Here is a 55,967-nt window from a genome sequence, read left to right as displayed (position 1 = left end):
TTCCATCCAGAAATTGCTGGGCGGGATCGCCGCCAGCGCGATGGTCATGATCTCGGCGGAAAGAATGAAGTCGGTCTTGATGGCGCCCGCCGCCTTTTGCTCTTCCAGATGCGCGGGGTCCTTGACCTCGGTTTCCGCGCCGGGATGGTCCTCATGCCCGTGCCCGCCAATGCCCATCGCATGGGCGACTTTCTCAGCCCCTTCAAAGCACAGATAGCAGCCGCCGATCATCAACAGCGGCGTGATCAACCAGGGTGCGAAATTCGACAGCAACAGGCCCACCGGCAGCAGGTACACCAGCTTGTTGATCATGGAGCCCTTGGCAATCCGCCAGATCACCGGCAGTTCGCGGTCCGCTGAAAACCCCTGGACATACTTCGGGGTCACGGCGGCATCGTCGATCACCGCGCCCGCCGCTTTGGCCCCGGCTTTGGCCGCCTGACCGATGACGTCATCCACCGAGGCCGCCGCCACCTTGGCGATTCCCGCCACGTCATCCAACAATGCCAGCAGCCCACTCATCACAATGCCCCTTTTTTCAACATCTGTGCTTTGCGATGACCTAGAGCGCCCGGTCCGGATTGGCAATTGTGGTTAATATGCACGCAATGCGTGTGTGCAACAGTGTGTTGCCGAGGTTTAACGCTAACATTCTGAAAACACGCCGTTTTACGCGTTTCATCAAATTGCGATTAAAGGTATAGAGCCCGCAAATGATCCGAGTGGAGTGCAAGTATGACCATCAGAGTTGGTATCAACGGGTTTGGACGCATCGGACGGTGCACCCTGTCTCACATCGCAACATCCGGCCGCAACGACATTGATGTCGTCGCCATCAATGCCACGGGTCCGCTGGAAACCTCGGCGCATCTGATCAAATACGATTCCGTGCACGGGCGCTTCCCCGGCGATGTGATCGTCGGTGCAAATTCACTGGACCTGGGCCGCGGCCCGATCCGGATGATGTCCACCTACGACATGAACGAGCTGGACTGGGACGGCGTCGATGTGGTGCTGGAATGCACCGGCAAGTTCAACGACGGTGACAAGGCCAAAACCCACATCGACCGTGGTGCCAAGCGGGTGCTGATCTCCGCTCCGGCCAAGCGCGTGGACCGGACCATCGTCTACGGTGTCAACCACCGCGATCTGCTGCCCTCCGATGCGGTGGTCTCCAACGGCTCCTGCACCACCAACTGTCTGGCACCGCTGGCCAAGGTGATGGATGAGGCCATCGGGATCGAACGCGGGATCATGACCACGATCCACTCCTACACCGGCGATCAGCCGACGCTGGACCGTCGCCATGATGACCTCTATCGCGCCCGCGCTGCCGCCATGGCGATCATCCCAACCTCAACCGGTGCCGCCAAGGCTTTGGGCGAAGTGCTGCCAAACCTGGCGGGCAAGCTCGACGGGACAGCCATGCGGGTGCCAACCCCCAATGTCTCCGCCGTCGATCTGACATTTGAGGCACCGCGCGACGTGACGGTAGAAGAAGTCAACGCCGCGTTGCAGGCCGCTGCATCCGGTGCGATGGCGCGGGTGATGGGCTATGATGCCGAGGCCAAGGTCTCCATCGACTTCAACCACACCGAACAAAGCTGCATTGTCGCGCCGGAACAGACCAAGGTTGTCGGCGGTCGTACCGTGCGTGTTCTGGCATGGTACGACAATGAATGGGCCTTCTCTGCCCGGATGGCAGATGTCGCCGTCAGCATGGGGCACCTGGGCTGATCGCACAGGTGCTTGCGGGCGCCTGAACAGGCTGTCATACCCTCACAGGAAACCGACCGCTGAAACAGTCGGTCGGTTTTTCGCAGTGCGACAAGGGTGGCAGGGAACAAGGCGTCATGACCAATAGCATCGCAATCGCGCTTGGGCTGATCCTGATTTGTCTGGTGGTCGTGGACGTCTTCATCTTTGGCACAGAGCATCTTGTTTTTCTTGGAAAAAAGCTGTTTGAGTTGATCGAATGGCTCGCCTTCTGGCGATAAGGCGTGGTTCAGGCATAGGCGAGATTTGGAAGACATTGGATGACACTCAGGCTTGGTATAAACGGGTTTGGCCGCATCGGGCGGACGGTGCTGCGCGTTCTGATGGAAAGCGCGCGCGACGACATGCAGGTGGTGGCGATCAACGACCCCGCCCCGGCAGAGACGCTGGCGCATCTCTTTGAATTCGATTCTGTGCACGGCCCCTATCGCGGCCCGCTGAACTATACCGACGCAGGGCTGGACCTTGGCTATGGCGCCATTCACATGACGTCGGTGCCGGATCCTGAGATGATCACCTGGCCGGATCTGGACATCGTTCTGGAATGCAGCGGGCGCTTCACCGATCCCGTGCGCGCCCGCACGCACCTGCGGCGCGGCGCACGTCGGGTGCTCTTATCGGCACCCGCTAAGGGGGCTGCAAAAACCATCATCCGAGGCGTGAACGACGATTTGATCCTCGCGGACGATCGGCTGATCTCCAACGGCTCCTGCACCACCAATTGTCTCGTGCCCATCGTGAAGGTTCTGCATGACGCTTTCACGATCAAACGCGGGATGATGACCACGGTGCATTGCTATACCAGCAATCAGAGCCTGCATGACACGCCGCACACCGATCTCTACCGTGCGCGAGCGGCGGCACAGTCGATGATCCCCACAACAACCGGAGCCGCGCAAACCTTGGGCGAAGTGCTGCCGGATATGGTCGGGCGCATCACCGGTCAGGCGATCCGCGTGCCCGTGCTGAACGTCTCCTGCATTGATCTGTCGGTGGAGGTCGCCTCATCCACAGATGTGGATGCGGTCAACGCCGCCTTTCGTGCCGCGGCGCGCGGCCCGCTTGCCGGGATTGTTGCGACCACCGACCGGAAACTGGTGTCCTCCGACCTCAAGCAGGCCGCCGCCAGCGCCACTTTCGCCGAAGACCAGACCCGCGTGCAGGACGGCACCTGGGTGCGGGTGCTGGCCTGGTATGACAATGAATGGGGATTTTCCAACCGGTTGCTCGACACGGCCCGCCGGATGGGCGACCTGCTCTAGGCTTTGCCCAGACGCGCCAGCAATTGCGAATTTACCCGTGGGGTGACGAATTTGCTGATGTCCCCGTCCAGCCGGGCAATCTCCTTGACCAGCTTGCTGGCAATGGCCTGATGCTGGGCTTCGGCCATCAAAAACACGGTTTCGATCCCGTCATCCAGCTGCCGGTTCATGCCAACCATCTGATATTCATATTCAAAATCCGCCACGGCCCGCAGACCCCGCACAATAATCTGCGCGTCCACATCGCGGGCGCAGTCGATCAGCAGATTTTCAAAGGGATGCACGAGGATCTCAACCCCGGTCTGCGCGGCCAGGGCGGCGCATTCGGCCTCGACCATCTCCACCCGCTCTTCGAGGTCAAACATCGGGCCCTTGTCACGATTGATGGCAACGCCGATGACCAATCGGTCGACCAGCACGCAGGCCCGGCGAATGATATCAAGATGGCCCAAAGTGATCGGATCAAATGTGCCGGGATAGAGGCCAACGCGCATGTGGTCTCTCCTGTCGTGAGTATTGCGGTGAAACGATCACTTTGATCCCGGGATTGCAAGCGTTTTGACAATGCCGCGGTAACGGATCAGTGGCCCATGATCATGCCTTCGAGGGCGTCTTTTTCCATCGCCAGCTCCATCAGCTTGGCCTTGACCACGTCGCCCAGCGAAATCACGCCAATCAGCCCGCCACCGCTCAACACAGGCATATGCCGAAACCGACCATCTGTCATCTTTTGCAGGACCGCATCGGCGGCATCATCCTGACTGCAGGTCACAAGTTTGGTGGTCATCAGCGTCTCCACCGTATGTGTCAGACACCCGGCCCCCCGGGCACCGATCTCGCGTACGATGTCGCGTTCGGACAGAATGCCGTCCGCCGTGGCCCCGTCACGCGATACAACCACCGTACCAATACGCTTTTCCGAGAGTATTCTGGCCGCCTCGGCGATTGATAATGTGGGGGAAACCGTCACAACGTCTTGCAGCGATTTGGTTTTCAGGATCTGGGACACCAACATGTCGGACCTCCTTGCAACGTGTTGAACACCTCTCCAGCGTCACCGCAAAGCGGCATCAAGTCAAGCCAGCGCTTCCAATCTTGCAACTTCTGCGCGCAGGCGCGCGCTCAGGGCTTCGGCGAAACGGCTCAACCTCGGGTTACGCCGGTCGTCCGCATGCCGGATCAGGTAGAAGGCGCGCTTGAGGCTGATCTGATCGGTGAGGATGCGGCGCACGCCCGGCATCGCGGGCACCGAGAAATCATGCGCAATGCCCACGCCACCCCCCTGCCGGATCCAATTGATCTGCACCGACACCGAATTGGACGCCAGCGGCACACGTTTGATCCCCAAATCGCTCAGATAATCGAGCTCCCGGTCGAAAATCATATCCGGGATGTAGCCGACAAGCCGATGATCGCCGAGGTCATCGATGTGTTGAATGGGCGGGTGCGCTGCCAGATAGCTCTCGGAGGCCGCCAGGTGCAAATGGTAGTCGGACACCTTCTGCACAACCAGACGCCCCGCCGTGGGCGCGCTCACTGCGATGGCCATATCCGCCTCGCGCCGCGACAGGTTGAACACCCGCGGCAGGGCCACGATCTGAATGTCGAGATCCGGGTTTTCGTCCGAAATCGCGGCGCAAACCTGCGGCAACAGGTAATTCGCACTGCCATCCGGCGCGCCGATCCTGATCTGCCCTGACAGCTGGTCACTTTGCGCGGGCAGTTCAGCAATGGCGCTGCGCATGGCACGCTCCGCCGTCTCGGCGCGCGACAGCAGCGAGGCCCCGGCATCCGTCAGCGTATAGCCCTGCGGCGATTTGGCGAAGAGCGTGGCCTGCAAGGTGGCTTCCAACCGTTGCATGCGGCGCCCGACAGTCGCCGGATCGAGCCGCAGCACCTTGCCCGCGCCTGACAGGGTTTCTTCGCGCGCGACGGCAAGAAACAAACGCAGATCATCCCAATTCGTTTGCAAACCGTCGATCTCCCAGTTGCGCCGCTGGCCGTGTCTGTCGCGCGTCAGAAGCCGGAGACGCCACCGGAACACCAGCAGATCTTGCAAAAACGCAAAATAACTTTGCCACCTTGCCCCTTTCGCCTTGGTTTTTGCAAGACTATCATCACCCCCAATCGCGTTTTCAAAGGTCGGTGCACAGACAAGGGCCTGCGCATCGGCGCTACCACAACAGTCCTGCAACTCGGAGAGATTGATGCAAGAACTCACCCACTACCTGAACGGTCAGCATGTCAAAGGCACATCCGGTCGTTTTGCCGATGTCATGAACCCGGCCACCGGCGAGGTGCAGGCCCAATGCCCGCTGGCCTCCAAGGCCGAGGTCGAACAGGCGGTGGCCTTTGCCGCAGCGGCGCAGCCTGCCTGGGCCACGGTGAACCCGCAGCGCCGTGCCCGCGTCATGATGAAGTTCGTGGATCTGCTGAACCGGGATATGGACAAACTGGCAGAGGCGCTCAGCCGTGAGCATGGCAAGACCCTGCCTGACGCGGCGGGCGACGTGCAGCGGGGCCTTGAGGTGGTGGAATACTGCATTGGCGCGCCACAGCTACTGAAAGGTGAATACACCGACAGCGCAGGCCCCGGCATCGACATGTATTCGATGCGCCAGGCGCTGGGGGTGACCGCAGGCATCACGCCCTTCAACTTCCCTGCCATGATCCCGATGTGGATGTTTGCGCCCGCCATCGCCTGCGGCAATGCCTTCATCCTGAAACCCTCCGAGCGGGACCCTTCCGTGCCCCTGATGCTGGCGGAACTGATGGAAGAAGCCGGTCTGCCCAAGGGGATCCTGCAGGTGGTCAATGGCGACAAGGAAGCGGTCGATGCCATCCTCTATGATCAGACGATCCAGTCCATCGGCTTTGTCGGCTCCACGCCGATTGCCGAATACATCTATGGCACCGGCTGCGCGCAGGGCAAACGCGTCCAGTGCTTTGGCGGGGCCAAGAACCACATGATCGTCATGCCCGATGCCGATATGGATCAGGCCGCCGATGCGTTGGTCGGCGCAGGCTATGGGGCTGCCGGGGAGCGCTGCATGGCCATTTCGGTGGCCGTTCCGGTCGGTGATGAAACCGCCGACCGTCTGATTGAAAAACTGGTCCCGCGCATCGAAAAACTGAAAGTGGGCCCCTACACCGCTGGCAAGGATGTGGACTATGGCCCTGTGGTGACCGCCGCGGCCAAGGCCAATATCGAGCGGTTGGTGCAGACCGGGATCGACCAGGGCGCCAAGCTGGTCGTTGATGGCCGTGATTTCAACCTGCAAGGCTATGAGGACGGGTTCTTTATCGGGCCACATCTTTTTGACAATGTGACCAAGGACATGGACATCTACAAATACGAGATCTTTGGCCCCGTGCTGTCGACCGTCCGCGCGCAAAGCTATGAAGAGGCGCTGGGGCTGGCGATGGACCACGAATACGGCAATGGCACCGCGATCTTCACCCGCGACGGCGACGCGGCGCGTGATTTTGCCAACCGGGTCAACGTCGGCATGGTCGGGGTGAACGTGCCGATCCCGGTGCCGCTTGCTTACCATACCTTCGGCGGCTGGAAGAAGTCGGTGTTCGGCGATCTGAACCAACACGGGCCGGACGCCTTCAAGTTCTATACGCGCACAAAAACAATCACATCGCGCTGGCCATCAGGCATCAAGGAAGGCGGCGAGTTCTCTATCCCTGTGATGGAGTAAGCGCGCTCTCAGTTCGTCGAGACACAAAGCAAAAGCGGCTCCGAAAAGAGCCGCTTTTTTACTTTCCAAACTTCCGAATGGGTGCTCAGGCCGCTCTCTTGCGATGGCGCATCCCCATGAGACCACCGACACCGACCAGCAACATCCAGCCCGCCGCCGGCAGCGGCACCGCACTTACTTTTTCAATCTCCGCATTGATGATCAGGCGGCTGGTGCCATGCTCATCTGTCCGCCATTTGGTCTTGCCATTCTTCTGACGCAGCGCACCATCACCGTCGAGGGAGACAGAGAAGCTCTTCAGCGTGATCCCTTTCCCGAGAACGAAGGGTAATGCCAGATCAAAATCGTCAAATTGCGTGATGACCGCAAGATCGCTGGGATCGATCGCATTGTTGGCGGAGGTGTCGATCTTAAGTTTGACCGTATCATTTGTCGTCTGATCCAGCGGGTCGTCCAGGTCCAGCTGCAGATTTGCAAAGACACGGAACAGATCATCAAAATTATACCAGGTCGCGTTGAACCATTCCAGCGCGCCAATCTGGTAGGAATTGGTGCCCGACTGGAGGCTGTGGCTGAACGAATAGTCCAAAATCTCCATCTTGCTTTTTCCGGGGCGCCCCCAGGCGATGCTGGAGGTTCCGATGCCGGTCAGCGAGCCGGAGCCATCAAATCCATTGGCCCGCAGAAAGGTGCCGCTGGTGCTGCCAGAAAACGTCGCCGCCTGGGCGGCCCCCGTCAAGAATGTCACAGCAGTCAAGCCAATTACTAAATGCTTAATACTCATTTTCAAACGCCTCTTTATCAAAAAAACTGCGTGACATTCTGGGGCACTCAATACGCCACTGACTACGGGGGCATGTCTAACATGAGCGGATTTCCGCTGCAATTGATTTTCCTAAAATTTTCTATTTTGGATAGTTTATCCCTTTTTTTCATGCAGATATGCGGCGGCAGCAACGCTCGGAAGGATTACTTTCAGGGACGCTACAAGCATATCGGCGAAAATCCACGCAGATTAAGAATCCTTTTGATGCCCTTTTCGGTAGCCAACAGCCCGGCAATTTCCAGATGCGCCACGCTGGCCCTGCGCCGGAATAAATCTGGCACAGCGGGTCGTCATTCGGTTGCTGTAGCCAAAGCGCTCCCGTATTGAAACGGATATGCAAGACGTCCTGATCCGCACCATCGGCCGCACGGGCCGTATCACCCTGAACCGGCCCTCCGCCTTGAATGCCATGACCTATGATATGTGTCTGGCGATTGAGGCCGCATTTGAGGCGTGGCGCGACGATCCGGGTGTGGTGCAGATCGTGCTTGATGCCGCCGGAGATCGTGCCTTTTGCGCGGGCGGCGACATCGCCGAGCTTTACGAGACCGGAACGCAGGGCAACTTTGCCTACGGTCAGAAGTTCTGGGCCGATGAGTATCGGCTGAACGCGAAAATCTTCCTCTACCCCAAGCCGGTGATCTCATTCCTTCAAGGCTTCACCATGGGCGGCGGCGTCGGCATCGGTTGTCACGGATCACACCGGATCGTTGGCGAAAGCAGCCAGATCGCGATGCCGGAATGTGGCATCGGGCTGGTCCCGGATGTGGGCGGCTCGCTGATGCTGGCCCTCGCGCCAGGGCGTTTGGGCGAATACCTTGGGACGACGGCTGCGCGCATGTCTGCAGAGGACGCGATTTTGGCGGGGTTTGCGGATATCTATATCCCGCAGGAAAAATGGCCTGACCTGATCACCCAGCTTGAAGAAGGCGGGACACCGGGCCTATTGAACGCAGCAGCGGAAACCCCGCCCGAAGGCACACTTGCGGCACATCTGGAACATATCGATCAGCATTTTGCAGGTGAAAGGCTGGGCGATATCCTGACCACGCTGCGCGAAGATGGCAGCGATTTCGCACGACAGAGCCTGAAACACCTCAGCCGGAACAGCCCCCTGTCGATGGCCTGCACAATCGAGATGATCCACCGCCTGCGCGGCCCCTCGCTGACCATCGCCAAGGCGTTGGACCTGGAATACCGGTTCACCTATCGCGCGATGGAGCACGGTGATTTTCTGGAAGGCATTCGGGCAGCGATCATCGACAAGGATCGCGCGCCCAAATGGCAATTCAGTGATCAGAAAGTACCCGCAGCGGCTGTAAGCAAGATGCTGATGCCCTTGGGAAAAAACGCATTGAAACTGGAGGGGACAGAGATGGAAGCGCTGAACGTTGGATTTGTCGGATTGGGCAATATGGGCGCCCCGATGGCGGCCAATCTCGCCAAAGCAGGCTGTGAGGTGCGCGGGTTTGACACCGCCGGAACCAGTGCGGAAGGCGTGCAGATGGTCGCCTCTGCCGCAGAGGCGGCGACGGGGGCGGATGTTGTGCTCACCATGCTGCCAAACGGCGCGATTTTGCGTAACGTCGCCGCGGAAATCCTACCTGCGATGAAACCCGGTGCCTTGCTGCTGGATTGCTCTACCGTGGATGTCGAAAGCGCGCGCGATGTGGCCGCTCAGGCCGAAGCCTCAAAGCTGCTCTTCGTGGATGCGCCGGTCTCAGGCGGGATTGGTGGCGCAGCCGGCGGCACGCTGACCTTCATGGCGGGGGGCACAACCGCGGCATTCACCAAGGCACAGCCGCTTTTCGACATCATGGGGCAAAAGGCCGTGCATTGCGGAGATGCGGGTGCAGGTCAGGCCGCAAAAATCTGCAACAACATGATCCTTGGTGCCACGATGATCGCCACCTGCGAGGCCTTTGCCTTGGCGGATAAACTCGGGCTCGACCGACAGAAAATGTTTGACGTGGTCAGCACGTCATCGGGCTACAGCTGGACCATGAACGCCTATTGTCCTGCCCCCGGCGTTGGCCCGCAAAGTCCGGCAGACAATGACTACACCCCCGGATTTGCGGCCGAATTGATGCTCAAAGACCTCGGGCTGTCACAGCAAGCCGCAGAGGCGGTCGATGCCGATACCCCGATGGGCGCACTGGCGCATGCGCTTTACGCCAGATTTGTCGAAGACGAGGATGGCATGGGCAAGGATTTTTCAGCGATGTTGCCACGGTTTTCGGCGCGGGGCAGAACATCATAGGTCGCAAACAGACGCATCGATGGATCGGGTCGCGGTAAGCTGCGGTGAGATCACAGAGAGCTGGTATGCCCAAACCCTTTCACGAATTTGCCGCCAACCTGACCTACGATGACCTGACTGAGCCGGTCCTGCAGGTCCTCAGGCGATCCTTTCTCGATACCATGGGGGTGGCGGCGGTGGCCTCGACCACGACTATGGCCGGTATTGCCCGAGAGGGCGCGATGGCGCTCTTTGGCACCGGACAGGCTGGCAGCAGCCGCATCCTGATGCACGGCGCGCGCGTCAGCCCTGCAGGGGCGGCCATGGCGGGGGCGTTCACCGTTGACAGCGTGGACGCGCATGACGGCACCTCCCCTTGCAAGGGTCACGCGGGCTCCGCCGTTTTCCCCGCTCTTCTGGCGATGAGCGACGTTCAGGACGGGCTGCAGGGCGCTGATTTTGCAACGCTTTTGGCGATGGCCTATGAGGTCAGCTATCGCGTGGGCCTGGCCCAACACGCGACCTGTGCGGAATATCACACCTCCGGCACCTGGACGGCTGTGGGTGTCGCCACCGCCTGCGCCCGCGCACTGGACTGTACGCCAGACCAGATACGTCATGCGGCGGGGATTGGAGAATACCACGGCCCGCGCAGCCCGATGATGCGCTGCATTGATCACCCGACCATGCTGCGGGACGGGGTGGGCTGGGGCGCACCTTCGGGTGTCACGGCAGCCTATCTCGCTCAGATGGGTTTCACCGGTGCGCCAGCCTTGACCTGTGAAGACGCGCCCGCGTTCTGGGAGGATCTTGGCACGGCTTGGCGTCTGGTCACAGACACGCATTACAAACCCTACCCCTGCTGCCGCTGGGCTCATCCCGCCATCGATGCAGCACGGGATTTGATGCAAGAGCACAAACTGCATCACAGCCAGATTGCAGGGGTCGATATCCGAACCTTCCACAACGCCATCCGGTTGGCCGGGCATCACCCTGCAACGCCAGATGAATTCGCCTATGCCATCGCCTTTCCGGTGGCCACCATGATCGTGCGCGGACAGGTCGGGGTGCCGGAACTGACCGAAAGCACTTTGCAGGATGCCGATATCCTGCGGGTCAGTGGTGCCACTCGATTGATTGAGGATGACCACTTTACAGCCATCAGCGAGGGCAAAAGATGGGCGCAGGTCACGCTAAGGCTCATGGACGGCACCGAAGTGTCATCGCCCCCGCGCACACCGCGCGGCGACACCGATCTGCCGCTGTCGGACGCGGAGATTTCAGAAAAATTCCACCTTTTTGCCGATCCGGTTCTGGGCACCAGGCGCGCTGGCGAGATCGAGGCGCTCTGCGCAGAGTTTGATACACTCGCCGCAGATGATTTCGCGCGGCTATGTGATCTGTGCCTTGAACCGGCGGTCTAGCGACCCGCCCGCCGCCGCATGCCCAGTGCCTCTCGCCACCTACTCCGCAGCAACCTTTCGACGGGACTGCAACATCGGTTTCAGGTACTTTCCGGTGTAGCTTTCGGCTACCTCCGCCACCTGTTCCGGGGTGCCGGTGGCGACGATCCGACCACCACCATCGCCGCCTTCAGGCCCGATGTCGATGATATGGTCGGCGGTCTTCACCACGTCCAGGTTGTGTTCGATCACGATGACCGAATTACCCTGATCCACCAACTCGTGCAGCACTTCCAACAGCTTGCGCACATCCTCGAAATGCAGCCCTGTGGTGGGTTCATCCAGAATGTAGAGCGTCCGCCCGGTGGAGCGTTTGCTCAATTCTTTCGACAGCTTCACCCGCTGCGCTTCCCCGCCCGAGAGCGTGGTCGCCTGCTGGCCCACCTTGATGTAGCCGAGCCCCACACGCATCAGCGCATCCATTTTCTCGCGAATTGACGGTACTGCCTGGAAAAACGCCTGCGCGTCTTCAACCGTCATGTCCAGAACGTCTGCTATGCTCTTACCTTTAAAGGTAACTTCCAGCGTCTCACGATTGTAGCGCTTGCCCTTGCAGGTCTCACATTCCACGTAGACGTCGGGCAAAAAGTGCATCTCGATCTTGATCACACCATCGCCCTGACAGGCCTCACAGCGCCCGCCCTTGACGTTGAAGCTGAAGCGTCCGGGCTTGTAGCCGCGCGTTTTGGCCTCCGGCAGCCCGGCAAACCAATCGCGGATTGGCGTGAAGGCCCCGGTATAAGTCGCGGGGTTTGACCGCGGCGTGCGCCCGATGGGACGCTGATCAATATCGATGACCTTGTCGAGATGCTCCAGCCCTTTGATGGTCTCACAGGGGGCGGGCGTCTGGCGCGCGCCGTTGAGCCGCATCGACGCGGTCTTGAACAGGGTCTCAATCGTCAGCGTGGATTTGCCACCGCCCGACACGCCCGTCACGCAGACAAATTTGCCCAACGGGTAATCAACCGTCACGTTTTGCAGGTTGTTGCCGGTCGCCTTGATCACCTGAACCTTCTTCTTGTTGCCCTTGCGGCGGGTGGCTGGCACCGGGATTTCCCGGGTCCCGGTCAGGTACTGGCCCGTGATGGACTCGGTGTCGCCCGCAATCACATCTGGCGTGCCATGGCTAACCACCTGTCCGCCATGCACCCCGGCGCCCGGACCGATGTCAAAGACATAATCCGCCTCACGAATTGCTTCTTCATCATGTTCGACCACGATCACGGTATTGCCCTGATCGCGCAGGTTTTTCAGGGTGAGCAACAGGCGGTCGTTATCGCGCTGGTGCAGGCCGATGGAAGGCTCATCGAGTACGTAAAGAACACCCGTCAAGCCCGACCCGATCTGGCTGGCCAGCCGGATACGCTGGCTTTCACCGCCCGAGAGCGTACCTGCATTGCGGCTGAGCGTCAGATATTCAAGGCCCACGTTGTTGAGGAATCCGAGCCGTTCGCGGATTTCCTTGAGGATCGCACGGGCGATCTCGTTTTTCTGCACGGTGAGATGATCCGGAACGGTCTCGCACCAGTCAAAGGCCTCGCGGATCGACATCTGAACAACCTCGCCGACATGCAGCCGCTGCTCCGGCGCACCATCGACCGGTCCGATCTTGACGGCCAGCGCCTCTTCGCGCAGGCGGAAACCGCCGCAGGTGCCGCAGGAGCGGTTGTTCTGGTACCGTTCGAATTCCTCGCGAATCCAGTTGCTGTCCGTCTCGCGGTAGCGGCGCTCCATATTCGGGATCACGCCTTCGAACACGCGGGTCACCTGATAGACGCGCCCGCCCTCATCATAGCGGAAGGCGATCTCTTCCTCACCAGAGCCATAGAGAAAGACCTGCTGCACCTTCTTGGGCAGGTCCTTCCACTTATCGGTCTGTTTGAACTTGTAGTGTTTCGCAATGGCTTCAATGGTTTGCAGAAAATACGGGCTCTTGCCCTTGCGCCAGGGGGCCAGCGCACCATCGGCGATTTTCAGGTTCTGATCCGGCACCACAAGGCGCTCGTCAAAGAACAACTCCACCCCCAGGCCGTCACATTCCGGGCAGGCCCCAAAAGGTGCGTTGAAGGAGAAAAGGCGCGGCTCGATCTCCGGGATCGTGAAGCCGCTGACCGGACAGGCGAATTTTTCCGAGAAGGTTGTGCGCTCCGGGTCGCCGTCGCTGGGGGCAGTCTCCAGAATGGCGATGCCATCGGCGAGGTCAAGCGCGGTGCGCAGGCTGTCGGCCAACCGCGTTTCCAGCCCTTCGCGGACCACGATCCGGTCCACCACCACATCGATGTCGTGGCGGAATTTCTTGTCGAGCGTGGGCGGTTCGTCCAGTTCGTAGAACTCCCCATCCACCTTAACCCGCTGGAACCCCTGCTTGCGCAGCTCCAGAAATTCCTTGCGGTATTCGCCCTTGCGGTCCCGGATGATCGGGGCGAGCAGATAGGCGCGGGTCCCCTCCTCCATCGCCATCACACGATCCACCATATCCTGCACCTGCTGCGCCTCGATGGGCTTGCCGGTGGCGGGCGAATAGGGCGTGCCGACACGGGCGAACAGCAGCCGCATATAGTCGTAGATTTCGGTGACCGTGCCGACGGTGGAGCGTGGGTTCTTGGAGGTGGTTTTCTGCTCAATCGAAATCGCGGGCGAGAGACCGGCGATATGATCCACATCCGGTTTCTGCATCATGTCGAGGAACTGACGCGCGTAAGCGCTGAGCGATTCGACATAGCGGCGCTGGCCCTCGGCATAGATCGTATCGAAGGCCAGCGAGGACTTGCCCGAGCCAGAAAGCCCAGTGATCACAACCAGTTGGTCGCGCGGAATATCCACGTCGATGTTCTTGAGGTTATGCTCGCGCGCGCCGCGCACTTCGATATGTTTTAACTCGGCCATCAGGCACCCCCGTGTAACGTGCTAGACATAGGCCCATTGCGCGCATTAGCCAATGAAAAAATGAGAACAAAAGGTAAACTTTAGCGATGACGGCGGCGGCGGGCCAAGAGAAGATGCGCGCAGCCCCCAAGGACAAAGGCGCAGCCCGCCAAAAGCGGCAATCCCGCATAGCCGATGGCCCCGGAAGTCATCGCCATGACCGGCGTGCCCAGGGTATTGCCGACATTGCCCATCTGGGCCACCGCGCCATTGGCCTGCGCCTGCGTTGCCGGGGTGTGGTTCAGCTGTGGGACGGCGGCAAAGCTCGCGCCCTGGATCAAACCCATCGTAGCGGCGAGCATCAAGCAGCCCATGGGATCACCCGGGATCGCCCAGAGCCAGATCATGGTCATCGCACTCCCCGCGAAACCGATCAGGATAACGGAAACGGCGGAAATGACGCGCAGCAGGGCAACGCCCAGGGTCATCGAGATCAGGATGCTGGTCAGGGGCATCGCGCCCATGACAAAGGCGCGGCTGTCCTCGGCGATGAAGGACGGCAGAACCGTCAGGATGGAGACAAAACAGAAGGTGTAGAAAAGCCAGCCGATGGCAGGCGCTGAAATCGCAGGGGAGCGGTAGATCGTCAGGTGGTCGCGCAGAATTTGCCCCGGTGATAGCGCAGAGGCTGGGGTGTCAAGTGTGAGCGCGCTCAGCCGGGTCCCGAGATAGAGCGCGAAAACCGCCATGTAGAGCGCATGCGCCGTCAGCAACGCCGGCAGGCCCTGCCAGGCCACCAGCGGCAAACCGGCCCAGGCGAGTACCGCGAAGGCGACCCCAAAGAACGTGCCCCAGAGCGTCAAGGCAAGACCTCGATCCTTGGGTGCGCAGATCTGCGCAATCAGCGTGGGCGCCGCCACGACAAGGCCCAGATGCGACAACCCTTCCAGCGCGCGGCTGAAGAGCAGCCATGGCAGCGGCGGCAAAAACGCCTGAAACGCGGAGAGCGCGGCCCCGGCCCAAAGCGCCCAGAGCAGCGCGCGGCGATAACGAATGCGCGCGACCATCAGCCCGGCCGCAACGCCGAAGAAAATGCCCAGCAGCCCCACGATGGACACCACAAAACCCAGAGCCGCGCCCGCATCGGGGTAAATCGCGGGCAGTTGATCGAAAGTGGCGCTGAACTTGCCATATTGAGCAGCGGCACCAAGGCCCGCCCCCCAAAGCGCAAGAACGAGGCCCCAGGGGGTTCTCTGCATCGTCGTTCTCCTCGGTGTCTGCATGACAGAGCGGGCTTGGGCGCGCAATTGGAGATACGGTTCACCCTAACGTGAAAGCTGCCCGCTTTCCCTCGCGTCGCCTCGCACTTAGGTGAGCCCTGCACGATCACCACAAGGAAAAGAGCGGCCTGCCATGACATTACCCCTGTACATCACTGTACCCCTGTACATCACTGTCGCAGCCGTCATTTTGGGCGTTTTCCTCCCCCTCCGCTGGGGCGTGTTCGGGTTTCTCGGCGCGGCAGCCCTGCTCTTTACCCTGCAGGCGGGCATTCAGACGGCATCCGGTTTCGAAGGCACAAGCATCGAAGAGAGCTTGCTTTTGTTCAACGGCTCCTGGGGCGCCTATCTGGGGTTCAACGCCCAAATCACCTACCGCAGCTTTGCACTGCCGCTTTTGGTCATGGCGGCGGGCGTTATTTTCAGAATGGCAAGGACGGCGCACACGCGCGTGTGACGCCCCGACCTATATCGTTAAGCAGATCATTTTGAGGTCTTGCCTGCGCCAATACTACCGGCGACCGCATTCTTTCATCATCAGATCGAATGCGCGGGAGAACCCGGTCATGTCCACATCGATATATGCAAAACCCTTACTGCCCGCCCGCACGCGACCCCGATTATTCGAAACCTGCAGAAACTCCCTCAAGACCAAGTTATCATGTCGATTCGACAACCAGGCGCTGGTGCCATCCGATCTCATTCGATAGTCGCGCCCCGCAACGTTTATGAAAATGCCCACCGAACGCGGCATGCGTTTGTTTGAAAAGATTGACACCTGCGGGTTGGCATTATTGTTGAACTGTGTGACCGCCAGAAAATAACTCTGATCAGCTTCTAGATCATCATACAGAATCGTTGCTGCCCAACACGTCTTGGGCCTGGGCTCTTCTTCTACATATACGCCCCAATTGCCAAAGGTGGCCTGACGCGCCGAAGTCTCGGCCTGAACGGATCCCGCAAGCGCCGCCACACAGACAGCAGATACGGCACAAACAGGTCTCGCGCGGTCGATCCAAAGGTTTTTCAAATAGGCGCGCACAATGCTTCCTTATCGCAATTGAGATCTCATCACATGTGGATAACGCGACCGTAGGCGTCGAGCACAGATTCGTGCATCATCTCGGACAGCGTCGGATGCGGGAAGACCGTATTCATCAGATCTTCTTCGGTGGTCTCCAGCTGGCGGCCCACAACGTAGCCCTGAATGAGCTCGGTAACTTCGGCCCCCACCATATGCGCGCCTAGAAGCTCGCCGGTCTTGGCATCAAAAATGGTTTTGATCATGCCTTCCTGTTCACCAAGAGCGATGGCCTTGCCATTGCCGATGAAGGGGAAACGCCCAACCTTGATCTCGTAGCCCAGCTCCTTGGCCTTGGCTTCGGTATAGCCCACGGAGGCCACCTGCGGATGGCAATAGGTGCAGCCCGCGATGGTTTCCGGTTTGACGGGATGCGCGTGTTTGCCCGCGATCAGATCGGCGACCATGACGCCCTCATGGCTCGCCTTATGCGCCAACCAGGGCGCGCCCGCGATATCGCCGATGGCATAGAGCCCGTCGACCCCGGTGCGGCAAAACTCATCCGTGACCACATGGGTGCGGTCAACCTTGACGCCCAGGTCTTCGAGGCCCAGACCCTCAACATTGCCGACGATGCCCACGGCGGAAATCACCGTGTCGAACTCGTGCTTTTCGACCTTGCCGCCCACCTCGATATGGGCCGTCACCTTACCCTTGGCGCGGTCGAGTTGTTTGACCATCGCCTTCTGCATGATCTTCATGCCCTGCTTCTCAAACGACTTCTTCGCGAAGGCAGAAATTTCCGCGTCCTCAACGGGCAGCACGCGGTCCATGACCTCGACCACTGTCGTATCGGCACCCAGCGTGTTGTAGAAACTGGCAAATTCGATGCCGATGGCCCCCGACCCGATCACCAGTAGCTTTTTCGGCATGTGCTTGGGTTCCAGCGCGTGTTTGTAGGTCCAGACCAGATCGCCGTCGGCCTCCAGCCCCGGCAGCTCACGGGCGCGCGCACCGGTGGCCAACACGATGTTCTTTGCGGTCAGCTCCTCAGCGCCCTTGTCGGTCTTGACGCTGACCTTGCCCTTGGCGGGAATGGTGGCCGCGCCCATGAAAACGGTGACCTTGTTCTTTTTCATCAGGTGGCCAATGCCGCCCGACAGTTGCCCGGCAACCTGACGCGAGCGCTTGACCACCGCGTCGAGATCATAGCCTACGTTGTCGGCTTTCAGGCCGAACTCCTTGGCGCGATGCATCAGATGAAAGACTTCGGAAGACCGCAGCATCGCCTTGGTCGGGATGCAGCCCCAGTTGAGACAGATACCGCCCAGATGCTCGCGCTCGACGATGGCAACGGACATCCCCAGCTGCGCCCCGCGAATGGCTGCAACATAGCCGCCAGGGCCTGCACCGATCACAATAAGATCAAAGGATTTCGCGGCCATGGTGTGTCCTCGCTGATGGAATATCCGGAATATAGTTCACCGTTAAACTATATTCCCATCAGCGGCAACAGCAGCCGCGGCGCGACATATGCGCACCTTGCAAGGGGGCATATCACCCCATGCAATCGAATTTCTCAGGCGGCTTTTGCGGTCTGCAGGCTGCGGATCATTTCGCCGTATCCACCCCGCGCGGCAAACTCGTTTTCGAGCTTTGTCGGCGTCCGGCCCAAAGCCTCGTTGCGGAAGGGGAAGCGCCCGAATTCGCGGATCACATCGCGGTGTGCCCGGGCGTGCAACAGGTTTTCGGCACCGTGTTCCGGCATCCGTTCACACATCAGCCGCACGCAACGTTCCTGATCGCAGAGGTTTTCGGAATGCATCAGCGGCAGATAAAAGAACTGGCGCGCGGGCTCGTCAATCCGCATGTCCCAGCGTTTGTCGATGGCAGATTTTGCTGCTGCCAGGGCAACCTTGTCGCTGGCAAAGGCCTGGGCCGTGCCGCGGAACATGTTGCGGGAGAACTGATCCATCAGGATGACATAGGCCAGCGCGCCGGAGGGGTATGTCAGCCAGAGAGAGAACCGGCCTTCGCAGGCGCCGTGCCAACTCTCTTCAAACCGGGTCCTGATTGCGCCATCCAAAGCATCGGATTGCGTGTACCAACCGCTCTGACCGACTTCATCCAGCCAGAAGCTCAAAATCTCTTGCGGACCAACCATACCTACCGTCTCCATTAAACATACCGTGTCATTAACGTATGCTCTGTTTACTTCAATCACCTAGTCACTTTTTGCATCATTACGACACATTCAACCAGCATTTGTGGCGTTTTCGTCGCTCAATTCGCTCTCAATGGCGTATTCCTGAGCATATTCGAGGGCAACCGAGGTCGAGGACGGGGCCACAGCAACATACGCCCCCGTTTCCTGAACCGGAATCGACTTGCGCACCGTCGATCGATAGGCCGCGTAGATCACCAACATCGCAAAAAGCACACCTGTGAAAAGATAGAAGCCGCCCGGCCCCACCACGTCCATCATATAGCCGGTGATGATCGGGCCGAGGATCGCACCAAGCCCGTTGATGAAGATCAGCCCGCCCGATGCGGCGGCCATGTCTTCATGTTCCAGAAAGTCGTTGGTGTGGGCGATCAGCAGAGAATAGAGCGGGTTCGACATCCCGCCCACCACAAAGGCCGAGACCAGCAGCATCGTGAAGTGCCCGCCCAGCAACATGCCGATGGCAGAGCCGATGACGCCAACCGCCGACACGATCAGGATCAGAAAGCGCCGGTCCATCCGGTCGGAGATCCAACCAATTGGATATTGCAGCAGCATCGCACCGACAAAGAACATCGCCACGAAGGTGGAGATCTGCGCGACGGAAAGCCCGGCCTTGGCGCCATAGACGGAGGCCATACCGAATTGCGCGGAAAAGACACCGCCCAGCAGGAACATGCCGACGCAGCCCATTGGAGAGTAACCGGCAAGCTCCCGAAGGCTCATCGGTTTGGTGGTATCAAAGGCCGGTGTCGGGCTGATCGACAACAGGATGGGTGTGACCGCAATCGACACCAGCACCGATGGGATGACGAAAAGGACGTAGCCCGACGGATCGGCGGCCAGCAGCAGCGCCTGGCTGAGCACGATCCCTGCGGTCTGCACGATCATGTAGAGCGAGAGCGCCTGGCCGCGGTTTTCGTTGGTGGCCGCGTTGTTGAGCCAGCTCTCTGCCGTCACATACACGGCCGAGAAGCAAAACCCGATCAGCACCCGGCCCAGTGTCCAGACCCAGACCTCGGTCAGCGTGGGGTAGATGATCATCACCGCAGAGATCAGCGAGGCCAGCGCAGCAAAGACCCGCACGTGGCCAACCCGCCGGATCATCCCCGGGGCCATCCGCGACCCGCCCAGAAAGCCGACAAAATAGGCCGACATCACGATGGACATCTCCAGTGTAGAAAAACCCTCGATCTCGCCACGGATGCCCAGCAATGTGCCTTGCATCCCGTTCCCGACCATCAGGAGCGACATGCCCAGCAAGAGCGCCCATGCGCTTGATAAAACCTGAAGCATGTTGATCTCCGTCTTATCTTGGGAGGGGTGTTTCGCCCTCCTTGCCGCATGGCCGTGGTCAGGTCCGTCTCATGTGCGACTTCGCAGGTCGCTTTGCGCCCATGAGGGATTATTTCGGAAAGAGAAGCGACGCATCCCCATAAGAGAAAAAACGATACTCCGCGCGGATGGCGTGATCGTAAATGCGCCGCACGGTGTCGGGCCCCATCAGCGCCGAGACCAGCATCATCAGGGTGGATTTGGGCAAGTGGAAATTGGTCATCAGCGCGTCGGTGATCTGGAACGCAAACCCCGGATAGATGAAGATATCGGTATCCCCCTCCCAGGATGTGATCTGCCCCCCCCGTGCGGCGGTTTCGATCAATCTCAGCGCAGTTGTGCCAACCGGGATCACGCGCCCGCCGGTCCGTTTCGTCTCCGCGATCTCGGCGGCGGCTTGCGCGCTGACCCTGCCCCATTCGGAATGCATCTTGTGGGTGGTCACATCTTCGACTTTCACCGGCAGAAATGTGCCTGCGCCCACATGCAGGGTCACATGGCTGAAGCTGACGCCCTTCTCGGAGAGCGCCGCGAGCAGAGCATCGTCGAAATGCAAGGAGGCGGTTGGCGCGGCAACGGCCCCCTTGTTGCGGGCAAAGACGGTTTGATAGTCCTGCATATCCTGCGCATCCGCCGGTCGTTTGGCCGCGATATAAGGCGGCAGCGGCATGGCACCGGCGGCATTCAGCGCCGCATCAAAATCATCCCCCCTCAAGTTGAAGACAAGATGCCCCTGCCCGTCAGCGGTGCCTTGCAAACTGGCCCGCAAGGCATCGCTGAAAACAACCTCTTCCCCGATTTTCAGCTTTTTCAGGGGTTTGATGAGGGCCGCCCATGTGCCGTCACTGCGCGGTTCCAGCAGGGTCACTTCGATCCTGGCCTGCGTGGCACCCTGCGCGCTGATGCGGTGGCGCACCCCGGTCAGCCGCGCGGGGATGACTTTGGTATCGTTCAACACCAAACGGTCGCCGGGGCGGAGAAAATCAACAAGGTCCGACACCACCGCATCGGCGATTGTATCCCCCTTGGCGACCAACAGGCGCGCAGCTGTGCGCGGCACCGCCGGGCGGGTCGCAATCAGGTGTTCGGGAAGCTCGAAATCGAAGTCGCTGAGTTTCATGGCGGCCCCCTAGCGATCTTCTCCGGTCGTTGCAACAGGCGGGGCGCGCTCGATGACGGGTGGCGGTGTTTCGCCTTCGGCGAGGGGCACATCAGGCTTGGGCGCGCGGAAGAGATCGCGGATGCCGCCCGGTGTCAGCGCCGTCAGCGGATTGACAAAAACATCCGGGTTCTTGGCCGTGCCGGTGATCGAGTAGTTGAAGGCAAAAAGCCCCTCGCCCTTGCGGGTAAACACGCTGCCGATACCGTTGAGAATATAGACCGGGGTGATGACACCCTGCATCTGCAACTGCCCGGTGCCCAGGGCGTAGATCCCGTCCATGGAAATCCCCATCGAGGGGCCCACAGCACTGCCTTCGCGCAGGGTGATCTGCGACGGGGACAAGCGAAAATCCGCACCGACCTCGGAGAAATAGAGGCTGTCGCCGCCTTCCGCGTTGAAGAGCCCGACGATGCTGACCGCATTGAGCAAGGCGGCCATCGCGGGCGCGTCGACGATGCTTGTGTCCAGCACCCGCAGGGTGCCGTCAAATGCACCACCGGTGCCCACCGGGATCAGGATCAGTTCAAACTTGCCGCCTCGGGCCTTCTGCAAAACATTTGCCGAGGAAAACACCGATCCCGCATCATTCGCCGTCAATCGGATCGCGCTGCGCCCGCCCTGCGGGATCATTCGGCCATTGACCGGTGCGCCGCCATTGACCCGCCCCGAAAAGGTGCCGTCGAGGCCCGCGCCCGTGGTGAAGTCCCCCCGGATGTTGGTGATGGCGATGGTGTCGCTGACCTGCAGCCGGTCCAGCGCCACGGTCAGCGGCGTGTTTTCTCCGGTGGCGGCGTCATCCGGGATGTCCGCCCGCCGCAGATCAAGCGTGCCGCCGCGCAACACAACGCCCACGGGCACATCCGCACCCCGGCCCACCAGATCAACCTGCGCATCCAGCCAATCCGAGACAAGCACGCGCGACAACCGGACCCTGTCCAGCTGACCGGCCCCGGACAGCGTAATGTCCCCTGTGGCAGAAAGGCCCGGCGCCTGCAGCGACAGGCTTTGCACGGTCGGGATTTCCGACAGCGTCGCCGCGAGCTTGAACTCCGCCGCCGTGGCCGCGCGCTTGGACCAGCCGATGGGCGGAATGCTCAGCGTGATGCCCCGCAGATCGGAGCTGAGTTCAAGTTTCGGCGGCTGATCCTTGACCAGTTCCACCACAATATCCGCGTTGCCCTCACCGGTCACATATTCTGGCGGCAGACCGACCTTCAGATCCTCCAGCGCTTCGGTTGAAATATCGATCTGGCCCGTGACCGTGCCCGGCGTGCCGGGCTCCCCAAGCGGTTGCTGCCATGTCACGTCGAAGGGCAAACCATCCAGATCCCCCGGCCCGCGCACCGTGACCAATTCATCAGAGGCCACAAGCGACAGCAAAGGCGCACGGACTGTCCGGTCCTTGATCAGTTGGGTGCTGCTGACGTTGGCAAGCGCGCCGGTGACATGGAATGCGACCTCTTCGATCTGGGCTTCTTTCTTGAGCGGGAGCGCCAATGTGCCCGCCAGTGTCGCGCGCCCCTCGGCCAGCGTCACAGGCTCCCCGGCTTTGCTCAGCACCTCAAGCGGCGGTTGATCCAGCATCGACAGGGCCGCTGTCACCGACGAGTCGGTGAGCAGTCGGACCACCGCCGGGGTTTCCTCCTTGGCCCGGATATCCGGGATGATGAAGGACGAACCGGCCAGATCAACGCTGCCCCCTTCAGGGGCCTCGACGCCGCCCTTGTCCACCACCAGCACAAAGCGGTCCTTGAGAATCGAGGCGTGCCCCTGGGCCTGTTTGATCAGGGGCATTTCTTTCAAAAACCGAACATCCGCCTCTTTGAAGTCAAACCCCAGGAATGTCTCGGGGGCCGCGCCCGCACGCCAACGCAGCGCCGCGTTGACATCCTGCAAGGTCCCAGCGAAGAGGTTTTCGTTAAGCCATTTGCGCGTTTTCGGTCCCAGGGCTTCGGGCCAGAGCCCCATCAGGCGTGCGGAATCAAAGCGATCCATCTGCGCGTCCACCGCGATGTCCCATCCACTGGCATCTGCAGCCACCTCTCCCTTGGCGCGCAGCAGGTATCCTTCGTCCAAAATCTGCAACCGGCCCAGATGCAGCGAAAAGGGCTGCGGGGTAAGGCGGAAATCAAGCTCGGCCTCGGAAACGGTGACCGGCACGTCGTAGAAATCCGCCGGGTTGATCTTGAGATCGCTGAGCCGCAATTGCCCCACCAGATCTTCGATCCGGCCATTGCCGTCATCAGCCAGCGACGCGGTCCCGTCAAGGCGGCCGCTGACCCATTTGCTTTCCACCGAAAGCTCATCGAACCGCAACAGGCGCTCTGCGGGGGTATAGCTGAAATAGCTGCGCGCGCCGTCGATGGGGATGGCACGGGTTTCGGGTGTGGGCTGGATGACGCCAGCGCCGATCTGAAAGGTCGCATTTAGCGGGTCAAAGGTGCCATCGGCGTTCATGCCCCCGCGCAACGATCCCGAAATCGGCGCGCGCAGCGCCTCCAGCCAGCCAAAGGCCGGACCCTGCACCGCGACATCGCCCGCATCGACATTTGCGAAGGTGACACCGAAATCCGACGCCGTGTCGCCAATGCGGCCCGCGTAATTCGCCGCCACCGTGGCCACCTGTGCGCCGCCGCCCAAAACGGCCAGATCAACGCTCAACTGAAGGGTTTCGCCCGTTCGGCGCAGCCCCAAACGCCCGCCATCCACTGTCCAGGCGCGATTGGCGCGTTCGTCCTCATAGCGCAGGGTCAGGGCGTTCAGATTTGCCTCGTTCAACTGTGCCAGCCCCGGACGCAACAGAAACTCGTCCATCTCCGCGATCAGCTGCACCAGATTGGGCGCGCGCCGCACCGGCGGCGATGTGCCGGTCCCGGACGACAGGGAAATACCCCCCTCGGGGCTGCGGCGCAGGTTGAGGAATACACCGCTGAGGTCCAGCGATTTCAACTCCAGCGTCCCGCGCAGCACTCCGCGCATCGACAGGCTGGCGCGGACTTCTGAAAAGGCGACGATCTCGCCGCCCGCCGGGGTCGTTGCCCGCACATCGCGCACGCTGGCGCGCGGCCGCCACCCCTCGTCAACGATCAGCACCATTTCGCCGTAGCTCACCTGAGCATCCGGGATCGCTTCGGCCAGACGGGTATCGATCTGCGCCCGCGCCCAATCGGGCACGATGATTTCACGGTCCTTGACCCACATAAGCGCGCCGCCTGCCCCAGCCAAAAGCAGGGCCAGCAGAAACCAGGCCACAAAACCTCTTTTTCTGCGGCGCGGCTTGGTGGGACTGGGCGTTTCAGGTTCCAAAACGGGGTACGGCTTCTTGGGTTGCGAAGGAACGATTGTTATCTTGGATGCAGGCCTTCCCTATGGCCTGCGCTGCTCTACTATGTCATTGCAACACCAACCTTAAAACCCAAGAGAGTGCCATGCCAGAGATTTCGCAACCTGCCCCGGATTTCGCCCTGCCCAGCACCGATGGCGGCGACGTCACGCTGTCTGCCTTGAAAGGCAAGCCCATCGTCCTGTTCTTTTATCCGCGCGACAACACGCCGGGCTGCACCAAGGAGAGCGTCGGATTTTCCGAAAACCGTGCGGCCTTCGAAGAAGCGGGCGCGGTGGTCTTTGGCATCTCCAAGGACAGCATGGCGAGCCACGAGAAGTTCGTCGCAAAGAAGGAATTGACCGTACCACTTTTGTCCGACGAGAACGGCACTGCCTGCGAAGACTATGGTGTGTGGAAAGAAAAGAGCATGTACGGCAAGAAATTCATGGGGATCGAACGCAGCACCTTCCTGATCGCTGCGGATGGCACGATTGCGCAGATCTGGCCGAAGGTGAAAGTCCCCGGTCATGTTGACGCGGTTCTGGAAGCGGTCCGCGCCCTGTGATCCCCCTGGCGGCAATGGCGGAGGCGGTCCTGCGCACGGCAGACGGGCGGGAAAAGACCGCCCTCTCCCGCCAGTTTGCCGCCGCATGGCAGGCCGCCCGCGAGGATGGACAAAAACCGGAGATCGGCAGCGCCACGCCGCCGCTGCACCCGGCACGCCCGGATGCGCCGGAACTGCTCAGCCCGCGCGATGTGCCGCGCCGTCGTCCCGGCACGCCCGAGGGACGCATTGCCTTGCTGCATGCGGTCGCGCATATCGAACTCAATGCCGTGGACCTGCATTGGGACGTCATCGCACGCTTCACCGAGACGCCGATGCCGATGGGGTTCTACGACGATTGGGTGAAAGCGGCAGATGAAGAATCCAAGCACTTCAACCTGATGTGCGATTGTCTGGAGGAGATGGGCAGCCACTATGGCGCCCTGCCCGCGCATGCCGGCATGTGGCGTGCCGCCGAAGACACCGTGGATGACCTGATGGGGCGCCTGGCCGTGGTGCCGATGGTGCTGGAGGCGCGCGGTCTGGATGTCACGCCCGGCATGATCGAGATTTTCCGCAAGGCGAAAGCCGGGTCGGCCGTTGCTGCCCTTGAAACCATCTACGCCGAAGAAGTCGCGCATGTGGCCTATGGGTCAAAATGGTTTCACTTTCTCTGCGGTCGCCACGAACAGGATCCCAAGGAAACCTTCCATGCGCTCGTTCGCAAATATTTCCATGGCGCGCTGAAACCGCCCTTCAATGAAGAGAAACGCGCGGAGGCTGGTATTCCCCCCGATTTCTACTGGCCATTGACAGAGACCGTTTGACGCCAAGTTTCCGGGGAAATCAGCAGTTTTTTGCCGATTTGCAACAATTCAACGACAAGTTGCAGGCTGAACGTGAAAGCCACTTGCCCCCTCAATGCCGCCTCATTAAGCACTTCGTGGCGGAGGGTTAACCATCCACAGAAGGTGTGCGCTCCGGGGAAACAGGCAAAGGGACAGCTTTGTGCGGACACGTTTGGCTATCAAAGTTCACGGTATGCTGGAACGGCATTTCCCTGAGCGCCGCGTGTTTCTCAAATCCGATACCGACACCAGATTCATACGCCTGCGTCCGGAAACCCAGCTGATTGCCTTTGCCGGTGGCTCGCTGCTGGTCGCGTGGACCATCATCGCCACAGCGGTTCTGCTGATGGACAGCATCGGCGCTGGCAACTTTCGCGAACAGGCCAAACGCGACCAGGTGACCTACCAGGCGCGGTTGAACGATCTCTCCGCACAACGTGACCGCCGGGCCGCCGAAGCATCGGCCGCACACGCGCGGTTCAACGCGGCGCTTGATCAAATTTCAGTGATGCAGTCCCAATTGCTGACCTCGGAAACCCGGCGCCATGAATTGGAAACCGGCATCGAGGTCATTCAGACCACCCTGCGCAGCACCATGAAGGAACGCGAAGAAGCGCGCCTGGCGCTGGCCAATCTGCAGGATGATGCTGCTGATGAGGCGGCGACAAATCTTCTGGCGGCAAAAGACGCCGGTGCCCCGGTTGATTTCCTGTCCGAAGCCCTCGCCCGTACGGCGGCCGAGCGGGACAAGGTGGTCGCCGATGCGCAGGAAGCGTTGCATCATGCCGACGAGCTGACCCATGAAATCGCGCTGATGAAAGAGAACAACGACCAGATCTTCCGCCAGCTCGAAGAGGCGATGACGATTTCGGTGGCGCCGCTGGACAAGATGTTCAAAGCCGCAGGCATGCCGCCGCAGCGCATTCTGGATCAGGTACGGCGCGGTTATTCCGGCCAGGGCGGACCGCTGACGCCGCTGTCTTTCTCCAGCCGTGGTGAAGAACTGTCCCCGGATTTCATCCGCGCAAACCGGCTGCTGGAACAGATGGATACGCTGAACCTCTATCGCATCGCGGCTGAGAAAGCCCCCTTCGCGCTGCCCGTCAAACAGGCGTTCCGCTTCACCAGTGACTATGGCTTCCGCCGCGACCCCAAGACCGGTGGACGCCGGATGCACCGCGGCGTCGATTTTGCGGCACCGGCTGGCACCGACCTGCATGCCACAGCGGATGGTGTGGTGACCCACGCGGGCTGGCAATCCGGCTACGGTCGGCTGGTGAAAATCGAGCACGACTTCGGGATTGAGACAAGGTACGCTCATCTGTCAAAAATTCGCGTTAAAGTTGGGCAAAGGGTCTCGCGCGGCGAACATATCGGTGATATGGGTGCATCCGGACGGGTGACCGGCGTGCATCTGCACTACGAAGTTCGTGTCGGTGGGAAAGCTGTAAACCCAATGATCTATATCAAGGCTGCAAAAGATGTTTTCTAAGAGCAAAATCAACGAACCAGGCCAGAAACCGGCCGAGGCAGATACTCCGGCGAAAGCGCCATCTTCTTCTGCACCGGCCAAACCGGCCTCAAGCGAGTACAAGGCCAGCCCCCCCAAAGCCAAGCCACCGGCTTCGCTGCTGTCGGCTGATCTGCATGTGACCGGCAATATGAAGACCACCGGTGACATTCAGGTTGAGGGGACTGTTGAAGGTGATATCCGCGCGCATCTGCTGACCATCGGCGAAACGGCGACCATCAAAGGCGAAGTCATTGCCGATGATGTCGTTGTGAACGGTCGCATCGTGGGCCGCGTGCGCGGTCTGAAAGTGCGTCTGACCTCCACGGCGCGCGTCGAGGGTGACATCATCCACAAGACGATCGCCATCGAGTCCGGTGCCCACTTCGAAGGCTCCGTACAACGCCAGGACGATCCGCTGAACCCAGGCGCCAAAACCGCGCCCGCGGCGAAAGCGAACCCTGCGTCCTGAGCAACACGCGGCCCGAACAACCAGTTGGCCGCTATGTAGGTAAATATCTGCAAACAAGCGCGCCCCGCTCTGGGGCGCGTTTTTTGTGCGGCGCATATGATCAGCGTTTGGATGCGTCCTGCGGAGCTTTGCTGCCGTCGGGAAGCAGACACATTGGAGAGAAAGACCCGACAACAAACACGACAGGCAGGTGGTAGATGCAAAGATTGATTGTCACCGGCGCGAATGGGGCAGGCAAGAGCCATATCGCAAGGCAATTGAGCGATCTGCGCCCTGAAATATCGTTGATTTCATTCGATGCGATCAAGTTGACCAGCGGTTGGAAACAGCGGTCAAGACCGGAGATCGAAGCAGAACTGTCTGACATCGTTGCGACGGACGCGTGGATACTGGAGGGAGGTCCAAGCCTTCTTCACCAGGCGCTGCCAAGAGCGCAGGCCATTATTTGGCTCGACCCCTCGGAGCTGGTAAGAGCATGGCGCCTTATGTCGCGCCCGTGGCGCAACCTTGGCAAGACGCGTCCGGAGCTACCCCCCGGGAATGTAGATTGGCCTCTGCAGCAGTACCGATTTGCTTTTCGCAGCATCAGAAAACGAAGCAAATTTCGAGACTATATCGCCACCACATTGGACGCAGCAGAGGACAAAATTGTCTGGCATTGCCGGAGCCAAAGGCAAATAGATGATGTCGTTGATCGCTGGCGCGGCGCTGGCGCTCAAAGCGTTTCGGGAAACACCTGAACCGCATCACGCTCCGATCATCGCCGGGACTTCATCCGACAAAAAAACCGCCGCTTGGGTCAGCGGCGGCTTTTGATCACGCAAGAACGGGATGTCGTTTCACTCAGTCACGGTCACCTTTTCCATAATGTCCGGCGCGCCGATCACGGCGCCATTTGGGCCTGCCCCCAGCTTGATCGCGTCCAGCACGTCGAGCCCTTCGGTCACACGGCCCACAACAGTGTACTGGCCGTTCAGGAAATAGCCTTCCTGAAACATGATGAAGAATTGGCTGTTGGCACTGTCGGGACTTTGCGCGCGGGCCATGCCGACGACACCGCGATCAAAGGGCACATCGGAAAACTCCGCCGCCAGGTCAGGCTGATCTGAACTGCCGGTTCCGGCACGGCGCATGTCCCCACCGGTCTTGCCATGTTCCACATCGCCGGTCTGCGCCATAAAGCCTTCGATCACCCGGTGAAAGACGACACCATCATAGGCGCCCTCTTCCGCCAGCGCGGTGATCCGCGCCACATGGCCAGGGGCCACATCTTCGAGCAGATCGATGACAATCGTGCCCTCGGCCTCGCCGGACACCTGAATTTCGATGCCCGTTGCCGCCGCCGGGCCTGCGAGCATCAGCGATGCAACCAGCGCCTTATACATCCGCAGCCACCTTCACGGAAATCATCCGGTCAGGCTCCGCAGGCGGCTCGCCACGGGTGATGGCATCCACGTGCTCCATCCCTTCGATCACCTGACCGTAAACGGTGTACTGACCGTTCAGGAAATCATTGTCCTTGAAGTTGATGAAAAACTGGCTGTTGGCGCTGTCAGGGTTTTGCGACCGGGCCGCCCCGATGGAGCCGCGCGCATGCGGGATCTTGGAGAACTCCGCCGGAACATTCGGCAGGTCGGATCCGCCTGTACCCGCCATGCGCAGGTTGAAGCCGTCTTCCATATCGCCGTGCTGCACGTCGCCGGTCTGCGCCATGAAGCCTTCAATCACCCGGTGAAAGGCCACGTTGTCATATTGCCCGGACCGCGCCAATTCCTTCATCCGGTCGACATGTTGCGGTGCGACGTCCGGCAAGAGCTGGACAGTCACGGTGCCGCCTTTCAGCTCAATCAGGATTGTGTTTTCGGGGTCTTTGATCTCAGCCATCTGGCGCTCCTTCGATAATCGTTGCCGATTACCTAAGCCGTGGCGGCGCGAATGCCAAGCAAGTCCATTGACCTCTGGGCAGATAAGCGCAAAACACGGGCCAGCAGGGATGAAAGGAACAGGCGATGGGTTGGAAGACACTGGACGATATGGACCTGGCGGGCAAACGCGTGCTGGTGCGGGTGGATATCAATGTCCCGGTTGAAGACGGGCGCGTCACCGACACCACGCGCATCGACCGCATCGTGCCCACAATCAAGGACATCGTTGCAGGCGGCGGTCTGCCGATCCTGCTGGCGCATTTTGGCCGCCCGAAGGGAAAACACGTGCCCGAAATGTCCCTGCGTGTGATCCTGCCCGCGCTGGAAGCGGCGCTGGGTCAGGACGTCACCTTTATTGAACGGCCTGATGTTGACGCGCTGAAGGCGCTGCCCGCGGGATCCGTGGTCTTGGTTGAGAACACCCGTTTCGCCGCAGGAGAAGAGGCAAACGATCCCGACATGGCTAAATTCCTGGCAAGCCTCGGGGCCATCTATTGCAACGATGCGTTTTCCGCCGCCCACCGGGCGCACGCTTCGACAACAGGGGTTGCGCAGCTGCTGCCATCTTGCGCGGGGCGCCTGATGCAGGCGGAACTCTCCGCGTTGGAATCCGCTTTGTCGACACCACAACGCCCGGTCGGCGCGGTGGTGGGCGGCGCGAAGGTGTCGACCAAAATCGCCTTGCTCGAAAACCTCGTGGGCCGGTTGGATCTTCTGGTGATCGGCGGCGGCATGGCAAATACCTTCCTCGCCGCGCAAGGCGCACAGCTGGGCGCATCCTTGCAGGAACCAGATTTCATCGACACCGCAAAGTCCATCATGGCCCGCGCGGCCGAGGCCGGTTGCCGCATCTTGCTGCCTGTGGACGGGTTGGTGGCACGCGACTTCAAGGCAGGTGCTGCGCATGAGGTGATCGCCCTTGGCCCTGACACGGTTCTGGACGCGGATCAGATGGTGCTCGATGCGGGCCCGGAAAGTGTGAAGGCCGTCACCGCCGCTTTTGCCGATCTGAAAACGCTGATCTGGAACGGTCCGCTCGGCGCTTTTGAAATCGCGCCTTTCGATCAGGCCACCAATGCCGCTGCCGCAGATGCCGCGCGCCAGACCAAGGCGGGCACATTGATTTCGGTGGCTGGCGGCGGCGACACTGTGGCGGCCCTGAACCAGGCCGGGGCGGCGGATGACTTCACCTATATCTCCACCGCGGGCGGGGCCTTTCTGGAGTGGATGGAAGGTAAGGAATTACCCGGGGTCGCGGCCCTCAATCAGTGACATCGCGCCGGATGAATCTCGCAGATGTGCGTAAAAGCGCCTGATTCTTAAAGGATTTGCGACAAAGGGGATTCCCTTGAAGCGTCACATGTGCCATACAGTTGTCACGCCCGGTAAGAGGCGACCATGAGGCACGATCAATGACCCGAACACCCCGGCCCGCTCTAGGAGCATTTGTGTTCTTCGCCCTGGCCCTTGGGCTTGCAACCTATTTCACTTTTGCTGCTGTGCAGGGAGACTTTGGTCTCTTTCGCCGTGCTGAGATTGTCGCGGAGGCCGATGCCCTGCGTCTGCAATTGACCCATGTCACGGGTGAAGTCGCGCGGATGGAAAACCTCACACAACGTTTGTCGGATGATTTTCTCGATCTCGATCTGCTTGACGAACAGGCGCGCTCGGTGCTGGGCATGATACGGGCTGATGAGATCGTGATCCGCTAAAGGTTTTTCCTTTTAGAATCAATGCATCTACCAGCAAACTGACCACGCGTCAGATTGTCCCTCGCATTAGCGTCCCGAATCCGATAAAGAATAGTTTAACGCTAAACTATCTGCCCGCACCCGGGCGAGACGAGGGAGAACCGCTCAGATGGCACCGCGAAAATCCACCAAAAAACCCAATGTATCGGCGGAGGAGCTCAAGGCCTATTACCGAGACATGCTGCTGATCCGGCGATTTGAGGAAAAGGCGGGCCAGCTCTACGGCATGGGCCTGATCGGCGGGTTCTGCCACCTCTATATCGGGCAGGAAGCGGTCGTTGTTGGGCTTGAGGCCGCAGCCGAGGAAGGTGATAAGCGCATCACATCCTATCGCGACCACGGTCACATGTTGGCCTGCGGCATGGACCCAAACGGCGTGATGGCAGAGCTTACCGGGCGCGAGGGCGGTTATTCCAAGGGCAAAGGCGGCTCCATGCATATGTTCTCCAAGGAGAAGCATTTTTATGGCGGCCACGGCATTGTCGCCGCGCAGGTACCGCTGGGGGCGGGCCTCGCCTTCTCTGACAAGTACAAGGAAAACGACCGTGTGACCTTCACCTATTTCGGAGACGGTGCCGCCAACCAGGGTCAGGTCTACGAGTCCTACAATATGGCGGAGCTGTGGATGCTGCCGGTGATTTTCGTCATTGAAAACAATCAATATGCGATGGGCACCTCGACCAAACGCTCGACCATGTCGCCCAGCTATTGGGAGCGGGGCGCCTCCTACGGCATTCCCGGCGAGGAAGTGGACGGCATGGATGTGCTGGCCGTGAAAACCGCCGGTGAGAAAGCCGTGGCGCACTGCCGGGCGGGCAAGGGTCCGTATATTCTGGAGATCAAGACCTATCGCTATCGCGGGCATTCGATGTCGGACCCGGCCAAATATCGGACCCGCGAAGAGGTTCAGAAAATGCGCGATGAACGCGACCCGATTGAAAATGTGCGCTCGCTTCTCCTGACCGGGAAACATGCCAGCGAAGAAGATCTCAAGGCGATCGACAAGGAGATCAAGGAAATCGTGAACGAAAGTGCCGAATTTGCCAAAACCTCGCCGGAGCCTGCATTGGACGAGCTCTGGACCGATATCTACGCAGAAGCAGGGGAGGCCTGAGCCATGGCAACTGAAATTCTGATGCCCGCCCTCTCGCCCACCATGGAAGAAGGCACGCTGGCCAAATGGCTGGTCAAGGAGGGCGACACCGTCTCCTCCGGTGACATCATGGCCGAAATCGAGACCGATAAGGCCACGATGGAGTTCGAAGCCGTCGACGAAGGGATCGTCGGCAAGATCCTCGTCGCTGAAGGCAGCGAAGGGGTGAAGGTCAACACGGCGATTGCCATTCTGCTGGAGGAAGGCGAAAGCGCAGACGATATCGACACGTCGACATCAGCGCCGGAGGCGGCGAAAGCTGCCGACGCGGGCAACGAGGCGGCCCCTGCGGCCTCCGAGGCGCCCGCCCCTGCCCCCGCCGCTCCCCAAACCGACACCTCCCCTGACTGGCCGGAAGGCACCACCCTGAAGGAACAAACAGTGCGCGAAGCGCTGCGGGACGGGATGGCCGAGGAAATGCGTCGCGATGATTCAGTCTTTCTGATGGGCGAAGAAGTGGCCGAATACCAGGGCGCCTACAAGATTTCCCAGGGCATGCTGGACGAGTTCGGCGCCAAGCGCGTGATCGATACCCCGATCACCGAACATGGCTTTGCCGGCATCGCCACGGGTGCCGCCTTTGGCGGTCTGCGCCCCATTGTGGAGTTCATGACCTTCAACTTCGCCATGCAGGCGATTGACCAGATCATCAACTCCGCCGCGAAAACCCTCTACATGTCCGGCGGTCAGATGGGCGCGCCCATGGTCTTCCGCGGCCCCAACGGCGCCGCTGCCCGCGTCGGCGCGCAGCACTCCCAGGACTACGCGGCGTGGTACATGCAGGTGCCGGGCCTGAAGGTCGCAATGCCCTACTCCGCCTCTGACTACAAAGGCCTGATGAAAACCGCGATCCGTGATCCCAACCCGGTGATCTTCCTGGAGAACGAAATCCTCTACGGGCGCAGTTTCGACGTGCCGGACATGGAGGACTATACGGTACCGTTTGGCAAAGCACGCATCTGGCGGACCGGCACCGATGTGACCATCGTGAGCTTTGGTATCGGCATGCAATACGCGCTGGCGGCAGCAGATCAACTGGCCGAAGACGGCATCTCCGCCGAAGTCATCGACCTGCGTACCCTACGCCCGATGGACACCGGCAGCATCATCAAGTCGGTCATGAAAACCAACCGCTGCGTGACGGTCGAAGAAGGCTGGCCGCAGGGATCCGTCGGCAATTACATCAGTTCGGTGATCATGCAGGAAGCGTTCGATTACCTTGACGCGCCGGTGATCAATTGCACCGGCAAGGACGTACCGATGCCCTATGCAGCCAACCTTGAAAAACTGGCGCTGGTGACCACCGACGAGGTTATCGCCGCCGTCAAACAAGTCACCTACAAATAAGGAGCGCGCAAGATGCCAACAGAGATACTCATGCCCGCCCTGAGCCCGACCATGGAAGAGGGCACGCTCGCCAAATGGCATGTCAAGGAGGGCGATACCGTCTCCTCCGGCGACATCATGGCCGAAATCGAAACCGACAAGGCGACGATGGAATTCGAGGCCGTGGACGAAGGCACGGTCGGTAAAATTCTTGTCGCTGAAGGCAGCGAAGGGGTGAAAGTGAACACAGCCATCGCGATCCTGCTGGAAGAGGGCGAGAGCGCGGACGACATTGAGAGCACGCCTGCCCCGGCAGCCGCCCCGCAACCCGCTGCGGAAACAGCGGCCGCGCCACCACCAGCACCAGCGCCCTCACCGGCTCCTGCAGCGCCTCAGGCGGCGGATGGGACACGCATATTTGCCTCACCTTTGGCGCGGCGCATTGCGGCAGATAAAGGTGTCGACCTGAGCACTGTGAAAGGCTCCGGCCCCCACGGTCGTATCGTAAAAGCGGACGTGGAAGGCTTAAGTGCTTCCGCCGCGCCAACCGCAGCGACCAAAGCACCTGCTGCCACCGCAGACGCCAAGCCCGCGCTTGCGGCCGGACCAGCAGCAGACGCGGTCATGGCGATGTATGAAGGGCGCGAATACGAAGAGATCAGCCTGAACGGCATGCGTAAAACCATTGCGGCGCGGCTGACCGAAGCCAAGCAATCGATCCCGCACTTCTATTTGCGTCGCGACATTGAACTGGACGCGCTGCTGAAATTCCGGGGCGACTTGAACAAGCAGCTTGAAGACCGTGGTGTGAAGTTGTCGGTGAATGATTTCATCATCAAGGCCTGCGCTTTGGCCCTGCAATCCGTCCCGGACGCAAATGCCGTCTGGGCGGGAGATCGGATGCTCAAGCTGAAACCTTCGGATGTGGCCGTCGCCGTTGCTATCGAAGGTGGCCTTTTCACACCAGTTCTAAAGGACGCGGAGCTGAAATCGCTCTCTGCACTCTCGGCCGAGATGAAAGATCTGGCCGGGCGCGCGAGAGACCGCAAGCTGGCACCACATGAATACCAGGGCGGCAGCTTTGCAATCTCCAATCTCGGGATGTTTGGCATCGACAACTTTGACGCGGTCATCAATCCACCGCATGGCGCTATTCTGGCCGTGGGTGCCGGTGTCAAGAAACCGGTCGTGGGTGCTGATGGCGAATTGGGTGTGGCCACCGTCATGTCGGTTACCCTGTCCGTGGATCACCGCGTGATCGACGGCGCGTTGGGTGCGCAGTTGTTGCAGGCGATCAAGGATAATCTTGAAAACCCGATGACAATGCTGGCCTGATCCAAACACTGGACACAAAAAAAGCCGGAGGCATCGCCTCCGGCTTTTCTGTTTTATAATTTGCTTACGCGTCTGGTCCGAACATGTGGTTCATGGAAATAGACGGTTGATCGCACCCTGCCTCGCCGACAATCCGCGCCGGAATACCCGCAACGGTCTTGCAGGGTGGCACCTCCTCCAGAACAACCGACCCTGCGGCAATGCGGCTGCAATGCCCAACGGTGATGTTGCCCAGGACCTTGGCACCTGCACCAATCAGCACGCCATCGGCGATCTTTGGATGGCGGTCCTCTTCTTCCTTGCCAGTCCCACCCAAAGTCACGGAATGAAGCATGGAAACATTGTCGCCCACCACAGCGGTCTCGCCGATCACAATGGAATGGGCATGATCAATCATGATGCCCTTGCCGATCCTGGCCGCCGGATGGATATCGACGCCAAAGATCTCCGAGACCCGCATCTGCACGAAATAAGCCAGATCGCGGTGACCTTTCTGCCAAAGATGGTGTCCCACGCGGTAGGCCTGCATCGCCTGATAGCCCTTGAAATAGAGAATAGGCTGCAAAAGACGGTGGCATGCAGGATCACGTTCATAGATCGCAACCAGGTCAGCCCGCGCGGCCTGGACCAGACTTACATCCTGCGAGTAGGCCTCTTCGACCATTTCCCGCACAACAACCATCGACATCTCGTTTGACGCAAGCTTTGCCGCAATTCTATACGACAAGGCCTTTTCGATGCTTTTGTGATGCAAGATGCAGGCATGCAGGAAACCGCCCATCAGCGGTTCATCCTGAGTCGCCTGACGCGCCTCGGCGCAAATCTGATCCCACGTCGGATCAACGGAAGAAATGTTTGGTTTTAGCTCAGCCATCGCGATCATCCTTTTGCGAATGCTTTTACTTTATCTAGTATCTAAAAACCAAACGCAAACCTGTGATGGGCTACATTTCGGATGTTGATGAGCGAAAGCCGGCGGAAGAAGCCGCGCAGCTTTCGCTTCGAGCTGAGGGGTCAACGGTGCAAACGAGGACAAAGCGGTTCAATCAGTTAGCCGGTTAAGCATCTGATACAAAATGAAAATACACAATAAAAGGTGGACCAAAATCAACCTCTCAAGCCGCAACTTCCAGTTTACGTGAAAGACCCACGCCATAGACGGCCGAAATCTGCGCCACTTCGATCTCGAAAGGCGTTGCAAGCCCATCTACCATCTGCTGCGTCGCGGGGTACTGCCATGCTGCTTCCGACACGATCTGCTCACGGATGGTTTCCCCGTTTTTAAGAACCCGCACCAGATAGCTTTCGGTCTCCTCCGCAAGCGGCACCTCCGGCACGTCCCAACTATCGCCATCCACACGCGTGCGTCGGATCCAGGATGCAGAGAGATCGCCATTCGCCTCCAGATCCGCGCATAGATGGACAGGCGCATAAGGTCGCTCGCCGTTCCCGTCAAAAGCATAAGTCTGTTGTTCAAAAGATTGATCGTCCACTGGGCGTCGCGCTGGCCCAACGCGATAGGTTTGCGATACCCGACGCAGATTGCGGCTCAGATCGATTTGTTCCGGCAAACCATTGAGAAGCACAAACCATGATCCCGTCGGCCATTGATCCGGCATCAAGCCATCACTGCCCAACTGGCCTCTCAAGCGTGCACTCAAGCGATATGTGTTGGTATCGATGAGTTCCGCTTCACTGAATTGAAAGAGTTCCCAGTTGCCAGGGCTGCCATCGCCGATCGCCGCAAGATTTGCGCCACTCAGCATGGCATTCATCACCACTGAACTCAGGGACCCGCTGATCAGTTTAACCTCCAACGGTGCTCCTTGATCCAAGCGGCCCGCGGGTGCTGCATACATTGGGCTTTGCGTGGTGCCTATGACGGATTTCGCCGCCACCTGACTGATCAACCGAAAATCGCTGTCACTTGGCGACTGATAGACGGCGACTGATCCGGGCCACGGGCTGGCTGTTGCTGCTATGTGCGGTGCATGCGGTACTTCATCCCCGGTAATCAGAGGCAAATCCAGAAACAGGGACGAGACCGGTACCGGCGGCACAAAAGAACGCGGGCTCGGCACGTCATCAATCATCTCGGCAGATGTATAGACATCGGGTTCAATACGAACCGCTTCAACAATCTGAAGCATCCCCTGCTCTACCCGATCAATGCGGTAAAGCGCGCGACCCTCTGTCTGGTCCCCCAACAGTTCGACCACATCACCGGCCCCCATGGTCAAACAAGACGGCGGTAAGGCGAACCTGATCGCTTCACGCGCAACGCGAGCTTCGGTCAGCCAACGTTCCGCAGTCTGCCGCCCTTCACCGCGCGTCAAGGCAATCGGGATTTCCGATGTAGAAACCGAGTGGGTACGTTCATCTGCCAGCACCGCCTCTTCCGCAAGCACATCGAATTCCGCATCCGCCTGCACAAAACGCAGCCTGACACGCCCGGCCATTTCCGCCTGAGCGGACCGGGATTGTTCGACCGATCCGTCCAATTCTTCGCTCAGAGCCAGAACATCACGATCAAGCGTGATCGCGTTTTGTCCTTGCCGCATCTTGAAGCTCAGCAGACCGTCCCGTTCAACAGCATCGAATGAATACCGCAACATAAGCGGCTGCAACGAAGCGCGGGCATCATTGACGTCATTAACCATGTAGCCGCGCACAGTGCCGTAAAGCTGGCTGGTATCGTAATTGGTCAACCCCGCCTTTGTGCAGATTTCTCCCACCACCGAAGCCAGCGAGCGCGCCGATGTTCGACCGTTGATCCAGTGTCCACGAGAGTAGTTCTCGGCATCGCTCCAAAGCCCTGAATTATTCGGGAAATAGGGATAGGGTCGCGCATCCCACGCCCAGACAAAGGCGCGGCTCATGTTCACCATCGGCGCGCCATAACTAGCAGAGACCGGGTTGTTTTCCGCATCACCCCAGAACGAAACCATCGCGCGCAAATACTGCGCTTGAATAAAGTCGTCTCGCGCGCCGTTGGAGTAATTTGGAAGGCTGCTTTCGGAAGACTTCAGATCAAGGAATTTATTCGGCTGGTTTGTGCCCTTGTCGATTGATGCACACCCCATCTCGGTAAACCAAAACGGTTTTGATCCAGGCACCCATTCCGTTGGGTTGGCAGATCTGACACCTCCAATGCGCTCGTGATGCGGATTGGACCACCAGTTTTTAAGGTCCTTATACCGGAAAACCCATGGTTCGTTGTGGGCACCGTCTTCAATCGGGGTACGGATCTGGTTTTCAGCTGCGTCTTCGGAGGCATAAAACCAGTCATATCCCTCACCGCCCGCGATATTGCTCTTCAGGTAGTCGAGGTCATAGATCGATCCGACATCCGCATCCAAATGCGCATCCCCTTCCCGCCAATCGGACATTGGCATGTAGTTGTCGATGCCGATGAAATCGATGTTGGAATCTGCCCAGAGCGGGTCGAGATGAAAGTATCTGTCGTTGGAGCCGTCTTGTGGCTGATACCCAAAATACTCGCTCCAGTCCGCCGCATAGCTGATCTTGGTGCCCGATCCCAGAATTGCACGTACCTGGCCAGCAAGCGCGCGCAACCGCTGCACCGCTACGAAGGTATTCCCGGCGCCCCTGATCTGGGTCAGGCCCCGCATTTCAGAACTGATGCAAAAGGCCTCGACGCCGCCCGCGGCTTTGCACAGCGCTGCATAGTGGAGCACGAAACGGGACAGCGTCCATTCATTTGGACCACTATAATTCACTGAAAATCCTGAGGTCGAAAAATCTGCGGCGGTCGCGCTGCCAAAGAATGCATTCACCTCGGCGTCCGCGGTTGCCGTACCATCGGGCGAGCCGTTAACCCCCGGTGCGACCGACAGCGTAATCCGACCGCGCCAGGGCAGCCGTGGCTGCGTCTCGTCCGGCGCATAGGGGTTGGGCAGCGTGTTCGTGCTCAGCTGATCCATCAGGATGAAGGGATAAAACATCACCTTTTTGCCAGCTGCATTCATCGCTCGGATGGCCTGAACCACAGACAAATCGGTTGGCGTACCGCCATAGATCGGACGTCCGTCGACAGTTGGCATTGCCTGTGCCGCAGCCCGCGTCAGGCCAGAAACCGACCAGGGCATATTCTCCCCATCGAATTGCTTTTTTTCCACTCTGGGACGCACGCGGCAGGACCCACAGCGCAGATCATTGCCGAACCATGAGACAACCAGCGAGACCCCTTCACAATTGGGTAGGTCGTCCACCAGGTTGTCGAGAGACACCTTGAAGTCGGTCTTTTCGTTGGGCGTGTTGACATTGGCGCTCCAACGGCTTCCCGGCCCGCTGGTATAATGCACTGGCGTTGTCGCAAGTGAATACTCGCCCGTGCCGGGGATAAGCGCCACGCTGCGTACTGCGTACGTCAGAGCGAGATCTGCGTCTTCTTCATCCAATTGTTCCGGCCGCGACACTTCGAATGAGAATTGGGGCACGCGGTTGCCAAAGCGTTCCAGCGCAAGGTTTTCAAAGACCACATAGGCCGTACCGCGGTAGGCAGGGGTTGCGCCGGTGCCTTCGATCGCTTCGATCACAGGATCAGGCAATTGGTTCGACGTCCCCTTGTAGACACGCAGGTTCAGATCATCCGGCGCAATTTCTTCGCCGTTGGCCCAAATACGTCCAATCTTGGTGATCTGACCTTCGCAAATCGCAACGGCCAGATTAACAGAATAGGAATAGCTGCGCGTCTGCGTCTGCGGCTGGCTGGGCGCACCTTTACCGCCACCTCCGCCGCCCCCGGAAACGGTCACGGTTTCGGCAAAATCAGACGCCCAGATCACCTGCCCACCAAGGCGCATCCGCCCATAGATCTGTGCCAGTGCCTCACCTTCCCCAACGCTGGAGATCCGAAAACGGTCAACACGTCCGGTTTCGACAACCTCAGAGCCTTGTCCCAGGAGTTTCTGATCAATGACCCGGCCAATTGTTGCGCCAACCGCGCGGCCAATCACCGCCGTGGAAAGCCCTGCAACCGTACCGCCAATGGAGCCGCCAACCGCTGCACCAACTGCAGAAAGAACTATCGTTGCCATCAGCTGGCCTCCTCAGGGAATGTGAACCGCGCCACGATGCGGCGGCGCCACGGAAGGCTCAGCGAGCTTTCGATGACACCGTGGTTTGAATAGGCATGGATAAAACTGGCGTGATCGCCCAGACGTCCGGCAACGCCGAGATGCTTGGCAACCGCGCTGTCGCGCATCCGAAACAGCAGCACATCACCCGCCGCCTCATCCTCCAATGGCTTGGGTTGCAGGTGACGGAGCGCTGCCGTCCACAGCCTTTCCTCGCCCTGGGGTTCCGACCAATCCATCGAATACGCCGGGATTTCCTCAGGCTCGGACCCATGTAGCGTGCGCCAAATGCCGCGCAGCAATCCCAAGCAATCGGTGCCCGCCCCTTTTACCGCAGACTGGTGAACATAGGGTGTCCCAATCCAGTCTCGGGCCTCGGTGACGATCTGCTCCTGCATCGGGGTCATCTGCGGCTCCCGCCCGTATTGGCACCTGTCGATTTCGGCACGGCCAGCATCCAATCTTCCCCGGGAACATCCGGAAATCCTTGGAAATTCAGCAGGTTCGCAAATTTGACCCGGCAGGTTTCGCTGCGTTTGTCACAGCCTGCCGTGAGGCGTACGATTGTTCCTGCCTCCAACGGACTGCGAATGGGCTCCCAGAGTTCGATCACGCGCGTGGAACCTTCATAGCGGTCCTGCTTGACCATGCCCCAAAGGCCCTTTGCGGAACCGGAGAGTACCTCCATGCGTCCCCGCGCGAACCAGCCGTTGTCGAACCCGTCGAAGAAGTCCCAGCGAAAGACCCGCGCCTGCGACACCTGATCGATTGTGAGTTCGATGGAATATTCAGGCGCGGTCAAATCCACGCCGCAGTTCGGATCGCCCAACACGGCGGTGCAGGGTTTTTGATAAACCCGACCCAAGGGACGGTTTAACACCTCCGTCAATCCGCGCAGTTCGGCTTGAAAGCCCCCGTCGGCGCGGCGCAACTCGCCAATTGTACCGCGAAACTGCAGCCACCGCTGACTGACATCTTTCCAGTTCACCAGCCAGGCGCGCACTTCGGCCTCATCAAACCGGCCCTGCTCGATTTCATCTTCGCGGATGGACAGATCGCTCAAAGCGCCAAGCGCTTCGGTGTTGTCAACGGACAGACCTGTGCTCTGCGCCAGGGATACCGCGCTCAGGCCGGTATCGGCCCGAAACGTCACACCCTCAAACGCCAGTTCCCGGTCATGATCGGTAAACCCAAGCACCACACCGTCTTTGCGCGTGATCGCCCAGGCGTGTGCAACCGTGGTCAGCCCGCCCTCAAGATGGGCCTGCAGCCCCGCATCCATTCCCGCCATCAGACCCGCACCTCGACAATCGGCACATTGGGCACTTCGCCCGCCTTGAAACTTGCAATGCTGGTCTGGATTCGGTCGGTATCGAAACGCACCGGCACGTCGAATTCAAACCCCGCGCTCACGGCTTCTCCGACGCCGGGCGCCTGCACAAAAGTGATCTCTCCGCTTGTCAGATCCACCGTGTAGTCGACCGTTTCCTGAAGGGCGACGCCAGCGACGCCGACCTGGATCGTCCCCGAAACGGGTTTGCTGATCGGGCGCACATACTCGTATGTGCCGGACTGATAGGTCTTGATCATCGAGAATGTGGTTTGCACACCGTCTCCCGCACCTATCGTCTGATCAAAGGCGGTGATATCCTGCGAGGGCTTGGAAGACCGATAGTCGGACCAGTCTTTCCACCGGAACGCAAAAAGCTGACCAAACCGCGCCTCAAAAAACGCGATGAGCGTTTCAATGTCGTCGAGTGAACGCATGCCCATGCCGGCGTCATACCGTCTGCGTGAATGCGCCCAAGGCGCGTTACGCTCCTCGTACCCATTGCTGATGGTGACGACATCGGTGCGCCGCTCGGGCCCGCCGACTGAGCCAAAGCTCAATGTGGCCGGAAACCTGACTTCATGGAATTGCATTGCTCTGCTCCCCTCAATTTAGCGATTGCGTTGTCCGCGCCCCAAGGCGCGTGACATCTGGGCCGCGATCTGGCCCTGGCTGCGCTGAAACCCCTGAACGTCCGGGGTGCTGATGTTCATCACAACGGTGCTCCCACCGCCGCCTGCGCCGCGCACGCCCAACTTGCCATCGGGACCCCGTGCAAGCGGCATGATGGCCTCTGGTCCGGCCTCTCCCATGACGCCCATGCCGCCGCGCATCCCAAAAGGTGTCGCCCCGCTGACGATGCCACCGGTTGCAAAGGGCATCACGCGGCCCTGGCTGAAGGGGGCGCCATCGGCAAAAGGCAAAACGCTGCCAATCAGCCCATCAACGCCCTGCGCCAGCAGCCCGCCCACCTGATTGGTCACCGGCGTGATCGCGGCGTTATAGGCGGTGTTTGCCAGGCTCTCGGTGAGCTTCGACAGCGCGTCTGACAGGTTCAACCCATCAAAGACGACCCCGTCGAAAGCACGGCGCAGCCCGCGGCTCAGCCCTTTCTCCAGAACGGCGATATCCCGTCCCGTTGCTTCGAGCGAGGTCTTCATCCGCCGCAGTTCGCTGTCAAAACCAGTCACCAGCACACTGGTCTGTGCCAGCGTGTCGTTCAGGTCATCGGCGCGTTGCTCAAAATCGTCAAAGCCTTCATCCATCATCGCCCTCGTCCTTATTCTCATTATCCGGGTAGGCCGCCATCAGCGCGTCAAGGCCGGTGCTCAGCAGCGGCCCCGTCTTTCCTGGCTCGTCCAGCATCAGTTGAAATTCAGCGGGGGTCAGCGCCCAAAACGCTTCGGGCGACAACCGCAATCCCCGCAACCCGACCTTCATCAGGGCGGGCCAGTCCAACCTGCTCATGCGTCAGGCACCGTGAAGGCCCGCGCCAGCAATTCTGCCGCGGCACGGGCCGCAGCCAACGGCCCGCCTTCGATCTCCGCGTGATAAAGTGCATCGTCGGATATCTCACATTTACCGCCCCGCAGCCCGGCACGCAGCAGCGCCAGAACATCCTGACTGGTGAAACTGCTGCTCTCAAAGCGTTCGACCATCGCCATCAGCGACTGAGACTTCAGCTCAGCCTCCAACTCGGCAATTGCCCCCAGCGTCAACCGCATCACCTGGGTTTCCCCATTGATACGCAAGGCCACATCGCCCCTCCAGGGATTTGCCATGATCAGATCGCCGTGAAGGTCAGCGACCCGGCGCTGGCCAGCGCCAACTCGTAAGTCGCCTCGCCATTGTGGCTGCCGCCGTATTCGATCGACGTCACCTGAAACGGTCCCTCGACAATGCCAAAATCCGGGATCACAACCTGGAAATTCGGCGCTTCACCGTCAAAAAACAGCTGCCGCGCGCGCTCGTCCGTATCCGCGTCGCGGAACACGCCCGAGCCGCTGATCGACACCGACCGCACACCGGCGCCCGACAGCAGCTCGCGCCACCCGCCCTGACTCTCCAGGCTGGTCACATCAATGGTTTCGGCGTTGAAGCTCACCCGCGTGGCGCGCAGACCCGCAAGCGTGGTGAACGAACCACTGTCCGTCATGTCGACCTTGATCAAAAGGTCTTTTCCGTTCTGAGCACCCATGGGTTATCTCCTGTTTGAAATCAAAAAGTTATTCGTCTTCGACCCGCGCGCGAAACCGCATCCGGATCTCGCGACCAGCGTTTTTGTCGATGCGCCGTGCTTCGGCGCGCTGGAACCGCAGATAGACGAGTCGCCCGCGGCTTAACGGCAAATCGGCATCCTGCAACGCGTCTGAAATCGCCCCTGCAACCGCCTTTGCCCCGGCAAAACCGGGTTGCGTGGTGATCACCGAAATATCGATGGTATGCAGCGCCCCATCGCCCGTCTGGTCGGACGCATCACGCGCTTGTTCCCGCCCGAGGCTGACGTAGGTCTCCGGCAGATTCCCGCTCGGCACTGCGTCGTAGACATTGTCCCCAACCAGCGCGGTCAGAGCAGCATCATTGGTGAGGGCATCGAAAATGGCGGCCTGTAGCGCGCCCGACATGGCGTAGCTCATACCGCTGTCTCCTCGGTGGCAAAGCAGGTGATGTAGCGGCCATCCGCATCTTCATCCGCCACAGCTTGAATGACGAAAAACCGAGCACCATCGCGAAACCGCTGTTCCGGTTTTGGGCGGTCAGGCGCGCCATGCGGGGCACCACGCACCATGATCCGGTAGCTCATCGATGAAATCGGCGCGCCCGAGAGCGCGGTTTCGCGCCCGGTGCGCGCTGTGACCTGCGCCCAGAGCGTGCCCAACGCCTGCCAAACCTCGACATAGCCGCCGGCCCCATCGGGGACCTTCTGCGGGTCTTCCAGCACCAACTGCCGGTTCAGGCGGGGCGTTTTCATCGCACCGACCCCGCGCCCAGGCGCAGCACCTTGTAGCGCTCGATCAGGCTGCTGACACCAAAGGGCATGCATCCATCGCTCAGCGAGGTCTCATGCCGGTATTCGTAGTAATGTGCGGCCAGCAGCAGCACGGCCTGACGCAGATCAGCAGGCAAAACATCCCAGGTCGGACCGTAGCCAGCCTCGAATTCCACCACAGCGGACCCACCCTGCGGGATCACCGGCAGGCAGGCGCCAACAGACCGCAGGCGCGGGCGCTGACTGTCGCGTTCCAGCCAATACTGTCCTGCATCAATCTCAACCTGGGTGCCGTCACGCGCCACGGTCGACAATCGCGACAGCGCGGAAATCGGGGCAACCGGCAGAACCTGTGCATCGCGATCGCGCCAGAAGGTCAAAGACCAGCTGAACGGTCGCGTCATCAATACTTTTCCGGTGCGGGCCTCAACAGCGGCCATTGACGCTCGCAAGAACCCGGCCAGCACCTCATCCTGCGCGCTATCCTGACCGAAGCTGGTGCCCAGCCGCAGATGCGCTTTGAATTCATCGACTGGAAGTGCAGCATCCGGCACCGTCGTCTCTTCGATCAACATCATGGAATGTCTCCAAAAAATTGCTCCCCACCTTAAGAGGAACCGGGCGCGCGCCCATCTGTATTGCTCGGTCGGAGGGGAGCAGCTAGACAACACAAACGTTCACGCACGCACCCGGCCCGAAGCCCGGGGTGAAAACCCCCGGCCCCGGTTTCAACACCCCGGTTTAGGAAGTGCCGAATTTCAGCAGTTTGATCGCGGCAAAATCGCTGACATCACCACCCACACGCTTGGTCGCATAGAACAGAACATGCGGCTTGGCGCTGAAAGGGTCGCGCAGAACCCGCAGGTCGGGACGCTCGGCGATGGTGTAGCCGGTTGCGAAGTCGCCAAATGCGATGGCATTGGCGTCGGTGGCCGCATCCGGCATGTCTTCGGCGATCAGCACCGGATAACCCATCAGGCGCGCAGGCTCGGCTGCCGCCAGACCGTCGGACCACAGGAAGCGGCCATCGTTGTCTTTCAGCTTGCGCACAAGACCGGCTGTCTTGGAGTTCATCACGAAGGTCGCGTTGGCGCGGTATTCCGCCCCCAGCGCGTAGACCAGATCGATGATCGCTTCTGCCGATACATCGCCTGCGATACCCGTTGGGACATAACCAAGGTTGCCCCAGGCCCAGACGTCATTGTCGACCGACGCGTGGCTCAGGAAACCCATGGGCTTGTCGGTGCCGTCACCATTCACAAAGGCTGCGGCCTCTGCACGGGCGAACTTGTCGGCAATGCGGCTGGCCAACCACGTCTCGATGTCGAATGCGCTGTCGTCCAGCAGACGCTGGGACGCTTTTGGCAATGCGCTCAATTCGTGCAAACCAATGGTGATGCGGTCAAGCTGCGGCGTGTCAGTTTCAACTGTGGAACCTGTTTCCGTTGCCCAACCGGCGCCCACATCCGTGTGATCGACCAGCACGTCATAGGAGGTCGCTTCCACGTTCACCACGGCGGCGATGGAACGGATCGAGGCGGTCGCATTCAGAACCGATTTCACGGTGTCCGACGTCTGTGGATCCACCAGGTACCCGCCATCGGAATTCACCGCAGTGGAGAGAGACTTCACGTCCATCTCAAGGCCGCGCAGCCCATCGTCATCGCCCGAACGCAGGTAAGCGTTGAACGCCTTCTGGTGTGGTGCGCCAGCATCTGTGGCACCGCCAAGGGGGCTGCGTTGGGGGGTGTGTGTTTTACGGTCCAGCATGGTCAGTCGCTCTTCTGTTTGTTGAAGTTTGGTCTCGATGTCGGTTTGGAAACTCTTGAAATCAGTGACAAAGCCGGTCACGGCCTGTCTGACGTCCTCAGCGGGGGACAAACCTTCCCCGCCCGCCGCCTTTGCTTCGGTCTTGCTCATTGGCAGTTCCTCGATGATGTGATGTTAGGGCCGCATGGAACCTCCCATGCGACCGGGACGACAGGTGCGCGTTAGCGGCGCGCCAGATCAGCGCGCGCGCCTGCAAAGACGGCGGCCATGTCACGCAAATGGCGGTCAAGATCGGTATCCTCCGATTTGCCCGCAACCCGCGCACTGGGAAGCATCGGGAAGGTCACCAGCGACACCTCCCAAAGCTCCAGTTCCTGCAAGAGCCTTTGGCCCTTGGTGTTCTTGGTGGCTTTCTTGGTCCGGTACCCGATCGACAACCCGTCAATCGCGCCCGCTTCGATCAACGCGGCGGCTTCCCGACCCTTGGTGACGCTCTCCAGCAACCGCCCCTTGACCCAGAGACCCCGTGTGTCCTCGCGCACCTCGTCCCAGATCCCGATGGGCTGGGTCGGGTCATGCTGCCACAGCATCTTGACCTTCGTGCCCTTGGCGCTCAGCGCGGCCAGTGACGCGGCATAGGCGCCCGGTTCAACCACATCATTGCCCTGATCAATCGCGCCGAAAAGGCTGGCATAGCCGCTGATCACGCAGCCGTCTTCGACTTCCAGCGCCTCGCCGAAACGGGCGAATTTGCGCTCCAGCCCGGTCTCGATATCCATGGCTTCACTCCTCATTGTTGTTATGTCTCTCTGCGTGCTCATGGCACCGCCACCAGCACCGATTGCAGCGCCTGGCCCAGGATCATCGCGACGATCCCGTAGACGGTAAGCCACAGGCGTTTCTCCAGCCGCTCCATCATCTCCTCGACCCGGTCAAGCCGTCGGATCAGATTGTCGTGCTGGATCTGGGCAACGCGTTCATGCGCCTGCAGGCGCAGGCCCGGGGCACATTCAAACCGCTCCAGGCCGGCATCACTCATCGGGGCTCACCGCGGGCAACCCCAAAAGCGCGCGCTTTTCGGCCTGGGTCAGAAAGTCCGCCCCTGCAACGCGGCTCCACTGGGCGTCCCGCTCGGCGGCCAAGGCGGGCACCTGATCCAGGTCCGGTTTCAGCGCCAGTTGTTCGCCCGTATAGGCCGCGATCCAATTGGACAACGCTGCGGTGACCCGCGTAGCCAGCGGCAATACGGTCAAGCGATAGAATGCCCGATGCGCTTCCTGATAATTGGCATAGGTCGCGTCGCCCTGAATGCCCAACAGCATCGGCGGCACGCCAAAGGCCAGCGCGATCTCTCGCGCCGCGGCTTCCTTGGTTTTCTGAAATTCCATGTCGGAGGGTGAAAAGCCCATGGGCTTCCAGTCCAGCCCGCCTTCGAGCAGCATCGGACGCCCGGCATTGCGCGCCCCCTGATGGTGGCTCTCCATCTCACTGACCAGACGCTCGTACTGATCCGTGTTCATGGAGCCCTGCCCTTCAGCGCCGCGATAGACAATGGCACCCGACGGGCGCGCGGCATTGTCCAGCAGCGCTTTCGACCAGCGGCTTGCTGAATTATGCACGTCCACCGCCATGGCCGCCGCCTGCATCGGGCTGAAACCGTAGTGATCATCCTGCGGATGGAAGCTCTTGATATGGCAGACCGGCGCGACCGGCCCCGTGGCGTCAAAGCGATGCTTGCGCCCGCCGACGGCGTATTCATAGGCGATGGGCCAGCCATCGCTGCCGGGCACCACGCTCATCCGGTCCGACCGCAGCACATGCAACTCCACGGGCAGCGCCGCTTCGCCGGACACGGCTTCGACATATCCGTTGCCGGTGAGCAGCAGCTGTGCATAGAGCGCTTCAAGCAATTCCGCCCGACCCTGCATCGGGTTGGGCCGCGACACCAGATTGATCAGCGAATGGACCTCAAAACGCTGTTCACTGTCCTGCAACACCAGCGGCAAGGCGGCTGCGGCCTCGGCAATCAGTTTGACCGACCGGAACCCCACCGGATTGCCGGAAAAACCCGTGCGCGTCAGCGACACCGCATCCCGCGGGCTCCACGCCACGCGCCCCGAAGATTGGTAGGCCACGACAGGCCCGGTGGCGCTCGCCTTCTGCTCTGGCGCCTCCATCGGCACACCGCGCTTTAGAAAGTCAAAAACCATGTCGTTTGCTCCTCGATTAATCTTCTGAGCGCGTCAAAGCAGCCCGCGCCAGATACACTGCCGCGCGGGTCCGATCCCATCGCCTCGTTTGTCGGTAAGTCCCTCAGCCCGAGTCGCTTAAAGCGAGCGTACCCGGGGTGCCCGCCACGTCGCGGCAGGCTCAATCATCAATTCGTGCAGGGCCCAGACAAGGGCATCGACCCGGTCCGGCGATCCCTTGCCCTCATACCCCTGCAATGTCATGCGGCACATCTGGTCCTCCAGACCATCCAGCCCCGGCATATGGCGCACACGTCCCTGCTCATAGAGCGCCGCGACGGGTTCGGCCCGTGCGACCTTGCCCCGGCTGGCATGCACCCCCTTGTAGGGCACCAGCGGGTCCACCTGGCGCAACACCTCTGCGACCATCTGCCCGCCCTGGTTCACTTCAGCCACCAGACGGTCCGCGCCGTACTGCTCCATCGCTGAGATCGCCGCCTGCGCCCAGCCCGCAGGCGATGCGCCTGCAACCGTACAATCGGCCAGCACCACCGCGCGCCAATCCTGTGGGGCGCCGCCCATTTTGACACCAGCAACGACAATGCCGCATTCGTCAGCGGCAGAGCCGCCTGTGCTCGCGGGGTCAATCGCCACAACGATCCGGTCAAGCTCCGGTGTCTCGCGCACCCGGCAGGCTTCCATTCCTGCGGAGGTCCAAAGCGCGCCCTCTGCGTCTTCCAGCAACACGCCATCCAACTCCTGTCGGCCCAGCCGTGTGCCCTTGTATCTCTCCCGTACCTCTTCCAGAAACGAGGCGGCCAGATTGGCCGCATTGGCTTCGGTCGGCGCCTGCGTGATCACTGTCGAGGGTGACTTGAGCAGGGCTTTCAACACGCCCACATTGCGCGGCGTTGTGGTCACACAGACCTGCGGTTTGTCTCCAAGCCGCAGGGCAAACTGCAACATGTCCCAGGTGTCTTCGGCCTTTTTCCACTTGGCTAGCTCATCCACCCAGGCGGCGTCGAACTGCGGCCCTCTCAAGCCCTCGGGGTCAAAGGCCGAATGCACGGATGCAATCGCGCCATTGGGCCACACGAGCCGCTTTCGCCCAGCTTCCCAGACCGGCCTGCGGTCGGGTGGCGAGCAGGCCAGAATGCCGCTGTCGCCAAAAATCATCACTTCACGCACCTGATCGAAGGTTTCTCCCACCAGGGCCACGCGCCGTGCGCGCCCTTCGTCTGTCGGTCTCGATCCTTCGACCTGTGCGCGCACCCATTCTGCACCTGCGCGGGTCTTCCCCGCCCCGCGCCCGCCCATGATCACCCAGGACCGCCAGTCTCCCTCCGGCGGCAACTGATGCTCCATTGCCCAAAACTCAAACAAATAAGGGAGAGCCAGAAGCTCTCCCTCGTTAAGGTCATTCAGAAATTGTTCCTGTAGGTCGTGTGCAGCGGAGCCGAGCCAGCTTGCACCCGATCGAAGCCCGTGCTCTTTCGAGATCGAGGGCATAGCCCCCGCGGACGATACCTGCGTGTTTGCTGCGGCATTCGACAAGGCGGTTCTCCACTTTCTGGCAAGTCTCCAAGAGCGACACGGCTTGTGTCACGGTCTTGGTGCCCTGCGCTGTCACTGCACCATCAGTTTCGCGGACCCGTTCTTTGAGGTCTTCTAGTTCTTTCCGCAAATCTTTGATGGATCCGATGACCGAATTCAAAAGGTCTTCGGTTTGCGACTCTACGAGCTCTGGGGTGATTAAGGTCATTCAGGTCTCTACCTCTCATGCGCGTAGTCTCCGCACGAGAGAAACGAAAAAACGACCCAACGGGATCACTCCCGGGGTCGCCTGCCCACTTCTTCTAGCATGTCACAAGTTATACGTGTAACCGTTCGCAAAGTCAAGACAATTCCGACCAAGCGAAAATGCTAACCGTACGGTGCCATTAACAAATTCCTAATTCAAGCACACGTTAAACGGTATCTGAAAATACTGCAGGAAAGGTAAAACGCCCGTCTATCATGTGCTAGACCAACGATTGTTCCGGCCTAGTTGTCCGTTGGTTGATTGGCGCGATCCGCCTCAATCTGCCGCCATTTCGCGACGTTCCGATTGTGCTCATCCAGCGTTTCCGCGAAGGCATGGCCGCCCGTGCCATCCGCAACAAAGAACACATAGTTGGTTTCCAGCGGTTGTGCAGCAGCCTCAAGGCTTGCCGTGCCCGGATTGGCAATCGGTGTCGGTGGCAGGCCTTCGATCACATAGGTGTTCCACGGCGTTGCCGCGCGCAGCTCGCTCTGCCGCAACCCGCGCCCCAGCACACCCTGCCCTTTGGTCACGCCATAAATGACCGTCGGGTCGGTTTGCAGCCGCATGCCGCGATTAAGCCGGTTCACGAACACACTGGCCACCTGGCCACGTTCTTCGGCCACACCGGTTTCCTTTTCGATGATCGACGCCAGCACCAGCAGTTCTTCCGGCGTCTGCACCGGCAGACCCTCATCGCGGTTCTGCCAGGCCTCGGCCACCCGCAATTCCTGTGCGCTCTGCATCCGCTCGACAATCGCCGCGCGGTCATCCCCCGGGCGCACCTCATAACTGTCGGGCGCCAACGATCCTTCGGGTGGCAGTTCCGCAACCGACCCTTCCAGCACGTCCATCGATTTCAGGCTCTCGACCACCTGCCAGCTGGTTACGCCTTCCGCCAAGGCGATCCGGAACCGCGTATCCGCTTGTGCCTTCTTCTCCGCGTAGATCTCCGGCGTGTCTTCTTCTGCGGGATTGAAACTCGCGCGCTCTGCAAAGCGGTTTGTCTCCGGGTCCAGCTCACGCACCTGAACGCCCAGGCGGCTGACCCCGATCCGGTAGACCACTTCGGTGCCGCAGGTGCTTGCACCACCACGGGTCACAATATCAACGATCTGCGCCATGGACGCCCCGGGATCAACCAGATAGCTGCCCGCTTTCAACTGGCTGGTTTTTTCGGAATAATCCGCACCCATCCGGAAAATGGTGGAGGAGCTCACCGCGCCCTGCTCTTCCAGATCTACGCTCACGCGGCGCATGTTGGTGCCGCTGGGCACCTGCAGACAAATCGCCTGCTCCAAGGGGCCGGTCGCATCATACTGCCCCTTACCCCACAGGATCACCCCGCCCATCAGGAAGAGCAAAACAATCAGCATTGTCACCGCGTTAGACGCGATATGTCGCCACATCAGCTGGTTTTCCCAAAAATCACACTGGCATTTGTGCCGCCAAAGCCAAAGGAGTTCGACAGCGCCACGTTCACTTCACGTTCGCGCTTGGCATTCGGCGCCAGATCAATGGCCGTTTCCACAGCCGGATTGTCGAGGTTGATCGTCGGCGGCGCCACCTGATCGCGGATCGCAAGGATCGAGAAGATGGCCTCGATCGCCCCGGCAGCACCCAGCAGATGCCCTGTCGCCGATTTGGTCGATGACATGGTGACCTTGCTGGCATGATCGCCCATCAGGCGCTCCACCGCACCCAGTTCAATCGTATCCGCCATCGTCGATGTACCATGCGCGTTGATGTAATCCACGTCGCTGGGCTCTAGACCCGCGTTGCGCAGCGCATTGCGCATCGCGCGCTCACCGCCCTCGCCGTCCTCTGAGGGGGCCGTGATGTGATAGGCATCGCCCGACAGACCGTAGCCCAATACTTCGGCATAGATCTTTGCACCACGTGCCTTGGCGTGTTCATATTCCTCGAGCACCACAATCCCGGCGCCTTCGCCCATGACAAAGCCATCGCGGTCCTCATCATAGGGACGGCTGGCTTTTTGCGGGTCATCGCCGCGTTTGGTGCTCAACGCCTTGCAGGCATTGAACCCGGCAATACCGATCTCGCAGATCGCCGCTTCCGCCCCGCCCGCGATCATCACATCCGCGTCGCCAAAGGCAATCAACCGGCTGGCATCGCCAATCGCATGCGCACCGGTCGAGCAGGCCGTCACCACCGAATGGTTCGGCCCCTTGAAGCCGTATTTGATCGAGACCTGACCCGAGATCAGGTTGATCAGCGCCCCCGGCACAAAGAACGGCGAGACCCGGCGCGGGCCTTTTTCATTCATCATGATTGCGGTGTTCGCAATGGAGTTCAGCCCGCCGATGCCGGACCCGATCAGAACGCCGGTGCGCTCAAGGCTTGTCCTATCTTCCGGCTGCCAGCCCGCGTCTTCCACGGCCTGTTGCGCGGCGGCCAGACCAAAGAGGATAAAGGTATCCACCTTGCGCTGATCTTTCGGCGCCATGTAGGTGTCTGCGTTGAACGTGCCGTCCGACCCATCGCCCAGCGGCACTTCGCAGGCGTATTGCGTGACCAGCTTGCTGGGGTCGAACCCCGTGATCGGACCCGCTCCCGACTGACCGTCGAGAATCCGAGACCAGCTCGCCTCAACCCCATCTGCCAGCGGTGTAACCAGGCCCAGACCTGTGACAACTACTCTGCGCATCGCAATGCCCCTTCCAATTCCGTTCCCCCCCATACAGCGTTGCGCGGTTTTTGTGCAAGAGCACACCGTCTTGTCATGGTCATGCCGTTGCTATTGCGGAGGGCCTTTGCGCACCATTAGACGTGCGGCACTTCCTTCATATTCCGTATCGCGCAGAAGCTCATAGCCGACGGCTTCCGCAATGCGCAACGATGCTTCGTGTTCCGGCGCGATCATGCAGACCAGCTGCCCCGTTACCACGCGGTCAAACCAGTCATGGGCTGTGCGCACTGCCTCGATGCCGAAACCCTGCCCGTGCGCCTCGGGCGCCAGCACCCAGCCGGCCTCGGGATAGGCATCAAAATCCTCGCCCAGGTCCCGCTTGGCATAGAAAAACCCGACCTGCCCCGACATGTCAGGCTCCCGGTGGCGGTGAATCGCCCATTGGCCGAACCCGGTGATCTGCCAGTGCCCCGCATGCCGCAGGAAGGCCGCCCAGGCCTTGCTGCGCGGCCAGGGCGCGCCATTGATGTGCTCGACAACTTCCGGCATCGCCCAGATCTCGGCAAACCGGTTGAAATCCTCTGCCCGCATGCCGCGCAGGGTCAATCGTGACGTGTTGATCGTCGGTATGGTGCGCGACATTTCGCTGCCTCTGCTCTGAAGATGGGGCTTTGCGCCCTCTGGCCAAAGAATTGCGCAACTCCGGCACGCAATTCAACCCCTGAGCGAAGTCCGGACAGCAAAAAGCGCCTTTCCTCGCGGAAAGACGCCTTTGATTTAGCAGAACCGGGCCAAACCCGGCGGCTGTCAGGAGGCTTCGGTAATGAACTTTACCGCGTCGCCAAACGTCTGAATGGTTTCGGCTGCATCATCGGGGATTTCGATGCCGAATTCTTCTTCGAAGGCCATCACCAGCTCAACGGTGTCAAGGCTGTCTGCGCCAAGGTCGTCGATGAACGAAGCATTCTCAGCCACTTTGTCCTCTTCCACACCCAGGTGCTCCACAACGATTTTCTTAACGCGATCTGCGATGTCGCTCATAATAGTCCCTCATTCGTTCGGGCCAAACTGGCCCCTTTCGGTTGCCCCCCGCCTCGGCTCTGTCGAGGTCGGAAAACGTTTGCCCCAAAAGGGGCGGCTCTGTCCGGTCAGGCGCAAAAACCATCGCGCTGTCTCAGACGGGTCCACATGCAACAGGTCGCATGCAGGGTCAAAAACTGCGCCCCCTTTAGCACAAGCGGCCTGAATGGCAAACGCATTGTGCACACTCTTTGCGGGAGGCGCAAATCTGACCTACAACATGGCCATACCGCCGTTCACATGCAAGGTGGTACCGGTAACATAGCCCGCCTCGGGGCTTGCGAGATAGAGCACGGCGCTGCTGATTTCTGATGGTGTCCCCATCCGCCCGGCGGGAATTTGCCCCATGATTCCAGACTTTTGGTCATCGGTCAGCTTGTCGGTCATCGCCGTCTCGATAAAGCCCGGTGCGACCGCATTTACCGTGATCCCGCGGCTTGCGACCTCATAGGCCAGGCTTTTGGACATGCCGACCATACCGGCCTTGGAGGCGGCATAATTAGCCTGACCGGGATTGCCGGTTGCCCCAACCACCGAAGAGATATTCACAATCCGGCCCCAGCGCGCCTTCATCATGCCGCGCATCACGCCCTTGCAGAGCTTGAACGTCGCGGTGAGGTTCACGTCGAGCACCGATTGCCATTCGTCATCCGACATCCGCATAAACAGATTGTCCCGCGTGATCCCGGCGTTGTTGACCAGAATATCCACGGACCCCATGGCCTCTGCCGCCTGCTTCGGCAACACGTCCACGGCGGCCATATCGCTGAGATTGCAGGGCAGCACATGCGCCCGCTCCCCCAGTTCGGCGGCCAGAGCCTGCAGCGGATCAACCCGCGTGCCCGACAGGCCCACCGTTGCACCGCTTGCGTGCAATTGCCGGGCAATCTCTGCCCCGATCCCACCTGATGCGCCGGTGACCAGCGCGTTTTTCTGCGTCAAATCAAACATGATTGCCCCTTTATCCTGCCAAGGCCGCCTGGATGTCCTCCGGCGTGCCGATGTTGCGTGTGCCAGCCTCTCTGGCGATGCGGCGGATCATGCCGCTCAGCGCCTTGCCTGCGCCAATTTCCCAAAATTCGGTGACGCCCTCAGCCGCCATCCATTCCACCGATGTCTTCCACCGCACCCGGCCCGTGACCTGATCCACCAGCAGCGACCGGATTTCCGCAGGGTCCCTGACAGCAGCGGCCACGACATTGGCCACCAGCGGTACTTTCGGCGCGTTCAACGTCACCTGCTCCAGCGCCTCGGCCATCTCGACGGCAGCAGGTTGCATCAAGGCGCAGTGAAAGGGCGCGGACACCGGCAGCATCAGCGCCCGTTTGGCACCGGCTTCCTTGGCCAGCACGGTCGCGCGTTCGACCGCCGCCTTATGGCCGGAGACGACATTCTGCGCCGGATCGTTTTCATTGGCGATCTGACAGACCTCGCCTTCCGCCGCGCGTGTCGCGACATCCGCCGCCGCCGTCGCATCCAGTCCGAGAATGGCGGCCATCGCCCCTTCTCCCACCGGCACCGCCTGCTGCATGGCGCGCCCCCGGATCCGCAGGAGCCGCGCCGCATCCGCCACGGAAAATGCACCTGCTGCCGCCAGGGCAGAATATTCGCCCAGCGAATGACCCGCGACGAAATCCACGCGGTCCAGTCCGATGCCTTCCGCCTCCAGACTGCGCACCGCCGCCATCGATGTCGCCATCAAGGCAGGCT

The 55,967-nt window shown here is 60.3% G+C and carries 57 protein-coding genes and 1 pseudogene (2 of these 58 only partly in view); 19 read left to right on the top strand and 39 right to left on the bottom strand.

Going from position 1 to position 55,967, the window contains the following annotated elements; translation table 11 throughout:
• Positions 1–522, bottom strand: partial view of a DUF808 domain-containing protein gene (locus Q1A20_RS19945; RefSeq protein WP_299409034.1) — the 5' portion only. Its footprint begins 444 nt before the window's first position; only the first 522 of its 966 coding nucleotides appear in the window; the start codon lies at positions 520–522; the stop codon falls past the left edge of the window.
• Positions 523–735: 213 nt separating this feature from the next.
• Between Q1A20_RS19945 and gap (Q1A20_RS19940) the strand changes: the two genes are divergently transcribed.
• The 3 genes from gap (Q1A20_RS19940) to gap (Q1A20_RS19930) all read left to right on the top strand — a co-directional run bounded on the left by gap (Q1A20_RS19940) (position 736) and on the right by gap (Q1A20_RS19930) (position 3,038).
• Positions 736–1,737, top strand: a complete 1,002-nt coding sequence (gene gap, locus Q1A20_RS19940) for a type I glyceraldehyde-3-phosphate dehydrogenase (RefSeq protein WP_299918310.1) — start codon at positions 736–738, stop codon at positions 1,735–1,737.
• A gap of 116 nt (positions 1,738–1,853) precedes the next feature.
• Positions 1,854–1,997 carry a hypothetical protein gene (locus Q1A20_RS19935; protein WP_299918308.1) on the top strand — a complete coding sequence of 48 codons (144 nt, stop codon included), beginning with the start codon at positions 1,854–1,856 and terminating at the stop codon, positions 1,995–1,997.
• 39 nt (positions 1,998–2,036) lie between these two features.
• On the top strand, positions 2,037–3,038 hold the full coding sequence (gap, locus tag Q1A20_RS19930; RefSeq protein WP_299918306.1) for a type I glyceraldehyde-3-phosphate dehydrogenase: 1,002 nt from the start codon (positions 2,037–2,039) through the stop codon (positions 3,036–3,038).
• Here gap (Q1A20_RS19930) and coaD read toward each other — a convergent pair.
• The 3 genes from coaD to Q1A20_RS19915 form a co-directional block, all read right to left on the bottom strand.
• The gene (coaD, locus tag Q1A20_RS19925; protein WP_299409028.1) at positions 3,035–3,532 is read right to left on the bottom strand and encodes a pantetheine-phosphate adenylyltransferase; all 498 of its coding nucleotides are present in this window, start codon (positions 3,530–3,532) and stop codon (positions 3,035–3,037) included. The genes gap (Q1A20_RS19930) and coaD overlap by 4 nt on opposite strands.
• Positions 3,533–3,618: 86 nt before the next feature.
• On the bottom strand, positions 3,619–4,053 hold the full coding sequence (locus Q1A20_RS19920; RefSeq protein ID WP_298971527.1) for a CBS domain-containing protein: 435 nt from the start codon (positions 4,051–4,053) through the stop codon (positions 3,619–3,621).
• Between the two features lie 60 nt (positions 4,054–4,113).
• Entirely contained in the window at positions 4,114–5,010 is an 897-nt protein-coding gene (locus tag Q1A20_RS19915) for a LysR family transcriptional regulator (protein WP_299918318.1), read from the bottom strand.
• 235 nt (positions 5,011–5,245) lie between these two features.
• Between Q1A20_RS19915 and Q1A20_RS19910 the strand changes: the two genes are divergently transcribed.
• Complete coding sequence (locus Q1A20_RS19910) at positions 5,246–6,745, top strand: CoA-acylating methylmalonate-semialdehyde dehydrogenase (protein ID WP_299409026.1); 1,500 nt, start codon at positions 5,246–5,248, stop codon at positions 6,743–6,745.
• A gap of 85 nt (positions 6,746–6,830) precedes the next feature.
• On the opposite strand, the gene Q1A20_RS19905 is transcribed toward Q1A20_RS19910, so the two are convergent.
• Positions 6,831–7,631: a choice-of-anchor K domain-containing protein gene (locus tag Q1A20_RS19905; RefSeq protein WP_299918303.1), complete on the bottom strand. Its 801-nt coding sequence runs from the start codon at positions 7,629–7,631 to the stop codon at positions 6,831–6,833.
• Here Q1A20_RS19905 and Q1A20_RS19900 point away from each other — a divergent pair.
• From Q1A20_RS19900 to Q1A20_RS19890, 4 genes and pseudogenes are all read left to right on the top strand, one after another.
• The gene (locus Q1A20_RS19900) at positions 7,611–7,898 is read left to right on the top strand and encodes a hypothetical protein (protein WP_299409022.1); all 288 of its coding nucleotides are present in this window, start codon (positions 7,611–7,613) and stop codon (positions 7,896–7,898) included. The two genes, Q1A20_RS19905 and Q1A20_RS19900, sit on opposite strands and share 21 nt — an antisense overlap.
• 7 nt (positions 7,899–7,905) lie before the next feature.
• Positions 7,906–8,922: pseudogene (locus Q1A20_RS26150) on the top strand (enoyl-CoA hydratase/isomerase family protein); the annotation flags it as partial.
• Positions 8,905–9,831: a 3-hydroxyisobutyrate dehydrogenase gene (gene mmsB, locus Q1A20_RS26145; RefSeq protein ID WP_367180944.1), complete on the top strand. Its 927-nt coding sequence runs from the start codon at positions 8,905–8,907 to the stop codon at positions 9,829–9,831. The pseudogene Q1A20_RS26150 and the gene mmsB, both read left to right, overlap by 18 nt.
• A 65-nt stretch (positions 9,832–9,896) precedes the next feature.
• Positions 9,897–11,234, top strand: coding sequence for an MmgE/PrpD family protein (locus Q1A20_RS19890; protein ID WP_299918299.1), 1,338 nt, complete (start codon positions 9,897–9,899; stop codon positions 11,232–11,234).
• A 39-nt stretch (positions 11,235–11,273) separates the two neighbouring features.
• Here the strand turns inward: Q1A20_RS19890 and uvrA are convergent, their stop codons facing one another.
• Both uvrA and Q1A20_RS19880 read right to left on the bottom strand, forming a co-directional pair.
• Entirely contained in the window at positions 11,274–14,159 is a 2,886-nt protein-coding gene (uvrA, locus tag Q1A20_RS19885; protein WP_299918296.1) for an excinuclease ABC subunit UvrA, read from the bottom strand.
• Between the two features lie 80 nt (positions 14,160–14,239).
• Entirely contained in the window at positions 14,240–15,397 is a 1,158-nt protein-coding gene (locus Q1A20_RS19880) for an MFS transporter (RefSeq protein WP_299918294.1), read from the bottom strand.
• Positions 15,398–15,551: 154 nt separating this feature from the next.
• Between Q1A20_RS19880 and Q1A20_RS19875 the strand changes: the two genes are divergently transcribed.
• Positions 15,552–15,875, top strand: a complete 324-nt coding sequence (locus tag Q1A20_RS19875; protein WP_299918291.1) for a hypothetical protein — start codon at positions 15,552–15,554, stop codon at positions 15,873–15,875.
• Between the two features lie 54 nt (positions 15,876–15,929).
• Here the strand turns inward: Q1A20_RS19875 and Q1A20_RS19870 are convergent, their stop codons facing one another.
• From Q1A20_RS19870 to Q1A20_RS19845, 6 genes are all read right to left on the bottom strand, one after another.
• A complete protein-coding gene (locus tag Q1A20_RS19870) occupies positions 15,930–16,460 on the bottom strand; it encodes a hypothetical protein (protein ID WP_299409010.1) in 531 nt (176 codons plus the stop codon).
• 29 nt (positions 16,461–16,489) lie between these two features.
• A complete protein-coding gene (lpdA, locus tag Q1A20_RS19865; protein ID WP_299409007.1) occupies positions 16,490–17,884 on the bottom strand; it encodes a dihydrolipoyl dehydrogenase in 1,395 nt (464 codons plus the stop codon).
• A gap of 134 nt (positions 17,885–18,018) precedes the next feature.
• Positions 18,019–18,603 (bottom strand): DUF924 family protein, encoded by a 585-nt coding sequence (locus Q1A20_RS19860; protein ID WP_299409005.1) that lies wholly within the window; start codon positions 18,601–18,603, stop codon positions 18,019–18,021.
• A gap of 90 nt (positions 18,604–18,693) precedes the next feature.
• A complete protein-coding gene (locus tag Q1A20_RS19855) occupies positions 18,694–19,959 on the bottom strand; it encodes an MFS transporter (RefSeq protein WP_298971508.1) in 1,266 nt (421 codons plus the stop codon).
• A gap of 109 nt (positions 19,960–20,068) precedes the next feature.
• The gene (queA, locus tag Q1A20_RS19850; protein WP_299409002.1) at positions 20,069–21,118 is read right to left on the bottom strand and encodes a tRNA preQ1(34) S-adenosylmethionine ribosyltransferase-isomerase QueA; all 1,050 of its coding nucleotides are present in this window, start codon (positions 21,116–21,118) and stop codon (positions 20,069–20,071) included.
• 9 nt (positions 21,119–21,127) lie between these two features.
• Positions 21,128–24,412, bottom strand: a complete 3,285-nt coding sequence (locus Q1A20_RS19845; protein ID WP_299408999.1) for a DUF3971 domain-containing protein — start codon at positions 24,410–24,412, stop codon at positions 21,128–21,130.
• 176 nt (positions 24,413–24,588) lie between these two features.
• Between Q1A20_RS19845 and Q1A20_RS19840 the strand changes: the two genes are divergently transcribed.
• The 5 genes from Q1A20_RS19840 (at position 24,589) to Q1A20_RS19820 (ending at position 28,599) form a co-directional block, all read left to right on the top strand.
• The gene (locus Q1A20_RS19840; protein WP_299408996.1) at positions 24,589–25,050 is read left to right on the top strand and encodes a peroxiredoxin; all 462 of its coding nucleotides are present in this window, start codon (positions 24,589–24,591) and stop codon (positions 25,048–25,050) included.
• Positions 25,047–25,856, top strand: a complete 810-nt coding sequence (locus Q1A20_RS19835; RefSeq protein WP_299408994.1) for a ferritin-like domain-containing protein — start codon at positions 25,047–25,049, stop codon at positions 25,854–25,856. The genes Q1A20_RS19840 and Q1A20_RS19835 overlap by 4 nt, the downstream gene beginning before the upstream one ends.
• Positions 25,857–26,037: 181 nt before the next feature.
• Positions 26,038–27,369: a M23 family metallopeptidase gene (locus tag Q1A20_RS19830; RefSeq protein ID WP_299408992.1), complete on the top strand. Its 1,332-nt coding sequence runs from the start codon at positions 26,038–26,040 to the stop codon at positions 27,367–27,369.
• Entirely contained in the window at positions 27,359–27,859 is a 501-nt protein-coding gene (locus Q1A20_RS19825) for a polymer-forming cytoskeletal protein (protein WP_298971492.1), read from the top strand. Before Q1A20_RS19830 ends, Q1A20_RS19825 begins: the two co-directional genes overlap by 11 nt.
• Before the next feature lie 197 nt (positions 27,860–28,056).
• Positions 28,057–28,599, top strand: coding sequence for a DNA topology modulation protein FlaR (locus Q1A20_RS19820; protein ID WP_299918285.1), 543 nt, complete (start codon positions 28,057–28,059; stop codon positions 28,597–28,599).
• Between the two features lie 99 nt (positions 28,600–28,698).
• On the opposite strand, the gene Q1A20_RS19815 is transcribed toward Q1A20_RS19820, so the two are convergent.
• Both Q1A20_RS19815 and Q1A20_RS19810 read right to left on the bottom strand, forming a co-directional pair.
• Entirely contained in the window at positions 28,699–29,244 is a 546-nt protein-coding gene (locus tag Q1A20_RS19815) for a peptidylprolyl isomerase (RefSeq protein ID WP_298971489.1), read from the bottom strand.
• On the bottom strand, positions 29,237–29,743 hold the full coding sequence (locus Q1A20_RS19810; protein WP_298971487.1) for a peptidylprolyl isomerase: 507 nt from the start codon (positions 29,741–29,743) through the stop codon (positions 29,237–29,239). Before Q1A20_RS19810 ends, Q1A20_RS19815 begins: the two co-directional genes overlap by 8 nt.
• A 125-nt stretch (positions 29,744–29,868) precedes the next feature.
• On the opposite strand from Q1A20_RS19810, the gene pgk reads away from it, so the two are divergent.
• The 5 genes from pgk (at position 29,869) to Q1A20_RS19785 (ending at position 35,349) form a co-directional block, all read left to right on the top strand.
• Positions 29,869–31,056, top strand: coding sequence for a phosphoglycerate kinase (gene pgk / locus Q1A20_RS19805; protein ID WP_299408984.1), 1,188 nt, complete (start codon positions 29,869–29,871; stop codon positions 31,054–31,056).
• A gap of 140 nt (positions 31,057–31,196) precedes the next feature.
• The gene (locus Q1A20_RS19800; protein WP_298971483.1) at positions 31,197–31,496 is read left to right on the top strand and encodes a septum formation initiator family protein; all 300 of its coding nucleotides are present in this window, start codon (positions 31,197–31,199) and stop codon (positions 31,494–31,496) included.
• Between the two features lie 148 nt (positions 31,497–31,644).
• Positions 31,645–32,649 carry a pyruvate dehydrogenase (acetyl-transferring) E1 component subunit alpha gene (pdhA, locus tag Q1A20_RS19795; RefSeq protein WP_299408982.1) on the top strand — a complete coding sequence of 335 codons (1,005 nt, stop codon included), beginning with the start codon at positions 31,645–31,647 and terminating at the stop codon, positions 32,647–32,649.
• 3 nt (positions 32,650–32,652) lie between these two features.
• Positions 32,653–34,035, top strand: coding sequence for a pyruvate dehydrogenase complex E1 component subunit beta (locus Q1A20_RS19790; protein ID WP_299408980.1), 1,383 nt, complete (start codon positions 32,653–32,655; stop codon positions 34,033–34,035).
• Between the two features lie 12 nt (positions 34,036–34,047).
• Positions 34,048–35,349: a pyruvate dehydrogenase complex dihydrolipoamide acetyltransferase gene (locus tag Q1A20_RS19785; protein WP_299408978.1), complete on the top strand. Its 1,302-nt coding sequence runs from the start codon at positions 34,048–34,050 to the stop codon at positions 35,347–35,349.
• A gap of 64 nt (positions 35,350–35,413) precedes the next feature.
• Here the strand turns inward: Q1A20_RS19785 and cysE are convergent, their stop codons facing one another.
• From cysE to fabD, 24 genes are all read right to left on the bottom strand, one after another.
• Entirely contained in the window at positions 35,414–36,223 is an 810-nt protein-coding gene (gene cysE / locus Q1A20_RS19780; RefSeq protein ID WP_299408976.1) for a serine O-acetyltransferase, read from the bottom strand.
• Positions 36,224–36,464: 241 nt separating this feature from the next.
• Positions 36,465–40,409, bottom strand: coding sequence for a glycoside hydrolase TIM-barrel-like domain-containing protein (locus Q1A20_RS19775; protein WP_299408974.1), 3,945 nt, complete (start codon positions 40,407–40,409; stop codon positions 36,465–36,467).
• Positions 40,409–40,855, bottom strand: a complete 447-nt coding sequence (locus Q1A20_RS19770) for a peptidase (protein ID WP_299408971.1) — start codon at positions 40,853–40,855, stop codon at positions 40,409–40,411. Before Q1A20_RS19770 ends, Q1A20_RS19775 begins: the two co-directional genes overlap by 1 nt.
• Positions 40,852–41,739: a DUF2163 domain-containing protein gene (locus Q1A20_RS19765; protein ID WP_299408969.1), complete on the bottom strand. Its 888-nt coding sequence runs from the start codon at positions 41,737–41,739 to the stop codon at positions 40,852–40,854. Before Q1A20_RS19765 ends, Q1A20_RS19770 begins: the two co-directional genes overlap by 4 nt.
• A complete protein-coding gene (locus Q1A20_RS19760) occupies positions 41,739–42,371 on the bottom strand; it encodes a DUF2460 domain-containing protein (protein ID WP_299408966.1) in 633 nt (210 codons plus the stop codon). The genes Q1A20_RS19765 and Q1A20_RS19760 overlap by 1 nt, the downstream gene beginning before the upstream one ends.
• Positions 42,372–42,389: 18 nt before the next feature.
• Positions 42,390–43,046, bottom strand: coding sequence for a phage tail tape measure protein (locus Q1A20_RS19755; RefSeq protein ID WP_299408964.1), 657 nt, complete (start codon positions 43,044–43,046; stop codon positions 42,390–42,392).
• Positions 43,036–43,245 (bottom strand): rcc01693 family protein, encoded by a 210-nt coding sequence (locus Q1A20_RS19750; protein WP_298971460.1) that lies wholly within the window; start codon positions 43,243–43,245, stop codon positions 43,036–43,038. Before Q1A20_RS19750 ends, Q1A20_RS19755 begins: the two co-directional genes overlap by 11 nt.
• On the bottom strand, positions 43,242–43,559 hold the full coding sequence (locus Q1A20_RS19745) for a gene transfer agent family protein (RefSeq protein WP_299408961.1): 318 nt from the start codon (positions 43,557–43,559) through the stop codon (positions 43,242–43,244). Before Q1A20_RS19745 ends, Q1A20_RS19750 begins: the two co-directional genes overlap by 4 nt.
• Before the next feature lie 2 nt (positions 43,560–43,561).
• A complete protein-coding gene (locus tag Q1A20_RS19740; protein WP_298971458.1) occupies positions 43,562–43,975 on the bottom strand; it encodes a phage major tail protein, TP901-1 family in 414 nt (137 codons plus the stop codon).
• A 28-nt stretch (positions 43,976–44,003) separates the two neighbouring features.
• Complete coding sequence (locus tag Q1A20_RS19735) at positions 44,004–44,414, bottom strand: DUF3168 domain-containing protein (protein ID WP_298971456.1); 411 nt, start codon at positions 44,412–44,414, stop codon at positions 44,004–44,006.
• Complete coding sequence (locus Q1A20_RS19730; RefSeq protein ID WP_298971452.1) at positions 44,411–44,749, bottom strand: head-tail adaptor protein; 339 nt, start codon at positions 44,747–44,749, stop codon at positions 44,411–44,413. Before Q1A20_RS19730 ends, Q1A20_RS19735 begins: the two co-directional genes overlap by 4 nt.
• A complete protein-coding gene (locus Q1A20_RS19725) occupies positions 44,746–45,345 on the bottom strand; it encodes a head-tail connector protein (RefSeq protein ID WP_299408956.1) in 600 nt (199 codons plus the stop codon). Before Q1A20_RS19725 ends, Q1A20_RS19730 begins: the two co-directional genes overlap by 4 nt.
• Before the next feature lie 163 nt (positions 45,346–45,508).
• Complete coding sequence (locus Q1A20_RS19720; protein WP_299408954.1) at positions 45,509–46,687, bottom strand: phage major capsid protein; 1,179 nt, start codon at positions 46,685–46,687, stop codon at positions 45,509–45,511.
• Between the two features lie 71 nt (positions 46,688–46,758).
• On the bottom strand, positions 46,759–47,316 hold the full coding sequence (locus tag Q1A20_RS19715; RefSeq protein ID WP_299408951.1) for an HK97 family phage prohead protease: 558 nt from the start codon (positions 47,314–47,316) through the stop codon (positions 46,759–46,761).
• Between the two features lie 38 nt (positions 47,317–47,354).
• Positions 47,355–47,576 carry a hypothetical protein gene (locus Q1A20_RS19710; protein WP_298971444.1) on the bottom strand — a complete coding sequence of 74 codons (222 nt, stop codon included), beginning with the start codon at positions 47,574–47,576 and terminating at the stop codon, positions 47,355–47,357.
• Entirely contained in the window at positions 47,569–48,747 is a 1,179-nt protein-coding gene (locus tag Q1A20_RS19705; RefSeq protein ID WP_299408948.1) for a phage portal protein, read from the bottom strand. Before Q1A20_RS19705 ends, Q1A20_RS19710 begins: the two co-directional genes overlap by 8 nt.
• A 117-nt stretch (positions 48,748–48,864) precedes the next feature.
• Complete coding sequence (locus Q1A20_RS19700) at positions 48,865–50,091, bottom strand: terminase family protein (RefSeq protein ID WP_299408945.1); 1,227 nt, start codon at positions 50,089–50,091, stop codon at positions 48,865–48,867.
• Between the two features lie 52 nt (positions 50,092–50,143).
• Complete coding sequence (locus Q1A20_RS19695) at positions 50,144–50,488, bottom strand: hypothetical protein (protein ID WP_298971439.1); 345 nt, start codon at positions 50,486–50,488, stop codon at positions 50,144–50,146.
• A gap of 281 nt (positions 50,489–50,769) precedes the next feature.
• Entirely contained in the window at positions 50,770–51,936 is a 1,167-nt protein-coding gene (gene mltG / locus Q1A20_RS19690; RefSeq protein WP_299408941.1) for an endolytic transglycosylase MltG, read from the bottom strand.
• Positions 51,936–53,195 carry a beta-ketoacyl-ACP synthase II gene (gene fabF / locus Q1A20_RS19685; protein ID WP_299408938.1) on the bottom strand — a complete coding sequence of 420 codons (1,260 nt, stop codon included), beginning with the start codon at positions 53,193–53,195 and terminating at the stop codon, positions 51,936–51,938. Before fabF ends, mltG begins: the two co-directional genes overlap by 1 nt.
• A 90-nt stretch (positions 53,196–53,285) precedes the next feature.
• Complete coding sequence (locus Q1A20_RS19680) at positions 53,286–53,819, bottom strand: GNAT family N-acetyltransferase (protein WP_299918276.1); 534 nt, start codon at positions 53,817–53,819, stop codon at positions 53,286–53,288.
• A 165-nt stretch (positions 53,820–53,984) separates the two neighbouring features.
• On the bottom strand, positions 53,985–54,218 hold the full coding sequence (locus tag Q1A20_RS19675) for an acyl carrier protein (RefSeq protein ID WP_035247318.1): 234 nt from the start codon (positions 54,216–54,218) through the stop codon (positions 53,985–53,987).
• Positions 54,219–54,470: 252 nt separating this feature from the next.
• A complete protein-coding gene (gene fabG / locus Q1A20_RS19670) occupies positions 54,471–55,208 on the bottom strand; it encodes a 3-oxoacyl-[acyl-carrier-protein] reductase (RefSeq protein ID WP_299918275.1) in 738 nt (245 codons plus the stop codon).
• A gap of 10 nt (positions 55,209–55,218) precedes the next feature.
• Positions 55,219–55,967, bottom strand: the 3' portion of a protein-coding gene (gene fabD / locus Q1A20_RS19665; protein ID WP_299918273.1) for an ACP S-malonyltransferase. The gene runs 184 nt beyond the window's last position; the window shows 749 of its 933 coding nt (coding positions 185–933); its start codon lies beyond the right edge, outside the window — the gene reads right to left on this strand; it ends in the stop codon at positions 55,219–55,221.

The sequence above is a fragment of the uncultured Roseobacter sp. genome (assembly GCF_947501835.1).
Lineage (GTDB): Bacteria > Pseudomonadota > Alphaproteobacteria > Rhodobacterales > Rhodobacteraceae > Roseobacter.
The sequence above is the reverse complement of the archived record's forward strand: the minus strand, read 5'-3'. Positions and strand labels throughout refer to the sequence as shown.

Excerpts from the sequence above, each read along its gene's own strand:
- gap (WP_299918310.1), top strand. The coding sequence starts at position 736 with ATGACCATCAGAGTTGGTATCAACGGGTTTGGACGCATCGGACGGTGC.
- Q1A20_RS19935 (WP_299918308.1), top strand. The coding sequence starts at position 1,854 with ATGACCAATAGCATCGCAATCGCGCTTGGGCTGATCCTGATTTGTCTG.
- gap (WP_299918306.1), top strand. The coding sequence starts at position 2,037 with ATGACACTCAGGCTTGGTATAAACGGGTTTGGCCGCATCGGGCGGACG.
- coaD (WP_299409028.1), bottom strand. The coding sequence starts at position 3,532 with ATGCGCGTTGGCCTCTATCCCGGCACATTTGATCCGATCACTTTGGGC.
- Q1A20_RS19920 (WP_298971527.1), bottom strand. The coding sequence starts at position 4,053 with ATGTTGGTGTCCCAGATCCTGAAAACCAAATCGCTGCAAGACGTTGTG.
- Q1A20_RS19910 (WP_299409026.1), top strand. The coding sequence starts at position 5,246 with ATGCAAGAACTCACCCACTACCTGAACGGTCAGCATGTCAAAGGCACA.
- Q1A20_RS19900 (WP_299409022.1), top strand. The coding sequence starts at position 7,611 with ATGAGCGGATTTCCGCTGCAATTGATTTTCCTAAAATTTTCTATTTTG.
- mmsB (WP_367180944.1), top strand. The coding sequence starts at position 8,905 with ATGCCCTTGGGAAAAAACGCATTGAAACTGGAGGGGACAGAGATGGAA.
- Q1A20_RS19890 (WP_299918299.1), top strand. The coding sequence starts at position 9,897 with ATGCCCAAACCCTTTCACGAATTTGCCGCCAACCTGACCTACGATGAC.
- uvrA (WP_299918296.1), bottom strand. The coding sequence starts at position 14,159 with ATGGCCGAGTTAAAACATATCGAAGTGCGCGGCGCGCGCGAGCATAAC.
- Q1A20_RS19880 (WP_299918294.1), bottom strand. The coding sequence starts at position 15,397 with ATGCAGAGAACCCCCTGGGGCCTCGTTCTTGCGCTTTGGGGGGCGGGC.
- Q1A20_RS19875 (WP_299918291.1), top strand. The coding sequence starts at position 15,552 with ATGACATTACCCCTGTACATCACTGTACCCCTGTACATCACTGTCGCA.
- lpdA (WP_299409007.1), bottom strand. The coding sequence starts at position 17,884 with ATGGCCGCGAAATCCTTTGATCTTATTGTGATCGGTGCAGGCCCTGGC.
- Q1A20_RS19860 (WP_299409005.1), bottom strand. The coding sequence starts at position 18,603 with ATGGTTGGTCCGCAAGAGATTTTGAGCTTCTGGCTGGATGAAGTCGGT.
- Q1A20_RS19855 (WP_298971508.1), bottom strand. The coding sequence starts at position 19,959 with ATGCTTCAGGTTTTATCAAGCGCATGGGCGCTCTTGCTGGGCATGTCG.
- queA (WP_299409002.1), bottom strand. The coding sequence starts at position 21,118 with ATGAAACTCAGCGACTTCGATTTCGAGCTTCCCGAACACCTGATTGCG.
- Q1A20_RS19840 (WP_299408996.1), top strand. The coding sequence starts at position 24,589 with ATGCCAGAGATTTCGCAACCTGCCCCGGATTTCGCCCTGCCCAGCACC.
- Q1A20_RS19825 (WP_298971492.1), top strand. The coding sequence starts at position 27,359 with ATGTTTTCTAAGAGCAAAATCAACGAACCAGGCCAGAAACCGGCCGAG.
- Q1A20_RS19820 (WP_299918285.1), top strand. The coding sequence starts at position 28,057 with ATGCAAAGATTGATTGTCACCGGCGCGAATGGGGCAGGCAAGAGCCAT.
- Q1A20_RS19815 (WP_298971489.1), bottom strand. The coding sequence starts at position 29,244 with ATGTATAAGGCGCTGGTTGCATCGCTGATGCTCGCAGGCCCGGCGGCG.
- Q1A20_RS19810 (WP_298971487.1), bottom strand. The coding sequence starts at position 29,743 with ATGGCTGAGATCAAAGACCCCGAAAACACAATCCTGATTGAGCTGAAA.
- pgk (WP_299408984.1), top strand. The coding sequence starts at position 29,869 with ATGGGTTGGAAGACACTGGACGATATGGACCTGGCGGGCAAACGCGTG.
- Q1A20_RS19800 (WP_298971483.1), top strand. The coding sequence starts at position 31,197 with ATGACCCGAACACCCCGGCCCGCTCTAGGAGCATTTGTGTTCTTCGCC.
- pdhA (WP_299408982.1), top strand. The coding sequence starts at position 31,645 with ATGGCACCGCGAAAATCCACCAAAAAACCCAATGTATCGGCGGAGGAG.
- Q1A20_RS19790 (WP_299408980.1), top strand. The coding sequence starts at position 32,653 with ATGGCAACTGAAATTCTGATGCCCGCCCTCTCGCCCACCATGGAAGAA.
- Q1A20_RS19785 (WP_299408978.1), top strand. The coding sequence starts at position 34,048 with ATGCCAACAGAGATACTCATGCCCGCCCTGAGCCCGACCATGGAAGAG.
- cysE (WP_299408976.1), bottom strand. The coding sequence starts at position 36,223 with ATGGCTGAGCTAAAACCAAACATTTCTTCCGTTGATCCGACGTGGGAT.
- Q1A20_RS19775 (WP_299408974.1), bottom strand. The coding sequence starts at position 40,409 with ATGGCAACGATAGTTCTTTCTGCAGTTGGTGCAGCGGTTGGCGGCTCC.
- Q1A20_RS19770 (WP_299408971.1), bottom strand. The coding sequence starts at position 40,855 with ATGACCCCGATGCAGGAGCAGATCGTCACCGAGGCCCGAGACTGGATT.
- Q1A20_RS19765 (WP_299408969.1), bottom strand. The coding sequence starts at position 41,739 with ATGGCGGGAATGGATGCGGGGCTGCAGGCCCATCTTGAGGGCGGGCTG.
- Q1A20_RS19760 (WP_299408966.1), bottom strand. The coding sequence starts at position 42,371 with ATGCAATTCCATGAAGTCAGGTTTCCGGCCACATTGAGCTTTGGCTCA.
- Q1A20_RS19755 (WP_299408964.1), bottom strand. The coding sequence starts at position 43,046 with ATGATGGATGAAGGCTTTGACGATTTTGAGCAACGCGCCGATGACCTG.
- Q1A20_RS19750 (WP_298971460.1), bottom strand. The coding sequence starts at position 43,245 with ATGAGCAGGTTGGACTGGCCCGCCCTGATGAAGGTCGGGTTGCGGGGA.
- Q1A20_RS19745 (WP_299408961.1), bottom strand. The coding sequence starts at position 43,559 with ATGGCAAATCCCTGGAGGGGCGATGTGGCCTTGCGTATCAATGGGGAA.
- Q1A20_RS19740 (WP_298971458.1), bottom strand. The coding sequence starts at position 43,975 with ATGGGTGCTCAGAACGGAAAAGACCTTTTGATCAAGGTCGACATGACG.
- Q1A20_RS19735 (WP_298971456.1), bottom strand. The coding sequence starts at position 44,414 with ATGAGCTACGCCATGTCGGGCGCGCTACAGGCCGCCATTTTCGATGCC.
- Q1A20_RS19730 (WP_298971452.1), bottom strand. The coding sequence starts at position 44,749 with ATGAAAACGCCCCGCCTGAACCGGCAGTTGGTGCTGGAAGACCCGCAG.
- Q1A20_RS19725 (WP_299408956.1), bottom strand. The coding sequence starts at position 45,345 with ATGATGTTGATCGAAGAGACGACGGTGCCGGATGCTGCACTTCCAGTC.
- Q1A20_RS19720 (WP_299408954.1), bottom strand. The coding sequence starts at position 46,687 with ATGAGCAAGACCGAAGCAAAGGCGGCGGGCGGGGAAGGTTTGTCCCCC.
- Q1A20_RS19715 (WP_299408951.1), bottom strand. The coding sequence starts at position 47,316 with ATGGATATCGAGACCGGGCTGGAGCGCAAATTCGCCCGTTTCGGCGAG.
- Q1A20_RS19710 (WP_298971444.1), bottom strand. The coding sequence starts at position 47,576 with ATGAGTGATGCCGGCCTGGAGCGGTTTGAATGTGCCCCGGGCCTGCGC.
- Q1A20_RS19705 (WP_299408948.1), bottom strand. The coding sequence starts at position 48,747 with ATGGTTTTTGACTTTCTAAAGCGCGGTGTGCCGATGGAGGCGCCAGAG.
- Q1A20_RS19700 (WP_299408945.1), bottom strand. The coding sequence starts at position 50,091 with ATGGAGCATCAGTTGCCGCCGGAGGGAGACTGGCGGTCCTGGGTGATC.
- Q1A20_RS19695 (WP_298971439.1), bottom strand. The coding sequence starts at position 50,488 with ATGACCTTAATCACCCCAGAGCTCGTAGAGTCGCAAACCGAAGACCTT.
- mltG (WP_299408941.1), bottom strand. The coding sequence starts at position 51,936 with ATGTGGCGACATATCGCGTCTAACGCGGTGACAATGCTGATTGTTTTG.
- fabF (WP_299408938.1), bottom strand. The coding sequence starts at position 53,195 with ATGCGCAGAGTAGTTGTCACAGGTCTGGGCCTGGTTACACCGCTGGCA.
- Q1A20_RS19680 (WP_299918276.1), bottom strand. The coding sequence starts at position 53,819 with ATGTCGCGCACCATACCGACGATCAACACGTCACGATTGACCCTGCGC.
- Q1A20_RS19675 (WP_035247318.1), bottom strand. The coding sequence starts at position 54,218 with ATGAGCGACATCGCAGATCGCGTTAAGAAAATCGTTGTGGAGCACCTG.
- fabG (WP_299918275.1), bottom strand. The coding sequence starts at position 55,208 with ATGTTTGATTTGACGCAGAAAAACGCGCTGGTCACCGGCGCATCAGGT.